Source organism: Levilactobacillus wangkuiensis (assembly GCF_016861605.1).
Classification (GTDB): Bacteria; Bacillota; Bacilli; order Lactobacillales; family Lactobacillaceae; genus Levilactobacillus; species Levilactobacillus wangkuiensis.
In genome coordinates, this window is record NZ_BOLM01000004.1 from 115,344 (window position 1) to 173,014 (window position 57,671).

55 protein-coding genes (2 of these 55 cut by a window edge) are annotated in these 57,671 nt (G+C 50.5%); 10 read left to right on the forward strand and 45 right to left on the reverse strand.

Annotation, left to right across the window (positions count from 1 at the left end; all coding sequences use genetic code 11):
* From JUF13_RS04045 to mutY, 3 genes are all read right to left on the reverse strand, one after another.
* Window positions 1-249 carry the start of an alpha/beta hydrolase gene (locus JUF13_RS04045; RefSeq protein WP_203637854.1) on the reverse strand. It extends 366 nt beyond the left edge of the window, so only the first 249 of its 615 coding nucleotides appear in the window; it begins with the start codon at window positions 247-249; the stop codon falls past the left edge of the window.
* A gap of 11 nt (window positions 250-260) precedes the next feature.
* Window positions 261-581, reverse strand: a complete 321-nt coding sequence (locus JUF13_RS04050; RefSeq protein WP_203637855.1) for a hypothetical protein — start codon at window positions 579-581, stop codon at window positions 261-263.
* Between the two features lie 88 nt (window positions 582-669).
* Entirely contained in the window at window positions 670-1,809 is a 1,140-nt protein-coding gene (mutY, locus tag JUF13_RS04055) for an A/G-specific adenine glycosylase (protein ID WP_203637856.1), read from the reverse strand.
* A 567-nt stretch (window positions 1,810-2,376) separates the two neighbouring features.
* On the opposite strand from mutY, the gene JUF13_RS04060 reads away from it, so the two are divergent.
* Entirely contained in the window at window positions 2,377-4,029 is a 1,653-nt protein-coding gene (locus JUF13_RS04060) for a peptide ABC transporter substrate-binding protein (RefSeq protein WP_236002665.1), read from the forward strand.
* A 106-nt stretch (window positions 4,030-4,135) separates the two neighbouring features.
* Here JUF13_RS04060 and JUF13_RS04065 read toward each other — a convergent pair whose 3' ends face one another.
* From JUF13_RS04065 to JUF13_RS04075, 3 genes are all read right to left on the reverse strand, one after another.
* On the reverse strand, window positions 4,136-4,978 hold the full coding sequence (locus tag JUF13_RS04065; RefSeq protein ID WP_203637857.1) for a Fic family protein: 843 nt from the start codon (window positions 4,976-4,978) through the stop codon (window positions 4,136-4,138).
* Between the two features lie 162 nt (window positions 4,979-5,140).
* Window positions 5,141-5,455 carry a DUF7671 family protein gene (locus JUF13_RS04070; RefSeq protein ID WP_203637858.1) on the reverse strand — a complete coding sequence of 105 codons (315 nt, stop codon included), beginning with the start codon at window positions 5,453-5,455 and terminating at the stop codon, window positions 5,141-5,143.
* On the reverse strand, window positions 5,452-6,492 hold the full coding sequence (locus tag JUF13_RS04075) for a lipoate--protein ligase family protein (protein ID WP_203637859.1): 1,041 nt from the start codon (window positions 6,490-6,492) through the stop codon (window positions 5,452-5,454). The genes JUF13_RS04070 and JUF13_RS04075 overlap by 4 nt, the downstream gene beginning before the upstream one ends.
* Window positions 6,493-7,351: 859 nt before the next feature.
* On the opposite strand from JUF13_RS04075, the gene JUF13_RS04080 reads away from it, so the two are divergent.
* The gene (locus JUF13_RS04080) at window positions 7,352-7,735 is read left to right on the forward strand and encodes a glycine cleavage system H family protein (protein WP_125763477.1); all 384 of its coding nucleotides are present in this window, start codon (window positions 7,352-7,354) and stop codon (window positions 7,733-7,735) included.
* Window positions 7,736-7,779: 44 nt separating this feature from the next.
* On the opposite strand, the gene JUF13_RS04085 is transcribed toward JUF13_RS04080, so the two are convergent.
* Window positions 7,780-8,763 (reverse strand): aldo/keto reductase, encoded by a 984-nt coding sequence (locus JUF13_RS04085; protein WP_203638038.1) that lies wholly within the window; start codon window positions 8,761-8,763, stop codon window positions 7,780-7,782.
* Window positions 8,764-8,970: 207 nt separating this feature from the next.
* On the opposite strand from JUF13_RS04085, the gene JUF13_RS04090 reads away from it, so the two are divergent.
* Window positions 8,971-9,186: a P8 family protein gene (locus JUF13_RS04090; RefSeq protein ID WP_125763483.1), complete on the forward strand. Its 216-nt coding sequence runs from the start codon at window positions 8,971-8,973 to the stop codon at window positions 9,184-9,186.
* 136 nt (window positions 9,187-9,322) lie between these two features.
* On the opposite strand, the gene JUF13_RS04095 is transcribed toward JUF13_RS04090, so the two are convergent.
* From JUF13_RS04095 to JUF13_RS04125, 7 genes are all read right to left on the reverse strand, one after another.
* Entirely contained in the window at window positions 9,323-9,946 is a 624-nt protein-coding gene (locus tag JUF13_RS04095) for a histidine phosphatase family protein (protein ID WP_203637861.1), read from the reverse strand.
* Between the two features lie 11 nt (window positions 9,947-9,957).
* Window positions 9,958-10,869, reverse strand: coding sequence for a DMT family transporter (locus JUF13_RS04100; protein ID WP_125763868.1), 912 nt, complete (start codon window positions 10,867-10,869; stop codon window positions 9,958-9,960).
* A gap of 1,053 nt (window positions 10,870-11,922) precedes the next feature.
* Window positions 11,923-12,606 carry a methionine ABC transporter permease gene (locus tag JUF13_RS04105; protein ID WP_125763487.1) on the reverse strand — a complete coding sequence of 228 codons (684 nt, stop codon included), beginning with the start codon at window positions 12,604-12,606 and terminating at the stop codon, window positions 11,923-11,925.
* Window positions 12,607-13,671 carry a methionine ABC transporter ATP-binding protein gene (locus tag JUF13_RS04110; RefSeq protein ID WP_125763489.1) on the reverse strand — a complete coding sequence of 355 codons (1,065 nt, stop codon included), beginning with the start codon at window positions 13,669-13,671 and terminating at the stop codon, window positions 12,607-12,609.
* 421 nt (window positions 13,672-14,092) lie between these two features.
* Complete coding sequence (locus tag JUF13_RS04115; RefSeq protein ID WP_203637862.1) at window positions 14,093-14,902, reverse strand: MetQ/NlpA family ABC transporter substrate-binding protein; 810 nt, start codon at window positions 14,900-14,902, stop codon at window positions 14,093-14,095.
* A 519-nt stretch (window positions 14,903-15,421) separates the two neighbouring features.
* Window positions 15,422-15,970: a DNA-3-methyladenine glycosylase I gene (locus JUF13_RS04120; RefSeq protein WP_203637863.1), complete on the reverse strand. Its 549-nt coding sequence runs from the start codon at window positions 15,968-15,970 to the stop codon at window positions 15,422-15,424.
* A 707-nt stretch (window positions 15,971-16,677) separates the two neighbouring features.
* Window positions 16,678-18,318 carry a peptide ABC transporter substrate-binding protein gene (locus JUF13_RS04125; RefSeq protein ID WP_203637864.1) on the reverse strand — a complete coding sequence of 547 codons (1,641 nt, stop codon included), beginning with the start codon at window positions 18,316-18,318 and terminating at the stop codon, window positions 16,678-16,680.
* Between the two features lie 444 nt (window positions 18,319-18,762).
* On the opposite strand from JUF13_RS04125, the gene JUF13_RS04130 reads away from it, so the two are divergent.
* Window positions 18,763-21,012, forward strand: coding sequence for a glycoside hydrolase family 3 C-terminal domain-containing protein (locus JUF13_RS04130; protein ID WP_203637865.1), 2,250 nt, complete (start codon window positions 18,763-18,765; stop codon window positions 21,010-21,012).
* A gap of 69 nt (window positions 21,013-21,081) precedes the next feature.
* Here the strand turns inward: JUF13_RS04130 and JUF13_RS04135 are convergent, their stop codons facing one another.
* From JUF13_RS04135 to JUF13_RS04155, 5 genes are all read right to left on the reverse strand, one after another.
* On the reverse strand, window positions 21,082-21,528 hold the full coding sequence (locus tag JUF13_RS04135; protein WP_203637866.1) for a GNAT family N-acetyltransferase: 447 nt from the start codon (window positions 21,526-21,528) through the stop codon (window positions 21,082-21,084).
* Window positions 21,529-21,540: 12 nt separating this feature from the next.
* Complete coding sequence (locus JUF13_RS04140) at window positions 21,541-22,524, reverse strand: choloylglycine hydrolase family protein (RefSeq protein WP_203637867.1); 984 nt, start codon at window positions 22,522-22,524, stop codon at window positions 21,541-21,543.
* A gap of 502 nt (window positions 22,525-23,026) precedes the next feature.
* Window positions 23,027-26,176, reverse strand: a complete 3,150-nt coding sequence (locus JUF13_RS04145; protein ID WP_203637868.1) for an AAA family ATPase — start codon at window positions 26,174-26,176, stop codon at window positions 23,027-23,029.
* A complete protein-coding gene (locus JUF13_RS04150; protein WP_203637869.1) occupies window positions 26,173-27,306 on the reverse strand; it encodes an exonuclease SbcCD subunit D in 1,134 nt (377 codons plus the stop codon). Before JUF13_RS04150 ends, JUF13_RS04145 begins: the two co-directional genes overlap by 4 nt.
* Before the next feature lie 15 nt (window positions 27,307-27,321).
* Complete coding sequence (locus JUF13_RS04155; RefSeq protein ID WP_203637870.1) at window positions 27,322-27,882, reverse strand: DNA-3-methyladenine glycosylase I; 561 nt, start codon at window positions 27,880-27,882, stop codon at window positions 27,322-27,324.
* Window positions 27,883-28,105: 223 nt separating this feature from the next.
* Here JUF13_RS04155 and JUF13_RS04160 point away from each other — a divergent pair, with 223 nt between their 5' ends.
* From JUF13_RS04160 to JUF13_RS04170, 3 genes are all read left to right on the forward strand, one after another.
* Window positions 28,106-29,035, forward strand: coding sequence for a matrixin family metalloprotease (locus tag JUF13_RS04160; protein ID WP_203637871.1), 930 nt, complete (start codon window positions 28,106-28,108; stop codon window positions 29,033-29,035).
* A 134-nt stretch (window positions 29,036-29,169) separates the two neighbouring features.
* On the forward strand, window positions 29,170-30,717 hold the full coding sequence (locus tag JUF13_RS04165) for an MFS transporter (RefSeq protein WP_203637873.1): 1,548 nt from the start codon (window positions 29,170-29,172) through the stop codon (window positions 30,715-30,717).
* A gap of 272 nt (window positions 30,718-30,989) precedes the next feature.
* Window positions 30,990-31,934 (forward strand): GH25 family lysozyme, encoded by a 945-nt coding sequence (locus JUF13_RS04170; RefSeq protein WP_203637875.1) that lies wholly within the window; start codon window positions 30,990-30,992, stop codon window positions 31,932-31,934.
* 132 nt (window positions 31,935-32,066) lie between these two features.
* Here the strand turns inward: JUF13_RS04170 and JUF13_RS04175 are convergent, their stop codons facing one another.
* The 5 genes from JUF13_RS04175 to JUF13_RS04195 form a co-directional block, all read right to left on the reverse strand.
* A complete protein-coding gene (locus tag JUF13_RS04175; protein WP_203637877.1) occupies window positions 32,067-33,197 on the reverse strand; it encodes a glycosyl hydrolase family 8 in 1,131 nt (376 codons plus the stop codon).
* 404 nt (window positions 33,198-33,601) lie between these two features.
* Window positions 33,602-33,922 (reverse strand): carboxymuconolactone decarboxylase family protein, encoded by a 321-nt coding sequence (locus tag JUF13_RS04180; RefSeq protein ID WP_203637879.1) that lies wholly within the window; start codon window positions 33,920-33,922, stop codon window positions 33,602-33,604.
* 12 nt (window positions 33,923-33,934) lie between these two features.
* On the reverse strand, window positions 33,935-34,345 hold the full coding sequence (locus JUF13_RS04185) for a cupin domain-containing protein (RefSeq protein ID WP_203637880.1): 411 nt from the start codon (window positions 34,343-34,345) through the stop codon (window positions 33,935-33,937).
* Window positions 34,346-34,360: 15 nt separating this feature from the next.
* Window positions 34,361-34,780 carry a MerR family transcriptional regulator gene (locus JUF13_RS04190; protein WP_203637882.1) on the reverse strand — a complete coding sequence of 140 codons (420 nt, stop codon included), beginning with the start codon at window positions 34,778-34,780 and terminating at the stop codon, window positions 34,361-34,363.
* Between the two features lie 162 nt (window positions 34,781-34,942).
* Window positions 34,943-35,512: a TetR/AcrR family transcriptional regulator gene (locus JUF13_RS04195; RefSeq protein WP_203637884.1), complete on the reverse strand. Its 570-nt coding sequence runs from the start codon at window positions 35,510-35,512 to the stop codon at window positions 34,943-34,945.
* 270 nt (window positions 35,513-35,782) lie between these two features.
* On the opposite strand from JUF13_RS04195, the gene JUF13_RS04200 reads away from it, so the two are divergent.
* Both JUF13_RS04200 and JUF13_RS04205 read left to right on the forward strand, forming a co-directional pair.
* Complete coding sequence (locus tag JUF13_RS04200; protein ID WP_203637886.1) at window positions 35,783-37,237, forward strand: MDR family MFS transporter; 1,455 nt, start codon at window positions 35,783-35,785, stop codon at window positions 37,235-37,237.
* The gene (locus JUF13_RS04205; RefSeq protein WP_203637888.1) at window positions 37,234-37,983 is read left to right on the forward strand and encodes a DUF4811 domain-containing protein; all 750 of its coding nucleotides are present in this window, start codon (window positions 37,234-37,236) and stop codon (window positions 37,981-37,983) included. Before JUF13_RS04200 ends, JUF13_RS04205 begins: the two co-directional genes overlap by 4 nt.
* Before the next feature lie 569 nt (window positions 37,984-38,552).
* Here JUF13_RS04205 and JUF13_RS14490 read toward each other — a convergent pair.
* The 5 genes from JUF13_RS14490 to JUF13_RS04230 all read right to left on the reverse strand — a co-directional run bounded on the left by JUF13_RS14490 (window position 38,553) and on the right by JUF13_RS04230 (window position 44,933).
* Window positions 38,553-40,388: an LPXTG cell wall anchor domain-containing protein gene (locus tag JUF13_RS14490; protein ID WP_203637889.1), complete on the reverse strand. Its 1,836-nt coding sequence runs from the start codon at window positions 40,386-40,388 to the stop codon at window positions 38,553-38,555.
* Between the two features lie 289 nt (window positions 40,389-40,677).
* Window positions 40,678-41,871, reverse strand: a complete 1,194-nt coding sequence (locus JUF13_RS04215; protein ID WP_203637890.1) for an MFS transporter — start codon at window positions 41,869-41,871, stop codon at window positions 40,678-40,680.
* Between the two features lie 390 nt (window positions 41,872-42,261).
* Window positions 42,262-43,452, reverse strand: a complete 1,191-nt coding sequence (locus JUF13_RS04220; RefSeq protein WP_203637891.1) for an MFS transporter — start codon at window positions 43,450-43,452, stop codon at window positions 42,262-42,264.
* A gap of 117 nt (window positions 43,453-43,569) precedes the next feature.
* Window positions 43,570-44,637, reverse strand: coding sequence for an oxidoreductase (locus JUF13_RS04225; protein ID WP_203637892.1), 1,068 nt, complete (start codon window positions 44,635-44,637; stop codon window positions 43,570-43,572).
* Window positions 44,638-44,663: 26 nt separating this feature from the next.
* Window positions 44,664-44,933, reverse strand: coding sequence for a EutN/CcmL family microcompartment protein (locus JUF13_RS04230; protein WP_203637893.1), 270 nt, complete (start codon window positions 44,931-44,933; stop codon window positions 44,664-44,666).
* Between the two features lie 277 nt (window positions 44,934-45,210).
* Between JUF13_RS04230 and JUF13_RS04235 the strand changes: the two genes are divergently transcribed.
* Window positions 45,211-46,302 carry a helix-turn-helix domain-containing protein gene (locus JUF13_RS04235; protein WP_203637894.1) on the forward strand — a complete coding sequence of 364 codons (1,092 nt, stop codon included), beginning with the start codon at window positions 45,211-45,213 and terminating at the stop codon, window positions 46,300-46,302.
* Between the two features lie 68 nt (window positions 46,303-46,370).
* Here the strand turns inward: JUF13_RS04235 and JUF13_RS04240 are convergent, their stop codons facing one another.
* The 16 genes from JUF13_RS04240 to JUF13_RS04315 form a co-directional block, all read right to left on the reverse strand.
* Window positions 46,371-47,159, reverse strand: coding sequence for a tyrosine-protein phosphatase (locus JUF13_RS04240; RefSeq protein ID WP_203637896.1), 789 nt, complete (start codon window positions 47,157-47,159; stop codon window positions 46,371-46,373).
* 37 nt (window positions 47,160-47,196) lie between these two features.
* The gene (locus JUF13_RS04245; protein ID WP_203637897.1) at window positions 47,197-47,643 is read right to left on the reverse strand and encodes a EutP/PduV family microcompartment system protein; all 447 of its coding nucleotides are present in this window, start codon (window positions 47,641-47,643) and stop codon (window positions 47,197-47,199) included.
* Window positions 47,644-47,670: 27 nt separating this feature from the next.
* Complete coding sequence (eutJ, locus tag JUF13_RS04250; RefSeq protein WP_203637898.1) at window positions 47,671-48,525, reverse strand: ethanolamine utilization protein EutJ; 855 nt, start codon at window positions 48,523-48,525, stop codon at window positions 47,671-47,673.
* 224 nt (window positions 48,526-48,749) lie between these two features.
* Window positions 48,750-49,073, reverse strand: a complete 324-nt coding sequence (locus tag JUF13_RS04255) for a BMC domain-containing protein (protein WP_203638040.1) — start codon at window positions 49,071-49,073, stop codon at window positions 48,750-48,752.
* A gap of 76 nt (window positions 49,074-49,149) precedes the next feature.
* Window positions 49,150-49,593: a EutQ-related cupin domain-containing protein gene (locus JUF13_RS04260; protein ID WP_203637900.1), complete on the reverse strand. Its 444-nt coding sequence runs from the start codon at window positions 49,591-49,593 to the stop codon at window positions 49,150-49,152.
* Window positions 49,583-50,716, reverse strand: coding sequence for an ethanolamine utilization protein EutH (gene eutH / locus JUF13_RS04265; protein WP_203637902.1), 1,134 nt, complete (start codon window positions 50,714-50,716; stop codon window positions 49,583-49,585). The genes JUF13_RS04260 and eutH overlap by 11 nt, the downstream gene beginning before the upstream one ends.
* Before the next feature lie 32 nt (window positions 50,717-50,748).
* Complete coding sequence (locus tag JUF13_RS04270) at window positions 50,749-51,027, reverse strand: EutN/CcmL family microcompartment protein (protein WP_203637904.1); 279 nt, start codon at window positions 51,025-51,027, stop codon at window positions 50,749-50,751.
* 29 nt (window positions 51,028-51,056) lie between these two features.
* Complete coding sequence (locus JUF13_RS04275) at window positions 51,057-51,668, reverse strand: hypothetical protein (protein ID WP_203637906.1); 612 nt, start codon at window positions 51,666-51,668, stop codon at window positions 51,057-51,059.
* 9 nt (window positions 51,669-51,677) lie between these two features.
* Window positions 51,678-52,310 carry a phosphate propanoyltransferase gene (gene pduL, locus JUF13_RS04280; protein ID WP_203637908.1) on the reverse strand — a complete coding sequence of 211 codons (633 nt, stop codon included), beginning with the start codon at window positions 52,308-52,310 and terminating at the stop codon, window positions 51,678-51,680.
* Window positions 52,310-52,969: a hypothetical protein gene (locus tag JUF13_RS04285; protein WP_203637910.1), complete on the reverse strand. Its 660-nt coding sequence runs from the start codon at window positions 52,967-52,969 to the stop codon at window positions 52,310-52,312. The genes pduL and JUF13_RS04285 overlap by 1 nt, the downstream gene beginning before the upstream one ends.
* A gap of 38 nt (window positions 52,970-53,007) precedes the next feature.
* Entirely contained in the window at window positions 53,008-53,316 is a 309-nt protein-coding gene (locus tag JUF13_RS04290; RefSeq protein ID WP_203637912.1) for a BMC domain-containing protein, read from the reverse strand.
* 29 nt (window positions 53,317-53,345) lie between these two features.
* The gene (locus JUF13_RS04295) at window positions 53,346-54,821 is read right to left on the reverse strand and encodes an acetaldehyde dehydrogenase (acetylating) (RefSeq protein WP_203637914.1); all 1,476 of its coding nucleotides are present in this window, start codon (window positions 54,819-54,821) and stop codon (window positions 53,346-53,348) included.
* The gene (locus tag JUF13_RS04300) at window positions 54,818-55,423 is read right to left on the reverse strand and encodes a BMC domain-containing protein (RefSeq protein ID WP_203637916.1); all 606 of its coding nucleotides are present in this window, start codon (window positions 55,421-55,423) and stop codon (window positions 54,818-54,820) included. The genes JUF13_RS04295 and JUF13_RS04300 overlap by 4 nt, the downstream gene beginning before the upstream one ends.
* A 14-nt stretch (window positions 55,424-55,437) precedes the next feature.
* A complete protein-coding gene (gene eutL / locus JUF13_RS04305; RefSeq protein WP_203637918.1) occupies window positions 55,438-56,091 on the reverse strand; it encodes an ethanolamine utilization microcompartment protein EutL in 654 nt (217 codons plus the stop codon).
* 36 nt (window positions 56,092-56,127) lie between these two features.
* The gene (gene eutC / locus JUF13_RS04310; RefSeq protein ID WP_203637919.1) at window positions 56,128-57,051 is read right to left on the reverse strand and encodes an ethanolamine ammonia-lyase subunit EutC; all 924 of its coding nucleotides are present in this window, start codon (window positions 57,049-57,051) and stop codon (window positions 56,128-56,130) included.
* Window positions 57,052-57,067: 16 nt separating this feature from the next.
* A protein-coding gene (locus JUF13_RS04315) for an ethanolamine ammonia-lyase subunit EutB (protein WP_203637921.1) crosses the window boundary here: on the reverse strand, window positions 57,068-57,671 show its end. Its footprint extends 761 nt past the window's final position; only the last 604 of its 1,365 coding nucleotides appear in the window; the start codon falls outside the window, past its right edge; its stop codon occupies window positions 57,068-57,070.

A 57,671-nucleotide genomic window follows, 5' to 3' on the forward strand; every position in this document is an offset into this window, starting at 1 on the left:
CTCGCCCAACCAGTTGGCCTCTTCAGCGATTTGCGCCGGGTTCACGGGTCCCGCCGCCGTTTGCGAATAATATTGCCGTTGCGCGCCAACACCCTGCCGGCCCGCAATCGTGATCAATGGACTCTGCGGGGCCAAACGCCGACCAAACGTCAACATTTCCTGATTCGTCCCGCCAGTTCCCTGCAAGAGCAGGAGTGGGGCTGCCGTATTGGCGCCGGGCATCGTTTCAATTAAATCCGTTTCCGTCATCGGTCAGCCTCCTAACGTTGGACGATGATTTCAATCTGGCCCTTCTGGGGCGCAAAATTCAAGCCTTCACACGTTTCCGTTAAGATTTTGCCGTATTCGCTCAGCACGTCCACGGGTAACGGCGTGTGCGTTCGTAAGTGTTCAATTAACTCATCGGCTGATTCTAAATCTGCCAGCGTGACAAACAGTAAGGCGTTATTGATCAAGTCATGCAACAAATCGGTTAATAAGCCATTTGGCTTGCCAACTTTATCGGTGATGACGACCTGGTTGCTTTCTACTTCCTGGTGATTTACCGAAATATGCTTCAATACATCAAAAATCGTTTGCATGCCCAGTCACTCCTTCGTAGGTTATTCCCCAAAACGACAGTCTTTTTCTAATTAACTCGATGATACTGCAATTTCGCCCGCACGGAAACTAATTCTTGGGAAATGCCTGTGGATGGCCCTGATTTTGGTAGCGCGTCATGATTTTTTCCTGCACCTTGGGCAGTGGTAAGGCCCGAATCTCGGCTGCCGGCACCCATTTACCAGGGTAAAAAGTCAGTGATGGCGTCGTCGCTAGTTCCGCGACCAGTAGCTTCACCTGCCAGCGTTGGTGGGTGTAGGTGTGACTGACGGGCTGCCCGCTGACTGCCGTGAGGCCGATGGGGAGCTGATAGTCCGTTGAAAATTGTTGCTCCAATGCCGCAATGTCCGTCTCTAACGTGGGCACATCCACCGGCACGGCCTCGCGGAGCTCTGCCTGAATCACCAACGGAAACGTCCAGTAGCCCGTCAACATTTGGTTAGCATCCCGCTGAACCATCAGGTACCCCGCGGGCGAATGGACAATCAGACCATAATACGGCATCAATTTTGGCCGCGGCGCCTTGGTCTTCACTGGAAATTCGTCCACCCGGTCTTCCTGGTAAGCGGCGTCAAACTCACGGACCGGCGAATGGGCCGGATCAGAATTTTTCGCCGTCATATAGCTGGAGCCTAGGTCCATGATGGCTTGGTTAAAAGCGCCCGGCCGCTTCGGATCAACGATGGGCTGAATCACCTGTTCAAAAATTTTCCGTGTCTGCGGCTTGGCGATATCATCGTCAATCAGTAACAGCCGTGAAAAAACGCGAAAGGCATTGCCATCGACCGCCGGAACCACTTCACCAAACGCAATACTGGCGATGGCGCCGGCCGTGTAGGGGCCGATGCCGACTAAATCAGCCAGACCAGCCGCGGTCCGGGGCCACTCCCCGTGATAGTCGTTGACCAACTGCTGTGCCGCGCGTTGTAGATTCCGCGCCCGCGAATAGTACCCAAGTCCCTGCCAGGCCTTCAAGAGGTCCGCTTGTTCGGCATTGGCCAACGCCGTGACCGTGGGAAAGGTCGCCATAAAATTCTCGTAATACGGAATCACCGTATTGACCTGCGTCTGTTGCAACATGATCTCACTGACCCAAACGTGATAGGGCTCGTGGTCCCGCCGCCACGGCAGATCCCGCCCCTCTTGATCATACCAAGCCAACAACGTCCGGCGAAAATCCCGGATGGTGGCTGCCGACCATTTTTCCATCAGCTGACCCCTTCTTTCGTTCTAATTTACGAAACCTTTTTCCTATTCTAGCGAATTCGCCCACCCGGAACAAGTAAAGCTTGACGTCCCCCCACGACTCCCCTATCATCAGTGAGGAATGACAACATAGGTAGAAACACCGACAAGGTTGACTGCCTAGTGGAGCAATGATTGTTGATTATTAGTCAGTTGTTGGGTAAGGCTTGATTGCCAAGTTAAATCACAACTCAGAACAATTAATTGATCTATCAATTCAACTGACTACACCTAACTCAATTAAACAAGTTTTAGACATTAGGATAACAAACACACAAAACTGAACGGGTTAAACCCGTGTCAGCCGCAGGGCTGGTGAAAATGGGCTCAGCCGTGGGAGTTGCCTTAGCGGGTCCCCCGCTTAGGCAACTGCTATCTTTGAGACGTGAACTTCGGCTCAAAGTAAGTCTGGAGACCGCCCTTCGGCTCCAGACGTGCGCCCACAGCCCCACGGCCCATTTTCACCAGCCCGGAGGCGCATGACAAAGACCGGTTTAACCCAAGAGACTATGACATAACGGAGTGGTAAACGTGAAACGTTGGCGATTCTTTCTAATATTAATCCTATGTACCAGCTTAGCCGGCTGCCAGATGGCCAAGGAAACGCATACGACCAGTGACAGCAAGGGCGTCATGACCCGCAAACAGGTCGTCACCCTGGCCACCTCACGGCCCCTGACGACGCTGGATACCGACAAGCTTACCCAATTTGGGCGGCTGAACAACACCATTGAAGGCCTCTATTCAACGACTGGCGAGGGCCAAGCTGAACTGGCACTGGCTAAAAAGGTCAAGGTGACCAATCATAAGAAGACCTACACCTTTACCCTCTGGCGCGATTCCCACTGGAGCAACGGTGACCTTATCACGGCCCACGACTTCGTTTATTCCTGGCAACGGGCCCTGTCCCCCACGACCAAGGCGCCGAACGCCGACCTCTTTGTCGGGATGCAAAACGCGCGCCAAATTCTCGATGGCAAGTTGCCCGCGACTAAACTGGGCGTGAGCGCACCGAGTCGTTTCACATTAGTCGTCCATCTGGATCACCCCATGGCGGAGCTGCCACAACGACTGACGTTCCCCCTGTTTGGCCCGCAAAATGAGCGTACCGCCATTAAGTATGGCAACAAGTACGCGACTAAGCCACAGTACCAAGTCTACGCCGGTCCGTTCATGGTCGCCAGCAAGGGCAACACCGCCCAGCACTGGCACATGATTCCCAACCCGCATTACTGGGACCGCGAGCACGTCTACCTCCAGCGCATCAACGTGGATGTTTACCATAGCAACGCCAAGATGTGGACGGATTACCGCAAGGGCACGCTCGATGAGGTCCGCTTGCTGGGCAAGGCCAACATTAAATCGTTTGAAAAACAGGCCGCCTACACCGCGCGACCGTACTCGAAAATGGTGCTGTTAAACTATCGTCAGGCCGGACCGAAATCGACGGTCAATCAATTACTCCGCCAACGAATCGCCCGGTTAGCTATTTCTCACGCCATCGATCGACAGAAACTGGGCACCGCCTCTTATGGCAGCACCTCGCTTCCCGCCCAGGGTATCGTCCCCGCCGGTCTGAGTCGCGGCCAACGAGGCACGTCAGATTTCGCGGCCACCCAACCGCAACAGCAAACACTGAAATTGAATTTACCATTGGCTAAAAAGCTCTGGCAGACGGCCAAGAAACGGGCTGGTGTCAAACACCTCACGCTGACCCTGAGCTACCTGGACGCCACCTACAGCTACAAGATTGCCCACACGTTGCAGCAACAGCTGACCGCAGCCTTGCCGGGCCTGACGATTCGGTTGGTGCCCCGTGAATGGTCCGTCGACGAACTCCCGGAACCGACCAGCACTGATTTAACGTTGACGACCCAGCACGCGCAGTACGCCGACCCGCTGTCGATGTTGGCGCTCTTTACCAGCACCAGCATGGCCAACACGGGGAAATGGTCGAACACCACGTACGACCAGCTGATTGCCCAGGCCAGCACGGCGCCCGCCTTTAACAGTACGCGCTGGAAAACCCTGCTCAAGGCAGACGGTGTGTTGATGAAGTCCCAAGGCGTCACGCCCCTCTTTCAACCAGCCAGCACCTACCTCGTCAACCCCAAGCTCAACGGGGTGCAGTACAATACGGTTGGCACGCAATCCAACTTTAAGGGTGCTTACTTCGTGAAGTAATTGACTCAATACTAGTTGTCAAAAAAAGATATGATACACCTGAGGCTTGCGTTATGCTCCCAGGTGCATCATATCTTTTTTGCCGCTAATATTGGCCTGTCGTCCGTTAGTCATTATCTTTATCCTGCAAAAATTTCTCGAACCGCGGATCAACGTCATTCTTAGCGTCTTCCTGATTTTTTTCATTGAGTTCAAGAATACTGATTCGCTGCGCCAACGTTTTGCGTACGTAATCACTGATTAAGATTTCAAATGGTTGTAGATTGCCACTTTCACGAGAAGCGGCCAAATCTTCCATGTAGATGGTCCGTGCTTCTTTATCCGGTTGAACATTGATGACCGGGTAACCGGCTTGAGTCAACGCCATATTCATCAACAAACGTGCCGTTCGCCCGTTACCATCAGCAAAGGGATGAATTGAAACGAACCTTTGATGCAAATCAGCAGCGAACTGAACCGGATGTAGGGTCTTCTGCTCCGTGTGCGCCCAGTCAATCAACTGGTCCATTTGCGGGGCAATATCAAATGGCGCGACATAGGGCTTGTCTTCGCTGCCAAACGGCCATGCCGCTAAAATTCGGTAGACTCCCGCGTTTGCCTTGTCATTAGTCGTTTGCAGGGTCACGATGCGATTTAGTGTGCGAATCAAGGTGGAGCTTAACGGCGTCTGTTGACTAGCTAGTTCCATCATGTATTCGTAAGCTTCATTCAGATCTAACGTTTCGAGGACATCTTTAACGGGAACGCCATGGATGGTCATGCCTGTATTCAGAATTGAGGCAGTTTCATAGCGAGTTAATGTGTTTCCTTCAATGGCATTAGATGACCAGACATGTTCGATACGGACACGCTGATCCAATTCTTTAACTTGCTCAACTGATAAGGGCCGAAAAGTATCCATTTTTGCTTTAAGTTCGCTAATTTCTGCAAGTTTTTCTTCGATTGGCATTAGAATTTCAACTCCTTTTGGCAAATTATATTGCCACTATTATAGCAAATAAGACGACCGAAACGTTATCGGTCGTCTTAAAGTCTAGTCAAATTATCGGAACAAACGACTTAGTAAACGGGCAGGTAAGCTGCGAGTTGTCACCAACTTAATTCGCTACGATTAACTCGGCAGTTTAGCCATGGCAACTTGTACCAGATCTTCACTGACAAATTCACTAGTCAGCCGCTGCATTGGCGTGTAGTCGTGCCGCTCCTTGTAGGCGACCGGATAGGCAGCGACCACCGCCACCTTCAAGTGATTTTCGGTCAGAAAAATTTGACCGGTCCCCTTGTACTTGCCCTTGCTGTGGCGGCCGGTGCGCCAGGAATGGAGCTTGAAATCGCCATCCGGTTCACGTTTGATTTCGTACTCGCCGGAGGCATTGGCCTGCACGGGCACTCCGACGTACTGGTTCACGTCGTACTTGGCCTTCATCGCGCCGCCTCCTCAGTGAATACCTGAACAAGTGGCGCAATGGCATCCGCGCCCAACACGGCCGCCACATCTGGCTGCGTCAATACGGCTTCGACTGCGGCTGGTGTGGCGTCGATACCGGTCAGCTGTTCCGAAATGGCGTGTAGTTGTGCAGGCGTACCGATTGCGCCAAATAACATAGCCGTCCGCAATTTGCCAGCATGGCGGGTGAAGTTGACGTGCAACTCACCGTTGACGACCGTCAGCTTATGATATTCCCGGAAACCAGGATTGGCGCCGTAGTTCCAGGCATCCGTATCATACTTTTCGGTCAGCCGTTGATCGATCACGGCCCAGTCCTTGTCGCTCAAGTGATACGTTTCGATTTGATCTAAGCTATCGACTTCAAAAATGTGGCAGAGTAAGGCTTCCTTGAACGCTTGAATATCCAAGTCCCGGTATTCTGGGGCCAGGTACTGCCGCAGGTTGGTAATCGCCACCCGGTTGGAATCGACGCCGCGGTGAGGCCGATCGCTGGCTGGCAAAAGGGAGGCGTGGGCCGCATCCACGTTCAGGTCGTACATAATGGTCCCGCCGGCCGCGTAGCCTTCCCCATTTTTAAACATGGTCATGCCAGAAAATTTCTTACCGTCGACCGTCAAGGCACTCTTGTTGCTGATGCCCAGGTCGGCCACACCCATCGCCTTGAGCGCCCGCAAAACGGGTTCGGCAAAGACCGTGTAGTCCCCAAATTTCGACCCATCTTGCGGATCACCATTAATGATGTGCTCGAAAATCAGGTTGCGTTCATCATGGTAAACGGCCCCACCACCAGACGTTCGCCGCACCAGTTGCACGTGGTTCTGTTCTAAATAGTGGAAATCAACCTCGGCCCCCACCGTTTGGTTAATGCCAACGATGACGGCCGGTTGGTTGACGTACATCATCAGGCCGTGGCCGGGTAATTTTAAATCGTTGACTAAGTAGTTGTCGATGGATTGATTGACGATGGCATCGGTCACGACTTGGCCGTTGCGATTGGTATCGATTAAAAACATTTCAGGTAACGCTCCCTTCAGGTAAGTGTTGTGCAAGTTGGTGTCTGCGGCTGACAGGATTCCGCCTTGGGTTTCTGATTCCGCCTGCGGTCGTTAGGTATCTTCACCCTATGGGACCCGTCTGAAGCCTAAGAACCGGTCTTCAGACTCGGTTGGGGGCCTTGCAAAATCACAAGTCCCCCAACACGGTCCGTGCTGTAAGGCTGGGAAAAAACGCCCAGTCTAACATCACTATCACAGGGTTCGACACCTAACGACCTCCGGCTCCACCAGAAATCCAAGTCTCCGTCGGCCTAAACACCAACGGCAACAACACACCGTTCTGTTCATCTTATTATTTTTGTTTACAATTTCTAGCGGTCTTAATTGTTACCGAGACACGTCAATTCACTAAACAACGCCTCACTAACAATTATTCAATCAGTCGCTCGTGTCCGGGCTAAACCAGTGCTAGCCGCAGGGCTGGTGAAAATGGACCCACGTGGTCAGTGTCAGTGACCAGAGGCGGGCCAAAGTGACCAGCTGTGTCGATGGCCTTAGTAGCGCGGCTTTCGCTACTTAGCCCATGGGACAACCTTTGAGACCGATCTTTGGCTCAAAGTTGAGGTGAAAGCCCGCCTTTTGGCTGGAACCGGCCCCACAGCAGGGCACTTTGAGACCGCCGCCGGGAACGACCAGTACCGCGTCACGGCCCATTTTTCACCAGCCCAGAGGCGCGGTTCACAGCGTTCAGCCAAGCGAGCACTGATTGAAATTATTTTTAGTGTAGCATGCACCCTCAGCGTGAGCAAGTTATTGTCAGCGGTTACAAGCAAAGGGTATACTAGAAATTAACAACGACATTAGGGAGGAATTTACGATGACTGAACACCCACAATCTTTTTGGCAACGACTAATGAACTGGTTCCGCGGAAATAAAACCCCTGCCGCACCAGAAATTACCGTCAAGGATGGCGTTTGGCTGGAACAACGTGACCAAGGTCACTACCGGATGGGACTTTCCAGTGACGCCCTCGAACAAATCGGTGACATTAGTTTCGCCGACCTACCCATTCTGGCCGATGACGTGTTGGCCGCTGGCGATGATATTTTGGAAGTTGAAAGCGACAAGGCCGTCGAAAACTTCAAGACGCCATTCGCCGGGACGGTCGTTAAGGTCAATGAAGACTTAGTTGGCGACCCTGCCACTATGAATAAGAACAAGCAAGCCGACAACTGGGTATTGGATTTACAGGTTGCCTAAGCGATATTAAAAAATGGAAGCCCACACTGGACTTCCATTTTTGTTTACCACTTGTATTGAACCGGGTTCTTAATATATTTGTTGTAAACGTCACGCACAATGGCCATTTGGTCAGCGGTAAAGGCTGGCAAATCAGCGGCGGCAACGTTGCGGGTGATTTGTTCTGGCTTGGAAGCACCCGGAATCACCGTGCTAACGGCATCGGCCATCAAAATGTAACGTAAGGCTAATGGTGCCAACGCCTGGTCTAACCCTAACCGTTCGTGCAATTCGTTGGCGGCCTTGACCCCCGTGGCGTAGTCCACTCCGGAGAAGGTCTCGCCTTGGTCGAAGGCTTCACCGTGCCGGTTAAAGTTCCGGTGGTCCGCCTTGCCAAAGGTCGTGTCCAGCGTGTATTTCCCGCTCAACAGGCCACTAGCCAACGGCACCCGGGCGATGATGCCGACGTTCTTGGCCTGGGCCATCTTGAAGAAATTATCGGCTGGCCGTAAGCGGAACATGTTGTAGATGATTTCCACGGCAGAGATGTCGTAGTCCAAGGCCTTCATGGCTTCTTCGACCCGCTCGACGGAAACCCCATAGTTCTTGATTTTACCGGCCTTTTTCAGTTGGTCGAGTGTGAAGAAGACTTCGGGTTCGTAGTAGACGGGTGTTGGTGGGCAGTGCAACAGCACGTTGTCCAGCGCATCGACGTCTAAATTAGTCAGGCTCTCTTCCACAAATTTAGTAATATTGGCTGCGGTGTACCCACTAGCCACGTGTGGATCAAGCTTCCGGCCGACCTTGGTCGAAACGAACACCTTGTCCTGCTTACCCTTGATAAACTTGGCGAGCGCGCGTTCACTCTGGCCATCCTGATAAATATCAGCGGTGTCAAAGAAGTTCACCCCCGCATCATAGGCCGCGGCCAACGTATTTTGCGCATCTGCCTCATCGAAGGGGTCGCCCCACTTTGACCCCAATTGCCAAGTCCCCAAGGAAACTTCGCTAACGTTAAAGTTAGTTTTACCAAATTGACGATACTTCACCGTAATCCCTGCTTTCTGCGCCAGTCTTGCCGGCGCCATCCCCTTTATTTTGCCGTTTTGTTTGGGGAGCGTCAATAACTAACTCCTACCAGATGAACAAAATATTTACCATTTCCAATAAAAAGGACTACCATGAAAATTGAAGCCGGTGGTACCCATGCCAGTAACAGATCCGCTGACCCCAAATTTTTTTTGGAGGTAATGGTTATGGCTGTTGTAGAAAAGACTGCATTATTGGATAAAGAAATGAGTGAAGTATTCGACTGGTCCGACAAGAAGTTACCTGTTCGTGACGCTCTCTGGGATCACTTCATGGAATCCAATGGTCACAACACCGATGAAACTGAAGCTTCGATGAAGGAAATCGACGCTAAGTCCGACGATGAAGTTCGTTCTTACGTGGAAGATAACCTTAAGAAGTAACCGGCTGTCTCAACCTAAAAATAACCTCGCCCTTGTGGTGGGGTTATTTTTCTTTGGCTAAAATTAATCTGCCCGAATGCAAAAAGGCCCCTCAGATACATAACGTATCTAAGGAGCCCTTGTTTGGATTTTAAAGTTAGTTAAACTGCGCCGTTACCCCATAAGTCCGGAGATAACGCCGACCCGTCGCCGGATCAATTTCCATTCGGGTCACACTGGTGTTGGCCGGTTCTGGCAACGCCGTCGTTGCGGGTGCGTTCAGCATCAACAGCGCCGTTGCCTTGATAGTTAGCCCGTGGCTCACCACCAGAATGTGGTCATCCGGATGGTCAACCACTTCTTCGGCCAACCACTGACCCACGCGACGTTGAATGTCGCGGTAGGTCTCCCCACCGGCTGCGACCAGCACATCCGGCAAGGCTTCACCCGTCAGTGGGTCGAAGTCGGCGGGTTGCCGTTCCTGTAAGACCCGGAAGTTTTCCCCCGTCCACCGGCCGTAATCGGCCTCCATCAGCCGATCATCGAACTGCGGTAAGACGTCTAGCTTCGCCGTTAAGGCCGCTGTCGTTTGCCGGGTCCGATGTAAGGGACTGCTGACTAACTGGTCGTAGTGACTCCCCTGAAGCCACTGAGCGAGGCGCTCGGCCTGCTGTAAACCATTCACGGTTAAATGCGTGACCGCCGTATCCAATTGTCCTTGCATGATCTGGTCAACGTTGGCTTGCGTTTGACCATGACGCACCCAATCAAAGGTCGTCATTTTCTCACTTCCTAATTTTCTCTCTCAAATTGCGTCTCAATCTTTCGTCGGCCCTGTTGCAGCAGGTAAATCGCCACAATCACTAGGACGGAACCAATGACTTCCGCAATCGTAATTTTTAAACTCAGGAAAATAATCGATAAAATAAACGTCACCACTGGTTGCGTCGCGTCAACGATACTAATCACATCGGACGGCGCAAAGTGAGTACTATACAGAATTAATGAGAATGGCAAAATCGTTCCCACAATAATCACCGTAGCCATTGACCCAATTAGCGTGCCGGTGATTGGTGGCATGTTCAGAAATACCGGATGGTACAGATTGAAGAAAATTCCGGCAATAAACGTTCCCCAGCCTAACACAGTAATCGGTGCATGACCATAGTCGCGTACCAATGGCCGCGGTAAAACCACGTAACAAGCCGCCGTGATCCCGGAACCAATCCCCCATAACAGGGAGTTAACGGGAATAGCCAATTGCGTGATGTCCCCTCGGGTAATCGCCAGGAAAACCCCGACTAATGCGACTGCAAAGGCAATCAGGTCACTGCGCAGTGGTCGTTCGTGCTTGAACAACAGGCTCCCCAACACAATAAATAAGGGACTCAGGTACTGCAAGATTGTGGCCGCGGCCGCATTCCCCGACTGCACGGCAATATAAAAGGTCAGGAGGTTGGCGCCTAACCCAATCAAGGCGTAGGCCAAAAGCCAGGACACTTCGCGCCAGCTCTTAAAAATCGTAAATGTTTCTTTGCCATATAAAACTAAACTGATCAGTAACAAAATAACGCCGGCGCCCATCGTCCGGGCGGACAGGAACCAACTGGTCGGAATCGATTGGCCTTGTGAAATAAACTGAAGGACCGTTCCGGAAACCCCGAACATGGCCGAAGCCACCGTGGCCCAGAAAATCCCCTTCATAACGTTTTCCGTTGGCGTACCTACATTCTTCAAAACACGATAAATCCTTTCTCTCTCATACCTCAAGTATGCATCATCATTTCGTTACTGGGATGGTAAAAATAGTACCTGTCTTTCGTTCCCGACGGTGGGTTCAAGGTGTCCTGCTGTGGGGAACGGTTCCAGCCTGAGGAACGGGCTTCCACCTCGCCTCGAAGCCTGGAAAGTCACCAGTCTCCAAGGTCGTCCCGTGCTCTAAACTGAGAAAATCGCTCAGTTAAGACCACCGACACAGCTGGTCACCTTGCCCCACCTCTGGTCACTGACACAGTTCAACTATTTTCACCATGCCTACACTATCAATACCGAGCTTACTGTCACACAGCCATTTAGCTGGTTACATACTGACCCACTAGTTCTCCCAGTCACTTATCTTTTTCAATTAGTTTTTAACCGACACGATTAATACGAGTCGTGACATAATTTTTACATTTTACCGGAAAACCATTAGAATTTGGCGGCAAAAATAGGCAAATATCACCGTCTTCAAAAATTTATTTTGTTATATGACGAAGCAGGTCAACCGCCCGCATACCAGTCAACCAGCCCAACTTCCTGGTTGCCCAATCGTTCGCTGTTCGTGCAAGTGTCTCCCGACATCCCCATGAACAGCAAACGAACTAAATTAGCTTACCACTTCCAACTCAATTGGTCACTAACCAGGTCTGACCAATTGCATGAGGCACCCAAAATTCCAGCAAAAAAGGCAAAATCACCGCGCCCAAACTGACGAAGCAATTTTGCCTTTCAATTTAAAATTTAACAACTAGTTATAACCCAATACCTGCCAGTAAAGTTGACCACGCAGCTAACAACCAGTATCAGCCGTGAGGTCGGCGAAAATTGGCTCAGCCGTGGGATTCTGCGAGGACTTTTCTCGTAGAATGGCGACTTTGAAACTCGTTCTTTGAGGTTCAAAGCGAGCTCGAAGACCGCTTCTCAGGCTTCGGGCGTCCTCCCCACCGCGTTCCGGCCAATTTTCGCCGACCGGTAAGGCGCGGTTATCCACCATTTCTAAGCGGTGTGGTCGACTTTACGGGCCCAGAGGTCGCCGAGAAGCTGGATAGCAAACACAATCACCAGAATGATCAACATTGCCAGAATCGTGACGTCACTTTCAAAACGGCTGTACCCGACATTGATGGCTAAATTCCCTAAGCCCCCACCACCGATGGCACCGGCCATGGCAGTCAGGTCAATCAGACTGATCAACGTAAGAACGGACGAGCGGATGATATCCGGCAACCCTTCTCTGAGGTAGACGCGGAAAATAATGGCGATAGGACCGGAACCAACTGATTCAGCGGCCTCAATCACCCCACGGTCAACTTCGGACAGGGCGTTTTGAATCTGCCGCGCGTAGAATGGCGCAGACCCAATCACCAGTGGCACGATGGCGGCGGTGGTCCCGATAGCGGTTCCCACAATCAACCGGGTCAGTGGTGCAATGACGGCCAGTAAGATTACGAACGGAATTGACCGGCACAGGTTAACGATCTTATCGAGAATGTTATAAACAATCCGATTTTCCAGGATACCGCCGGGTTGGGTCACAATCAAGCCAACCCCAATGGCCATCCCTAAAATCCCCGCCACAATGGCGGTGAAGAACGTCATGTACAGTGTTTCACCGGTGGCCTGAAGAAAATCACTCTTCATGGTCACAGCATTCGGAAAATATTTTGCAAACCAAGTCATTTAGGCCACCTCCGGATCTGTTGGTTTTAAGTGTGTAATGGTGATGCCGGCGTCCTGACAGTACTGCCAAGCGGCCTGCAGCTTGTCGGGATCCCCGGTCATGACAACAATCAGGTTCCCCAGCGGCGTGTCTTGGAGAATTTCCACGTTCCCGTAAAGGATATTGGAAACCACCCCGTACCGCTTGTACAGGTCGGTAATCAGTGGTGCATCGGTGCTGGCACCTACGTATTGGAGTTGAACCAACTGTTGATGGTCGTCCAGGCCCAGGGTCCGCGCCTGTTTGTAAATTTTTTCAAGGGCTTGATTGATCTGCGTAGCGGTATTAATGAAGTCCTGCGTCAATGGCTTTTCGGGACGGCTAAAGATGCTGACCAGGTCACCGCGTTCAATGATTTCACCATCATCCATGACGGCCACCTTGTTACAGATTTCCTTCACGGCTTCCATTTCGTGGGTGATGAGGACCACAGTCAGGCCTAATTGCCGGTTCAACCGCTTCAACAATTCCAAAATGGATGAAGTGGTCTTGGGGTCCAAGGCACTCGTCGCTTCGTCACTGATCAGGATTTCGGGGTCGTTGGCCAGGGCCCGCGCAATGGCGACCCGCTGCTTTTGCCCACCGGATAGTTGCGCTGGGTAATCCTCAGCCTTTTCCGTCAAGCCAACTAGGTCCAAAAGATGGGCCACTTTTTGTTGGCGTTCCTCATGGGACAACTCGCCACCCTTTAAGGGGTAGCCCACGTTGTCGGCAATCGTCCGGGATGCCATCAAATTAAAGTGTTGAAAAATCATCCCAATTTTCGTCCGGGCAACCCGGAGTTCCTTGGGCTTGAGTGCCAAAATGTCTTGACCATTAACCTCGACAGAACCGGCTGTTGGCCGTTGAAGGCGGTTAATGACCCGCACCAACGTGCTCTTCCCGGCGCCGGAATACCCGACGACCCCATAGATGTCCCCGCGGTTGACCGTCAATGAAACATTTTTGACGGCGGTCACGGTTTGACCCTTATTATGGAAGGTCACGTCGATATCTTTTAACTGAATAATCGCTTCGTTAGTCACAGACTTCATTCTCCTTACTCGCCAATGCCGGCAGTTTCTTCATTAATATGTTTAAACGAATATTTGTTTCGCCTTCCAGACAGTTTAAAATGGTGGCTGACTTGCCGTTCCCGGCGGCGGGCTCAAGGTGCCCTGCTGTGGGGAACGGTGCCAGCCTGAGAACCGGTCTGCCACCTCGCCTGAAAGCCTGGAAAAATCCCAGTCTCCCAGGTCGTCCCGTGCTCTAAACTGAGAAAATCACTCAGTTAAGACCACCGACACAGCTGGTCACTCACATTGACCACCATTTTAAACTGTCTTCCAGGATGATAGTCAGTTAACCAATTAGTAACTTCGGTGTCCTCACCATCACTATATCCTTTCAATAACTTAACCGCCGCCTCCCAATAAACGTGAGCCGGCGGTATAAGTTAATCCAATATTACCAAGCTGGGATAGTCAGGCCGTGGTAATACTTCTTCAACAACTTCTTCGTTGCTTCGGTCTGGTAAGCCTTCACAATCTTCTTGTAGGTCTTGTTGTTCTTGTCAGACTTGTTGGTGGCGATGATGTTGATGTAAGGAATGGAAGCCTTGTTGATCTTTTCCTTGAAGATGGTTTCGTTGTTTGGCAGCTTAGCTTCGGCAGCGAATTCGTTGTTGATAACGGCACCAGTGGCGTCGGTCAATGACCGTGGCGTTTGGGCAGCATCAACGGCAGTAATCTTCAAGTTCAACTTGTTTTGGGTGATGTTCTTAGGTGTTGGTAATTTAACCTTGGAATCCACCTTGATCAAGCCAGCGGATTGCAGTAGATGTAAGGCCCGGCCTTCGTTAGTGGAGTCATTAGGAATGGTGATTTGGTCACCCTTCTTGATGGCTGAAACGCTCTTGACCTTCTTGGAGTACAACCGTAGTGGTGCGCGGACGGTCTTACCGATAGAAACGATGTCCGTCTTGTGCGCCTTGTTCCATTGATCCATGAAGAACGTGTGTTGGAACGAGTTCAAATCAATTTCGTGGTTCGTCAACGCAGCGTTGGGCTGGTTGTAATCGGTGAAGGTGACCAACTTGATGTTGATGCCGTCCTTCTTTAACTTCGTTTGGATAGGTTTCCAAATTTTTTCATCGGAACCCATGATTCCAACCTTGACCGTCTTGTTGCTGCTGCTAGACTTGCCACAGCCGGAAACAATTAAAAGTGGAATCAACAATAATAAGAGCCAACTAAAATGCTTAAATGATTTCTTCATACTCAGTAATCCCCTTTGTTTTTTAAACTATTATCCTCATAAGATAAACGCCACGATTGAAAATGCGACCAAAAGAAAAAGTCCGCTCCTAAATTAATAGAAACGAACTTTGTCGTGGTACCATTCTAATTCAAGTCAGGTTAAAGACACCCGGCTCCTCATTAACACTCGCCAGCTTACGCCTTGAAGTGCGTGCACGATAATGAGTGCCGGACATTACCACCTCATCGCAAGGACTCAGTGATACCAATTCATTTCAGGCCATCTTCACCCCGCCGTGGGTTACCCGCTTTCAGCAAATCGCGAGCTCTCTTGAAACCATTAACGGTGGTTACTCTCCTGATCACATTGTTTTTTCAATCGCTTAATTTATCTGTAAGTCTAATGCAACTTTAATTGGGTGTCAAGATAAAGTTGATATAAATTTATTCATAACGAACCGCATGGTACCGGGATTCCCTAATCGGTGTCTGGTAGAAACCGGTTGCGGACTAAATAAATTTCTCACCTAAATTTCACTTAACCGTCAATAATTTGCTCACGCAAGAGGCCCGCAGCTAGCAAAAACATGTGCGTCACGACCGGACCGACAAAGCTAAATCCGCGGCGTTTTAAATCCTTAGCGACTGCGCTGCCGATACCCGATTGATTGGTCAATAAATCCCGAGTCACCGCTGGCAATAACAATGGCGTACCGTTCACAAACTCCCAGAGGTAGGCACTGAAACTGCCAAACTCCCGTTGCACTTGTATGATGGCCCGCGCATTGTGAATGGTCGCCCGAATTTTTCGACCGTTGCTGATCATTGCCGAGTCATTGGCAATCCGTTCGCCGTCGAGTTCATCCTCAAAGCCGGCCACTCGCTGTGGGTCCATCCCCGCAAACAGCCGCCGATAAACGGGCAACTTGCTGGCGGCCGCCTGCCAACTCAGGCCAACCTGAAAGACGCCAACCGTCAGGAGCTCATACAACACGTGGTCATCATGGGTAGGCGTGCCAAAATACGCTTGATACTCCTGGGTCCCGTCGCTATCCCAAACGTGTCCATCATCCGGTCCAATCGCCATGTCGCCATCCCCTTTTAACTTCTATGATACCATGCAAAAAACACAAAAAAGCTCCCGGATTTTACAATCCGAGAGCCATTACCCAACAACGCGAATTGCCAGGATTTTCGAAAGTACCCGACCATGGGTACATGTCTACGAGAATCATCATACCATGAACCGGCATAATTTGAAAGCTAATCATTGTCATTGGCCCACTCAGGTCACAAAAAATCCGGTTCCGCTAGCGTTTGGTCTAGCAAAACCGGATTTATTGAAAGCTGCTGTAACCAGTTCACTGTCCCCACTCACTGACATTAGCCCACCTAAGTCAGTCTCGAGAAGGATCAGCGGCTTGGTTCTTTCCAGATGATTGGAAAATAGCAGTTGTATCCAAAATTTGATTACGCAATATCTGACGTCAATAGTATCCACTGACTCTTGACTATGAAATATTTGACACTATCCATACTGAATAGATACAAGCAATGTCATAGAAGAAGCCATCAACTAACGATTTGAACCAATCTCAGCCGTGAGGTCAGTCAAAATAGGCTCAGCCAGGGGATTTTCTAAGGGTTCTTCTTAGAAAATGGTGACTTTGAGACTCGTTCCTTAGAGGCTCAAAGCAAGTCCCGAGACCGCTCTTTGGCTCGGGGCGTCCTCCCCCTAGCGTTCCAGCCTATTTTGACTGACCGGTAAGGCGACCCAAAGATCAGTCAAAACCGTTATTTGATATAAGCGTATTTGTAGCTCCACTGGGTGCCCGCCGTATTGTGAATAATCCCCTTAACATCGGACCGTGTCAGATAAGCGTAGTTCGCCTGGTACAAAGGCGTGAAGCTCTGCGTCTTGTTCACCAGCTTGGCTGCCTGAACCATGTCTTGCCAACGTGCCTCATCGTTACCGGCATCTTGGTTCTGGGCCTTGTCGATCAGTGCATCGTATTGTTTGTTGGACCACTTGCCGTAGTTCAGTGAGTTCGAGCTGACCGGAATCTGCAGGAAGGAAATCGGATCGTTGAAGTCGGCCCCCCAGTGCGACAGGTAGAGGTCAAAATCGCCATTGGTCGAACGAGATTGCGCCACGGAAGCCGGCACGTTTTGAATTTTCAGGTCAAAGCCCTTCAGATTCTTTTCCAGCGCACCCTTTAAGTATTGGGTCACGGTGCTGGCCGCCACGTCATCGTTACCGGCCATGATACTCAGGTTAACTTTCTTGATGCCAAGTTGTTTCAGTCCAGCCGCCCACTTCTTCTTGGCCAAAGTTGGGTTGTACGTCGTCGTGTTCTTGACCTTCTGCTGGCTGGCAAAGTCCTTGCCGCTCTTAGGATCACGCGCTAAGCCACTGGCAACAAAGCCGGTTGGCGTCACGGAACCATCCCCCAGCACCTTCTTGGTCAGCTGACTGCGGTTGATAGATAAAGCAATGGCCTGACGAATATTTTGATTGCTCATAATCCGCCGCTTAGCCTTGTCAGCATCTTGGAAGTTGTATTTCAAATGAATCACGATGGAATAAGGATATTGCTGGAATTCTTTGTCATTCTTGTAGTTCTTAACTTGCTCATTGGATAACTGTGCGAAATCGAGTTTCTTGTTCTGGTACAAACTCAGACCCGTTTGGGGATTCGTCACAACTTGATAATTAATCTTTTGGAGCTTAACGACCTTTTTATCCCAGTACTGATTATTCTTCACAAAGGACCAGGTGTTGCCCGTCCCGTTCCAGCCCTGAATCTTGAAGGGGCCGCTGTAGACCATGTACTCGGACTTGGTGGCATACTTCTTGCCGTATTTGTCGATAACCTTTTTATTTTGTGGGGCGAATAACGGGTAAGCCATTAAAATTTTAAAGTAAGCAATAGGCTTATCCAGCTTGATGACCACCGTCTGTTGGTTCTTGGCGTGAATCCCGATGGTGCTGGGCTTAGCCTTACCGGCGATAATCTTGTCCCCATTTTTGATTCCAGAAAACATCGTCATGTACGAAGACTTGGTGGATGGCGTTAACGTCCGCCGCCAAGAATAAACGAAGTCTTGGGCCGTAATCTTGTCGCCGTTGCTCCACTTTGCGTTGTCGCGAATGTGGAACGTCCACGTTTTCTTATCCTTTGACATTTTTGCTGAATCTGCCAACCCTGGTGCAACCTGACCGTCTTTGCCTAACCGATAAAAACTTTCAAAAACGTTCCCCGTCTGGCCATAACCGGTGGCCTTGGCGAGGTCGATGGTGTCGAGCGCGGCCGTCGCTGGTAACCGCAAAACTTGTTGTGGCTTGGACGTTGCCGCAGTTTGGCCACAGGCAGCTAACCCCATACCAATTGCCAATACTGCTGCGACTAACCCAATCCCAGTCCATTTTTTCATAAGAAGTTTGCTCCCTTTTCCTCAAATTTTTGTGGTGTACAATCCGCAAAATTATGATTTGAAAACAGAAAAAACGGGCTACCGCCTTCACTTAACTCGTGAAAGCGGTAACCCGTTCGACACTGCCAACCTAGGTCGGCGCTATGTACTACTACGGTTTAGCCGGAAAATCACGAATTGAGGTAGCGCAAAAAGACACGTTACATTCGCAACATGCGGCAAGCAGTGATTTAACTTGAGCGGCGTTCTTCAACATCGTGATTTTCCTCCTTAACTTATTTTTTGTAATTAATTGGATTGTACAAGACCTAAGATACCCTCTTCCTCAGCGTTTGTCAAAGGTTAAAATCGTCGGCCAACAGATTTCAAATACGGCGGGTAACATTCCGTGGTGGAAAAAGGTATACTTAAAATAAGTTTGACTAGTAGAAAGGATTTGAACGTATGGACATCGAACGTATGCTTGCTGAACTAACGTTACCGGAGAAGGCCGCTCTGGTTTCAGGAAAAAATAGTTGGTACACGGCCGCTATTGACCGGCTGGGCATCCCCGCCCTCATGATGACGGACGGCCCTTCCGGCTTACGGAAACAGACCGCCGATTCGGGTAACACGAACATTAACGACTCGGTTCAAGCCATTACTTATCCGGCTGCCGCGCTGAGTGCGAGCTCCTGGAATCGTGATCTGATGCACCAACTGGGTGAACACCTGGGTGACGAGGCCCGCGCGGAACAAGTCAGTCTGTTGCTGGGACCCGGCGTCAACTTGAAGCGTTCTCCCTTGGGTGGGCGTAACTTCGAATACCTTTCAGAAGACCCTTTGGTGGCCGGCGAACTAGGCAGCGCCTACGTTCAAGGGGTGCAATCCAAACACGTTGGTGTGGCCGTTAAACATTTTGCCGCCAACAACCGCGAAAATCAACGGTTCACGGCCTCCAGCGACATGGACCAACGGACGCTGCGCGAACTTTATTTACGCACGTTTGAAATCATCGTCAAGGCCGCTTACCCAGCCACGATGATGACCTCTTATAACAAAATTAATGGCACGTTGAATTCTCAAAACCGTCGCCTGCTCCGGAGCATCTTGCGCGACGAATGGGGCTTCCATGGCGCAGTCATGTCCGACTGGGGCGCCGTCGCTGATAACGTCCAGGCCTTACGCGCCGGGCTTGATTTGGAAATGCCAGGTCAGGGCCAAGCTTCCGTGAACAACATTATCCGGGCCGTCGAAACCGGCGAGCTGGACGAAGGGACGCTGAACAAGGCGGTCCGGCACCTGCTGCACATCATTGATAATTGGTTGCCTGCCGACCATGCCAGCACCTATGACCACGCGGCCCATCACCAATTTGCTCGCAAGTTGGCCGATGATGGCATCGTGCTCTTGAAGAACCGTCACGCTGAACTGCCACTTGATCCCAAAACCGCTGGCAAGGTAGTCGTCATTGGTGAACTGGCCGATCAACCACGCTACCAAGGTTCCGGCAGCTCCCACGTCAACCCGACGAAGTTGACCACGCCATTAGCTGCTCTGCAAGACAGCGACCTCGAGGCCAACTACTACCCCGGTTACCGGTTGGATCAGAGCGAAACGGACGACAGCTTGGTCGAAGCTGCCCTCACTGCCGCCAAGGACGCCGATCATGTCATCATTTTCGCCGGCTACCCTGAAAATACGGAATCGGAAGGCTTTGATAAGACCTCCCTGATGCTCCCCGAAAACCAAGGCGAACTGATTGGCCGCCTGTCGAAGATCAACGACCACGTCACGGTCGTGCTCCAAAATGGCTCCGCGGTCGAAATGCCTTGGATTCATGGCGTCGACGCCGTTGTTGAAACTTATTTGGCCGGTGAAGCGGTCGGTGAAGCCACCTGGGATATCATCACCGGTGCGGTCAACCCGTCCGGTCACTTGGCCGAGACCTTCCCCCAGCGTTTGACCGATACCCCAATGGCCCCAACGTTTGGGCAGGACCCGCATCACGAATATTACACGGAAGGCATGTTCATGGGCTACCGTTACTACGATACTCACGAAATGCACGTGCTCTTCCCATTCGGTCATGGTCTCAGCTACACAACCTTTGAATACACCAATCTGGCCGTCGACGAGAACGAACACGGCGCGACCATCACCTTTGACCTGACCAACACGGGCGACCGCGCCGGTCAGGCCGTGCCACAACTCTACGTGGCCAACCACGCCTCACACGTCCCAATGCCAACCAAGGAACTACGCGCCTTCACCAAGGTCGCCGTGGCCCCTGGCGAAACCAAGGCCGTGACCTTAAGGCTCAACCGGCGTGACTTTAGCTGGTGGTGCGAAGGCAAATCTCGCTGGCAAGCCGATTCCGGCGACTATGAGTTAATGGTCGGCGATTCCTCACGGGACATCCGGTTACAAACCAAGTTGACCATGGACTTCAAGAATTCTCCTGCCCCCGTGACAGCCGAAACTTACCTATCCACGATTGTCAGAGATCCGCGTCTGCAACAAATTTTCAAGGACACGGTCCTGGCACCAGAACACGCCAGCGCTAACAACTTCTTAGCGACGACCGACGAGCATGGCAACGTTGCCTTACTCCAAGATCAAATGTTCCTGAACATGCCACTGCGGGCGGTGATTGCGCTCGGCGGTCCGGCTGATTTGATTCACGATTTCATTAACGCCGCCAACAAACGGTAAGCATGACACAAAAATAGACGAGGTCCCAACGTTTTAAACAACGTTGGAACCTCGCCTTTTTCATTTCGCTTAACGATCCAGTGGCAAAACCATATCCAAGTGGGGAATTCCCGTTTCCAGGTAAACCTCGCTGGTTGGTGTAAACCCAAACGAGGCGTAAAACTTTTGCAAGTAGGCTTGAGCCTGAATCACGATCTGTTGGGCCTGCGGATAGGTCTCTTTAGCAGCAGCAATGGCGGCCGCCACCAATTCGCGACCGGCGCCATGCTTCCGTGCCGAAGCGGCAACGAGGACCCGGCCAATGCGGACCTGATTGGGTTCCGGAATTAACCGTGCGTAGGCTAACACCCGACCCGCATCGTCTGTCCGGAACAAGTGTTGTGCAATCAGATCATCATCGTCGACTTCCTGATAGACACAGTCTTGTTCCACCACAAAAACCGCCACCCGTAACTGGTAAATACGGAAGAGTTCCGTGGTCGTTAGTTCAGCAAAACTTTTTTGACTAAAACCCATTTAATTCAGCTCCTAGTTCAACGCACTAATGTGTGGTTGGTGGTCCAGTGGGTATTCCACGGGCGTATCCCAGTCGTTTAGCATTTCGTCAGTCATTTTAACGCCTTGCAATTCCAAGTTATCATAAGGTTCCATGAAGTAAGAACGCTCAGTTAGGTTGGCATAGGCCCGGTATTGCGTGTAGTCGCTGTTCCCGTCAGCCTTTAGCTTAACTCCCTTAGGAATCGTGACGCTGTCTAATAGGTGTTGTAAGAGGTTCAGCGTCGTCGGCGTATCGTCCGTCTTAACGCTGAAATGCTTGTTGTAAACCGTCCGGACAAAGCGGGATGGTGACGTGTAGTCGCCGGGAAGGCCCAATGCGCCAGTCCCAGGACCCTGGGTGGCCAACTCAAAGCCTTCATAATCATGCAAAGGCACATCGGCAGCTTGCAGCGTGCCGTAAGTGCTGAGGTTTTGTAAATGCCAGCTCAATTGTGGTGAGTTGGCCATGACCCCGACCGGATCATCAATCAAATGGATATCATGACTGGTGGCTTCGAGCACAGCGGTCGCCCCCGTTGGATCACTAAAAATAAAGTGCAACGGTGCCGTGATGCCAAGCAAAGCAACCGGGATGTCCAAGAGTTGAATGTGCTTAACCAATTCACGCAGGTCAGCCACACTCTTGGCATTGCCCAAAGCCCAGGCCGTCACGTCATGTGGCGCTAAGCCCAACTTGTCGGCTGGTGCACTTGCTTCGTACTTCGCGTATTGTGAAAAGTACAGCGCGGCTGCCCCAAGACCATATTCATTCACGCCATCAACAAAAATGTAGTGGCTCAGGTTCCGGCCGGCCCCGACGAAGCCATACTTCGTGGTGAAGGTCCCCGCATCCCCTTGAATCTGTTGGTTCCGCGGCATAAAGATAGGTTGGCCACCCAGTTCAAACGCAAAATCCATGGTCCGGGCTAAAAATTGGTCGCCCCGACTGTTCTCATAGGTCAAACTCGTACACATTAAAAATCATCCCGTTTCTAATATAGTTACCCATTATTCTAAACCATCAAAATCCGTATTGCACGGATAATCGTTAAAACTATAACCAATTATGCTAATTTGTTAAAAAACTTCATTTGGCGTTCATTAACCATTTACGCCACCAATTGTCTGGCTCACGGATGATTCACCCGCAAAGTTAGGGCAACTTAATAAGCTGAACGGCTTAACGTCCCTGTTTTTACCCGCCAACTAGCCATTAGCTTTCTATTGAATCCAGTTACTGTTAGGGTTGCCCCAGAGAATAGATTTGTCATGTAACCCAGCCTAGGGGAAATGCCATTCCAGTTTTCTGGGAACTCGTATTGAGTGTGTCGTTCTTGTAAGGTGCTGGCTAAGTTAAGCACGCTAGCAGCATCTCGGCGGCACGTTGCGTCACCTCTTCAACTATTCTCCTGTGACTCGGCAAAAAGGGGTCTTGGATAACAAGCAGTCCAAGACCCCTTTTGTCTGGAAAAAACTATTATTCCGCGGCGTGATACCGAATCGTACTCTCTCCGTTGCCGTTGGCAATCACTTGTAATTGGTTTTCAACTTGATCACGGAGTTCACTCACGTGGCTGATAATGCCAATCATGCGGTGCTTCCCCTCAATCGTTTCCAACGATTCCAGCGCCGTCATTAAAGCATCTTCATCCAATGACCCAAAGCCTTCATCAATGAACAGGGCATCGACGTCGACACTCCCCGTGGTCTGCTGGATAACTTCGCCCAGAGCCAGAGCCAATGCTAACGAGGCAATAAAGCTTTCACCACCCGAAAGTGTGTGCACGCTCCGTTGCTCACCCACGTGATCGTCATAGACGTTGATTTCTAGGCCGGACCGCTTCTTGGAGTTCGCCTGGGATTCATCGATCACGAATTGATACCGCCCGTTAGTTAATTGCTTTAAGCGATGATTACCGACTTGTAAGATTTGACGCAGATACGTTTGTAGGACGTATCGTTCCAGGCCTAGCTTACTGTTGGGACCATCCCCGTTGACCACGCCACTGAGCTCGGTCAACTCCTGCGTCGTTTGCATGGCCGCAGCCTGCTTATCCACCTGTGTCTGTAATTGTTGGGTATGCGTGGTGTTAAATTCAAAGAGATTTTGTAACTGTCGTTGCTGTTCCTGAAGGTCCGTCATCTGGGTCTTAGCCTGTGCCAACGCGGCCTGCGTCTTCTCCCGGTCTGGTGTTGGCTGGTCCTTCGTGCGGGCAACCAGGTCGGCAATGGTCGCGGCTAGGCTGTCCTGACGTTTGTCAAAATCGGCCAGTGTTTGCCGCTTAGTCGCTAACGACCCGACTTCCGCTAGGGCTGTCTGGACCTGTTCGACCACGGACTCATCAGTTGCGCCGAAATGTGCCGTCAAAAGCTTTGCTACGACTGTCTGAGCCTGGGTCAGTCTTTCTTGACTGGTCTGGACTTCCTCTTCAGCCTGCGTCATACGGGATTTGGCCACAGCCACTTGATTTTCTGCCTGTTGAACAGCCGTGTTCACCGTATCCAAGGTCTGCTGGTCGGCCTTCACTTGGGTCCGTAAATCAGTGAGCTGTTGCATAAATGTCGCCAGCGTTGGCGCCTGATCCGGTAACCGCTTCGTCTCTGTTGCCAGTTCAGCACTCAGCTTAGCCTGCTGCGTTTGTTGGTCATGCACAGCTTGCTCAGCCATCTGCACCTGCGTCTGCAAGGTGGTCGCCGCTGTGGTCAACGCCTTCATTTGTTGTTGAGCTCGATGTAAGTTTTGTCGCTCTTGTTCGTTCTTAGTCTTTGCCTGCTGATAGGCCTGTTGGGCTGAATGTTGTTGCTGGGTCAGTTCGGCTAGCGTGGTCATCGTTGGTTGTTCCAAGGCCGCTTGCAGCTCAGCCAATTGGATGGCCTGAGTTGCTGCTTGTTCCGTGACGCGCTGTTGCCAACTGGCTAGTTGAGCGGCGACCTCACTGGCCTGCTTTTCTAACCGGTCCGCTTGCGCTTGAATCTCCTTGACGGCATCTTCTGACACCGTGGTTGCCGTCGTGGTGGCAGCTGGGTGGGGATGATGTTCCGACCCACAGACCGGACAAGGTGACCCCTCAGTCAATTGTGCACTCAGCTCGGCAATTTGGCTCCGTAAGAAGGCTTGGTAGCTGGCATCAGCGGCCGTTCGCTTTTCCTTAGCAGCTGTCTGGGCCGACTGCGCCTGCGTCTTTAAACTAATCACCTTTTGCTGACTGGTTGTGAGTTGGTGGTCAGCCTGCTGCACGGTTGCCAATTGCTTTTCGCTCGCCTGCAACTGAGCGTCACGCTGTGTGAGCTGATTTTGCCGGTCGAAAATAGCCGGTTGTTGGTCCAACACCTGTTGCTGAGCCTGCTGAGCCGTTTTATTTTCAGCGACGGCGGTTCGGACTTCCTTGAGGCGCGCCTGTGTCTGGTCAACCTGCTCTGCTGCCAACTGCGCTTGTTGGGTCAATTCAGCCACGTGTTGGTAGACCGGAATAAGTTCCTGTTGTTGGGCCAACTGATCATTTTCTTGCTTGATTTTTTTAACCAGCGATTGCTGCTTTTGTTGTTCAGCGACGGCTACCTGGTGCTTTTGCTTAGCCGACTGTAAGGCCGCTGCCGCCTGCTCACTGGCGTGTCTCCGCTGTTGGAACGTTTGCTGGGCTTGCGTTTGGTCTTGCCACTGGGGCTGAATCTGCTGCGTCCAGTCCAGCTCAGCAATTCGCTGCTTCAGCGCCTGCATGGCCGGTTGTTGTTGGGTTAATTCTTGTTGTTCTTGCTGGCGGTCGGCGAGTCGCTTACGGTCGGCCAGTAAGACTGATTCTTGTTCATCCTGTCGGACCAATTGGCTGTGCAATTGGTCTGCTTGCTTGAGTTGGGTGGTAACTGCCGTTTGTTGGGTCTTAGTCGTGGCTTGTTGCTCGGCCATCAAAGTGAGTAGCTCGGTCGTTTGTTGATTGGCCAGCAAACTAGCAGCTTTCTCTTTATTTTCAGTTGTCCATTGCAGCTCACCCCGTAACCGGTCAAGAGTTGCCGCCGTTTCTTTATTCGCAGCCTCATTTTGCCGGAGCTGGCGTTTGAGGCGGTCCGTCCACCGCGCAAAGATTGTGGTATTAAAGAGTTGTTCCAAGACCACTGCCTTATCTTCACTGGGGGCAATCAGGAACCGGCGGAACTGGCCCTGCGGAAGTAAGACAATTTGGGCAAACTGCTTGCCATCCATCTGCAACAATTCCTGCAGGTAATCGCGAACCTGACCTTCTTTCGTCAACTGCGTGATTTCCGTATCGTTCTCAAAGACGGTCAACGTCACACTGGCCGCGGCCTCCGTCAATCCGGTTCCCCGCTTCTTAGCCAAGATCTGCGTGGGTTCGCGCACAATTTCATAGGACCGATTCCGGTGCGTAAAGGTGAACGTGACCCGCGTCTGGTCCGTGTGGGTCGCAAAGTCGGAACGCATGGATTTGGCTTCCCGGTCGACGCCAGAGGTCTGGTTGAACAGCGCATAGCACATGCCATCAAAAATGGTGGTCTTCCCGCTCCCAGTCTTCCCACTGATCAAGAACAACGGGGTGGCAGAAAATTTCGTGAAATCAACCGTTTCATCTCGGTAAGGACCAAAGTATTCTAAGTGTAAAGTGACGGGACTCATTCGTCTCCCTCCTTTTCTGCGGCCTGCAAGGATTGCCGGGCCCAAACCTGTTGCTGCTCCGTGAGCGGATGTTGGGTGACCTGTTCAAAGAAATCCCCCAATAAGGCTAGCGGATCTTGTTGAACTTGTTTCACGTCCAATTCATCTGGCGTCACGTCGAGCTGGTTCACGCGGTTGAGCTCGATTACCCGGGGGAACCGCGTCTTCAAGCGCTGCATGACGTTGGTAATCGGTGTGGTGTCCGTTAAATTAACCGCCACAAAATCTTCTGGCGTGACTGCATACGGGTGGTCGCGGTCCATCAGATTGGTAAAACTATCTTCCAAAACTACCAGGTCGTGCCACGGTTTCAGCGGCTCAAAGGTCACCGAGACCGGTGTCTGATCCGTATCAATGATCCAAACGCCCTTCGTGTCGGCCGCCTCACTAGTCGAAAATTTCAGGGGTGACCCACTGTATTTAACGGTCGGTTCATTCTGCAAGGCTTCCTTCCGGTGTAAATGTCCCAGCGCAACATAATCAAATGGCGCCAGCATGTCCACGGGCACAGCATTTAAGCCGCCGACCTGGACCAATGTCTCTGAATCCGAGTGATTGCTACCCGCCGCAAAGAAATGTGCAATCAGCACATGCTTCTTCGTCGTATCAAACTTTTCCTGCATGGCGGCAACTAGCCGTTCCATGGCCTGGTTAACCGTTCGAATCGATTCGTCGTCAAAAAATTGGCGCGCCTGAACGGGTTCAAAGTAGGGTAACAAGAAAAATTGGGTATCCTTTAGTGTTACCGGCTTCAGGGCGTCTGCCAACCGGGTCCGTAAGAAGAAGTCCGTGCTGGCAAACCACTCTTGGCCGTAGCCCAGCCGCACGCCAGAATCGTGATTACCGCTAATCGCTAACAACGGCAGTTTTTCATGGCGGTTCAGGTCAACCAACATGTTGGTCAACGCCGTGACGGCCGGCTCACTGGGGAGTGCCCGGTCGTATAAATCTCCCGCAATCACCACGGCATCCACCTTTTCTCGCTTGGCAATCGCCTTGATCTGTTGGTACGCGTCCTCCTGTTCGGGAATCAAATCATATCCGTGAAGCTTCTTACCAATGTGCCAATCTGCTGTATGTAAAAAACGCATGGTTCTGCCCTCTTTCTATTGGTTCTCTGGCGCCCAGTCACAGCTCAACAGGTGGTCGTTCACCAAGCCCGCTGCCTGTAAAAATGAATACGTCGTGGTCGGTCCCACAAACTTAAAGCCCCGTTTCTTCATCTCACGGGAAATGTGTTGTGCCAGGTCCGTGGTTGCCGGTAGCTGGGCATCACGCGCAATGGCATGCCGAATCGGTTTGCCATCGACAAAGGCCCACAACCACGCACTAAACGAACTTTCAGCCGGCCAATTTAAAATGACTTGCGCATTGTTCACGGTTGCCATTAATTTCTGACGATTCCGAATGATCCCGGCGTCTTGTAATAGCCGTTCGATATCAGCATCGGTCATGGCGGCGACCCGCTTTAGGTCATAATTATAGAAATCCCGCTGAAAAGCGGCACGCTTATTTAAGACCGTTTGCCAACTGAGACCCGCTTGATAGGTCTCCAAACAAAGCAGTTCAAAGAGCCGCTGCTCATCGTGTTCCGGCCGACACCACTCCTCGTCGTGATACCGTGCCATCTCGGGTGAAGACGTTGCCCAATCACATCGTTTAACCATTGCTTTCCCTCCAATTTTGCTTCTGAAACTACTATACCAGATTCCTGATTTAAGGCCAAACAAATGTTCTACTAGCCGTTTTTTGAAACCGGGTCCAACCCCGGTATTAATGAGTTCCACTATCAATATTTACTGAACCGTTAATTCTTGACCCCACGCGACGTTTGGCCTATGCTATTGTAAATACGAATTGTTTTGGGGATTTTTAAGGGAGGTTAACATCATGCGCAGATTTCACCACATTCGCGCGCGTTCACTGACAGTGGCTGTTGCGGCAGCCCTCATCGTGGCGCCCGCCATTACCACTAGTACCGTCACCGCTCAGGCCGCCAGCGTCAACCCATCGGCTGCCACGCTAAAGAAGTCCAAGAGCTATTACCAGAAACACGCCAAGGCCCTGGGAAAGCGATACAAGCTCGCCTACGACGCCCAAACGGCCCTCAAGAAAAATGGTAAAGCTGTGGTCTACGTAAATACCAAGGATAAAACCTTAAAGAAGAGTGTCACCATTGCCATGGCTTACTGGAACAACAAGTTAGGCAAGAAGGAATTCACGCAGGGTTCCAAGAAGAACCACACGCTGACCTTCTCCGTGTCGAAGTCCGCAGCCACCAAGAGCGATCAGAGTGATGCCTGGTGGACGCCAGCGAAGAAGCAACTACAGATTCGTTCGTCCTTCTACACGGCGGCCAAGCAAGACATTGGTACCGCGATGACCAACCAGTTGAACGACGCCTTCTACAACCAATATTCTAATACCGTTAAGAGCAAAGCTAAAGCGAATTTAGAGGCTGAGGGCATTGCCGCTACAGATGAAAATTACGACCAACTGTTTAACGAAGAGGCTGCCCGCGTGGAAGAGGCTCTGCCGTCCTACGCCGTCTTGAAAAAAGATGTGGCTCTGGTCCGTTCGACGTTAGCTAATGAAGGTCGGAAGTACCAGTACGCCAGCACGATTGCCCATGAATTGGGCCACGTGCTGGGCCTGAACCACTCACCGAAGAAAGCTGATCTGATGTACTTCGAGAGTGGCAGTTCCAACGTTTACAGCTACAAAAAGGTCAAGGCCGGCCTGTCCAAGTACAATCCAATTACCAAAACGGATAAGAACCGAGCCAAGTTAGCCATCAAGATTTACACGGCCGTACACTAATTAACTGCGTCAAAAGTTGCTGATTATTTTTTTAATCGGCAACTTTTTTTCCGAAAATTGTCTCGCCTAAAAATAAATAGCTCAGCAGTTGGCATATCCGACGTCGACTGACCTAAACGGAGGAACTTAGTAAATTGACTAAATCAACGCGTAGCTGGATTGGACTAACCGCCCTTTCCCTCGGGGTCTTCATGGCCCTGCTAGATGTCACCATCGTCAACGTGGCCTTACCCACCATGGTTCGGGATTTCAATGAATCCTTTAACAACGTGCAATGGGTCCTAAACGCCTACTCCCTGGTTCTGGGGGTCACCCTCCTGATTGTTTCTAAGATTGGGGACATGTACGGGCTGAAACGCATCTTTGTCATTTCCCTGGCCATCTTTGTCCTGGCCTCCGCCGTTAACGGCATGGCGCCTAACCTGCTGGTCTTAGACATCGGGCGTGGCGTTCAGGCCCTCGGTGGCGCCGGGATGAACGCCCTCGCCATGGCCCTGGTCGCCGTCAGCTTCAAGGGAAGCAAACGAGGCGTGGCGCTCGGTATCTTGGGTTCCATCATCGGCTTATCTTCGGCGTCCGGTCCCCTAGTCGGCGGTTACCTGGTCGCCCAGTTCGGGTGGCGCTCAATCTTCTACGTGAACATCCCCATTGGAATTATTGCCATTATTTTAACCTTGATTTACGTGGATGAGGTCCCTGACTTGAGCCAAAATCATCAGATTGATTTTGCCGGCATGGCCTTATCCGCCGCGAGTTTATTCGCTTTAATTTACGGCTTGATTCTAAAAGAAAACCATCAAGACTGGCACTGGACGAGTCCCCAAATGTTGGGCTGGTTTGGCGCGGCCATTCTGTTCTTTGTCGTCTTCATCCTGGTTGAGGCTCGGTTGAAACAGCCGATGGTCAACCTGGCCATGTTCAAGAACCCCCATTTTGTGGGAACGGTCATGGTTGCCTTGGCACTGGGCGTCGGAATCTACTCCTACAACACCTACCTGACCGCCCTGATGCAAAACTACATGGGCTACTCGGCGTTACAAGCCGGGGTTCGACAATTAACGATTAGCATCTGGTCCCTGATTCTCGGGCCACTGACCGGGTACCTGGGTAACCGCTACTCCAAGAAATGGATGATCAGTGGCAGCCTCTTCCTGGGTGGCATCGGCTTCCTAATGCTAGCCAACGCCATGACCATTCACGTCTCCTTCGCCGAGTTATGGCCGGGTATGGTCCTCATGGGAATCACCAACGGGATGGTCAACCCCCTCCTGAATAGCACGGGGATGGAAGGCGTCCCCGTTCGGGAAATGGGGATGGCCTCCGGTTTGATCAATGTGTTCCGTCAAATTGGGGTGACCTTAGGAATCGTCAGCCTCGGGCTCGTTCAAAATAACGTTTACCAAACTTATTTGACCGCCCACTTCGGCCAGATCAACATGCCCCACAAGGCCGCCACTGCAATTCACCAGGCCTTGGTCAGCGCCGGGCCCTTCTCTGGTCACGGCATTGCCTTCAGCGCCCGTTTAGCAAAAATGCCGTTCGCCCATGCGATTCAACAGACCGTGTGGCAAGCCTACGCTAACGGCACGCGCGCGGTCACATTGACTTCGGCCGGCATTGCCATCGTCGGCGCGCTCTGTGCCGCAATCTTGATGCGCAACCGCCAAACGAATCACGATTAAACAAGAAGCCTGGGGGCCATCCCAGTTTTTTTTCATTTGCCATTTACAGAGTCGAAACGTGCGACCAAAGGCACCCGGTTCCGCTTAAAAGGGCTAACCAAACAATCCAAGACCAGGATTATTCGGTTAGCAGCCTTAATGCTCGCCGGCTAACCGCCTTTGGTCCCACTCTCGATTTGCAACGGAACTGTAATCAAATGTAAATTGCGCGTAACCTCCGGGCAACCCATACCGTGTACAATGAACCCAAAGACTTGAGGAGGACATCATTCATGAAGATCACGTTACATAAATTTGCCGCTGGGGTTGCTGCTTTTGCCGCCGTCTTGGCTGTGGGTGTTAGTTTGAACACCACGACTGCCAACGCAGCCGGCAATAAAGTTGCCGATGTTTCGCAATACCAAGGGAACATCAACTGGACGAAGGCGTCAAAGGACTTAAAGTACGCCATCATTCGGGTGCAACATGGTAGCAAGGGCGACGCTGGCTACATGGTAGATAGCAAGCGCAACGTCAACGCTAACGGTGCTTACAAGGCTGGTGTGCCATTCGGTCAATACATGTTTGCCGAATTTACCAGCGTTAAGGACGCCCAACAGGAAGCCAAGGACTTCTACAAGCGTAGCAATGCCCACACGAAGTTCTTTGTCCTGGACGAAGAAAAGCGGATGCCATCTGCTAAGAGTTCCGAACAAACCTACGTGAACGCTTGGTTGAAGACGATGCGGAGCTTGACCGACAAGCCCCTGATCATGTACGCCGGTGAATACTACGCCAACTCCCACAACCTGAACTTCTCCAAGTTCGATGGGTCTTGGATCGCCAAGTACAGCTCCACTAAGCCTAAGGTTTCTGGCACGTCCATCGACCTCTGGCAATACACCAGTTCTGGTCGCGTTTCCGGTATCAGCGGCAACGTTGACTTGAACAAGATTCAAAACAGTTCCGTCGTCAAGAGCTGGTTTGCCGACACCTCTTCCCATTCAACCGCTAGCTACTACAGCAGCATCAGCGGTGTGAAGGGTATCAAGATCAAGAAGGCCGTTTACGAATACAACAACATTCTCTTTACCAACGGCCAACGGAGCACCAAGTTAGCTGCTGGCAAGACGTTAGCTGTTAAGGGCATCACCAAGAACAGCAAGGACGCTTACCGGTTCCAATTAACCAACGGCAAGTACGTCACGGCCAACAAGGCTTACGTTTCAACCTACTAAACTGATTTTTCTAAAAGCGGGTCCTGCGGGATGCGCTTTTTTTGCGGCCAAAATTCACTTGCGCTACAATCACAAAAGGTGTGTCGACGACAAGTTGATTTGCCGCTGACACACCTTTTTTCACTTATCCGTTTAGCTTAAGGCAATGACGACCTGCAACGTGGCGGAGAAGTAATTCTTCTTTTCAATCGACTTGGGTAATTGCTTGGCCGACTTGTTCTTCAAGCTGGTCTTCTTCATGACCTTGGCGCCAAAATTAACGGGTGCCGTGAAGGCCGTGTTGGCGTAATTGTTGACCGCCTTGCCGCCCAGCGTGTAGCCCGCTAAGATTTTCTTTTTCTGGTTATAGAATTTGAGTTGCTTGTTCAGGGCTTTCTTGGTGATGCTATCTTTCTTCAGTTTGTAAGTTTGGGCTAACCGCCAAGGCACCCGGCAAGCGTTGTAACCAACTTGGTTGTCGGTTCCCGACTCAATCGTGTATGGCTTCACGGCCTTTAGCTTAATGCTCTTCCCGGTCGCAAAGATAAAGTCGGGGAACAGCCCGGTCTTGTGCCGCGCACTTAACTTCTTAACGGCCGTTTGACTGCGAGTCGCTACCTTGGTCCAGGTGCTATCCTTGGTGTACTTGGCAAACGTCTTGAAGTACCCGGTCATCAGATCGGCCGTCCGCAGCTTGCTGACGTCGTAGGAATTAGTCGCCCAGTTCCCCATCTTGGGCAGGTAGGTCGTCTGGTTGATTTCCTTTTGCTTGATGGCTTTAATCAGCTTCTTGGCAGCGGCCTTGTAGTTGACCTTCTTGCTGCCCCACTTCTTATCAGCCAAAATCAACGCGTAGGCGATGTCCAAATCCCCGTCGGTCGCGGAATTCTTCTGTTGCCCCACACTGGTCATCTTGCCGTTACGCTTGGTTTGCTGCCATTGCATCAACGGCACCTTGCTGGAGACCCGGTGAGCCCGGTAATACTTGTACATCTGATTAAACGTAGTCCGGGTATTGACCCCCTTCTTAGCGGCCAAAACTGCGGCCAGCATCCCGTAACCTTGTCCTTCAGACAACGCGGTCGTGGTCCCAGAACCACTGTTGGTCTTCACGTACTTCTGCGTCTTGCCACCCACGTAAACCTTTTGCCACTGCTTATACAACGTCGTGGCCGAAGCTGCATGAGCCGTGGTGGTTGGCGTCGCGATCGTGGTCGCGGTCAAGGCCAACCCACTGACGGCGACGATTCCCGCCAGGCTGGCCCATAATTTATGTAATTTCATGTGTGCGAAACCCCTTTCAAAATTGCTTACCTCCATTATAAGCTAAATTCAAAAAGCCACCGGACCCAAAATGGATTCGATGGCTAAAGTTTTTGACTTGTGTTTAATTCTGGCGCCTCCGGGATGGTGAAAACTGAGCTGGAACGCGGTGGGCGCCGGCTGGAGCCAAAGAACGGTCTCCAGCCTTACTTTGAGCCGCTAAGAAACGCGTCTCAAAGATAGCAGTTGTCTAAGCGGTAAACCGCTAAGGCAACTCCCACGGCTGAGCTCATTTTCACCATCCCTGCGGCTGACATTCGTTCAACCCATAGATCAAATACTGACACCGTCAATCCATATTCGTCCATCACTTTTTCGGTCAGCAATGTTTCACTATAGATTGTTAGTCCGTCTAAAAATAGTTTTTAATCCTTGAAAATTTCCTTAGCAATATTGAAGGCAGACCAGGCTTTTGGCCAGCCAACATAGAACGACAGGTGCGTAATGACTTCTGCGATTTCGTCCTTGGTGATGCCGTTGCCCTTCCCAATTTTCAGGTGAGCGGGTAATTGTTCAAAGTTCCCGGCAGAAATCAGGGCGGAAATCGTGATCAGACTGCGTTGGTGAGCGGATAATTTATCCTCACGTGACCAGACTTGTCCAAATAAAACGTCATCATTCAGTTCGGCAAACTTGGGCGCAAATTCACCTAAGTTATCCCGACCAGCTGTTTGTTTCTTTGCCATTATTCTGACCTCCTAGTCCAATGCATCGTAATGCGCGTCATCAACGGGTTCCAACCATTCTGGGGTGCCCGCAGTAATGGCCACGTGGCTGAACCAACTGTCCTTGGTTGCGCCGTGCCAGTGCTTGACGCCATCCTTGGTCACGACCACGTCGCCCGCGTGTAACCGCCGAGCCGGCTTACCCGCTTCTTGGTACCAGCCTTCGCCACCGGTTACCAACAGAATTTGGAAGCCATCATGGTGAATGTGCCAGTTGTTCCGGCAGCCGGGTTCAAAGGTGACATTGCCCACGCCTACACTGACGTCGGGATCACTGACTAATCCTTGTAAGTAACTTTGACCGGTGAAAAATTGTTGGTACGCCTCGTTCTTGTCGCCGACTGGAAAAATAACCCCGTTTTTTACATCTTCGTTTTTTGCCATTATTGCTTACTCCTTTTATTTATTAAATTTTTGTAGATAATCGTGAAAGCTTTCGGTGTCCGGAATGGTGTGATTGGTCTTGCCGTCATACCAGTCAATCTTGCGACCCAAAACTTTCAAATGCATTTGAAGTTCAGCGATATCCGCTTCGGCATCGTCCTTGACCTTCTGCAGCATCGCCCGGCGTTCAGCAATTGTGTCGTCACCCTGAGCGCGAAGCTGGACGTAACGTTTCAGCTCGTTCAGCCGCATGCCTGTTCCCTTGAGATGCAGAATGAACCCAATCCAACGAATGTCTTCCGCCGTATAGTACCGAACGCCATTCTCATCTCGCTGGGACAAAATCAGGCCCTGGTCCTCGTAATACCGCAACGTGTAGGCCGACAGCCCCACGAGCTTAGAAAATTCGCCAATCCGATACTGCTTTTCGCCCAACAGCTAACGCCTCCCTCTCTTGCTTACAGACCCTAGTAAACACCTTTGAGTGCACTCGAAGGCAAGAGGTATTTGAAAAAAATTTAAAATAAAAGCGCCATCCCCGCCGAAACAGCGTGATGGCGTCTTAGCGTCAAAATTATGGGCGACCGTTCACATCCCCTACTGAATCGTTGTGAACTGGTCAATGGCGAGTTGCATGGTTTGGTCAAACCGGTCGTCAACCTTGCGCGCCGGCAACCGCAAGAAGCCGCCAATCTCCTGCAAAATAAAGCCAAATAAGGCGGACCGGTACAGCGTGGATTCGACCAACGCCGTGTTGTCGACCTCATCTAAATGTAGGCTAGCAAACATTTGCTTGTACAGGTCGACCAAGGCTTGATGGGTCGCCGTCAAATGTTGCAGGTCGTTGGGATTTAACAGGATGGGCGCTAAATGCCGCTGTTGTAAGCAACCTGCCCGAAATTCCTGGGCGAAGACCCACAAGGCCTCCTTGCCCGCTACCCCAACCAGGCGCCGCATCAAGCGATCCGCAATCTCCTGCACAAAGGCGACCCCCACTTGATCCAACAGGTCGTTCAAACTATCAACATAATTATAAATGGATTGTGGCCGTACCTCTAATCGGCTGGCCAACTCCCGAATCGTTAAATGGTCTAACCCATCCACGGCAATGATGTCGCTGGCCTGGTCTAAGACCTTTTCCCTGGTTAATGTCCGTTTTTTTACCATATTGTTACCCCTCTTCTCCTGTCTGTTCCTCAAGCCAACTATGATTGCGTGTTGAAAATCCAGCGCTTGATTTACAAACGAATTCGTTTTTATTGGTTTTGTTGTTTAGCTAAAGGCTCTTTGGCGCCCATGGCACCACGTACTCCTATTATACCTTGAAAAGAATTTTTAATAAACTGTTCTAAGTAGTTTATTATTTTCTCGTAACAGGTTATAATGGTTTTAAAATTTACGGGAACCGGATGATTCCCACCAAAAGAGGCTTTTATCATGACAGATACCAATGGCAAACCTTTTAGCCGCGTGTGGCTAATGGTGACGCTAATGTTCGGGACATTTTGTACGGCCCTGACCACCAACATGCTGGTCACCGCGTATCCCACCTTAATGACCCGCTTCGATATTTCTAGTGCGACCGTTCAATGGCTGACGACCGGTTTCTTGCTGGTCATGGGGATCATGATTCCCATCAGCGCCTGGCTGATCAACAACTTTAGTTTACGCATCATTTACCTGACCGCCCTGAGCTTTTTCCTAGTTGGGTTGGTCATCAGCTATACCGCTAACAGCTTTAACCTAATTTTCCTGGGGCGGCTGATTCAAGCTATCGGCGTGGGGATTACCTTCCCGACCATTCAAACCGTTCTGCTCGTCACCTTTCCCGCCGATAAACGGGGAACGATGATGGGCCTGGGCGGTGTCGTGATTGGTCTCGCACCAGCCTTAGGGCCGACCGTCTCCGGCTGGATTCTCGACAATGCCAGTTGGCGCGACCTATTCGGCGTCATGATTCCACCGGTCATCCTGGTCTTGATTCTGTCGTTGATCTTCGTGCGCCCCGTCATCCCCGTGAAGAAATCACCCATCGACCTGCTGGCCATTTTATTGTCAACGGTCGGCTTTGGGAGCCTGCTCTACGGCTTTTCCGAAGTGGGTGAAAATGGCTGGGGCTCGACCAGCGTGATTGCTGGCATCCTGATTGGCCTCTTCTTCATCGGGCTCTTCGCCCGTCACGAGTGGCCGCAAGCCCACCCCTTTCTCAATGTCCGCCTGCTAAAGATTCCGTCGTTTACTGTTGCTTCCTTCATCACCGCGCTTTCCAACACCGCCATGATTGGGATTCAAGTGGTCTTACCCATGTACCTGCAACAGGTGCGCGGTCTGACGCCCTTCCATTCCGGGCTAATGATTCTGCCCGGTGCCTTGGTCTATGGCCTAGTCAGCCTGTTAAGCGGTCACCTTTACGACCAAATGGGTGGCCGGCGACTGGCCTTGGTCGGGACCTTCCTGTTAACGCTGGGAACCCTGCCCTTCGCCTTTCTCACCCGTTCGACACCGTACAGCTACATCATCTGTGAATACACGATTCTGATGATTGGGGTCGCGATTGTCACGATGCCCCTGACCGCTGCCAGTTCGATTGACTTGCGCGGCCTGCAACTGAGCCATGGGACCGCCGTCAACAGTACCATGCGGCAGGTCATGACCTCGATGGGAACCGCCATTCTCGGCAGCGTTCTCACCAATGTCACGACCCAACACACGCCGGCCCACGCCTTACTGACCAGTGCGCCGCTCGCCTACCAGAACCAGGCCTACAACGCGGCCATGACCGGTTTCCACGCCGCCTTCCTGGTGGCCACGGCCTTTGGCATCATCGATTTCATCTTTGCCTGCTTCGTTAAACGGCAGGTCCAGGATCAAGAACAGGAGGTCGCCGCATGATTTTAATTTTACTTTTACTCGGGATCCTGCTGTTCATCGGGGGGTTCCTGCTGCTACCCACGAAACGCCAACGGTTCGTTGGTGGTGGCCTGGGGTTCATCGTGCTGGTTGGCGCTGCGACCTTAATGATTGGCAACGACAACTGGCACTGGGGGATGCACCAAGAAACCACGACGCGAACAGCCAACATTGCGTCCATTTCACCCTCTAAGCAGGTTAACCTCTTAATTTATCAGCCAATACGACAGGCTAAAAAGGAGCGGGTCTACGTTTACCGGCTGTCGAATCAACAAAAACGGCGGCACACCACGGCCAACGTGAAGACGCATAATCAAATTCATTATCGCGACGTGTCTCAGGCCACGTTGCAGACCAAGACCACGCGCTGGCACTACAACAACACGTTATGGCGCTGGTTGTTCTCCTGGACCGGCCAACATCAAACGCTGGTCAAGCGCCAGAACACCTTCATTCTGCCACATAGCTGGACGACGCTCAGTGTGCGGCAAGCCAAATGGCTGTCACAAACGGTTGCCGAGCAGGAAGCAACGGTCAAGGCTAAGACTACTAAGACCGTCACTGCCGCTGTGACCGCGGCCAAAGAGGCCCAACCTAACTTGACGCAACAACAGCTCAAACAGATTCAACAGAAAGCCACGCGCACTGCCCAACAACAGGCGACGCAACAAGCTGCCAACGGCTTATCCCGCCTGTTAAAACAAGCCCAGCAACAACCAGCAAAATAGAAGAGATTCACCATCTGCTCCCGGCGGCGGGTTCAAGACGCCCTGCTGTGGGGCCCGGCTCCAGCCTGAGAAACGGTCTTCCGCCTCGCCTTGAAGCCTGGAAAATCACCAGTCTCCAAGGTCGGCCCGTGCTCTAGGCTGAGTAACCCACTCAACCAAGACCACCGACACAGCTGGTCATCTTGACCCGCCTCTGGTCGCGCACACGGATCGTTGCCATTTAACTGACAGTATCACCTACTAGTTATAGCCAAGTCACTCTACCTGAGGCTGGGTAACTACGCTGTTGCCCAGAACCTCGGGTCTAAACCAATTTTAGCCGCAGGGACGGTGAAAATGAGTTCAGCCGTGGGAGTTGTCTTAGCGGGTTTCCCGCTTAGACAACTGCTATCTTTGAGACTCGTTCCTCTGAGGCTCAAAGTAAGCTCGGAGACCGCCTTTTGGCTCCGAGTGCGCGCCCACCGCGTCCCGGCCCATTTTCACTGTCCCGGAGGCGAAAACAAAGACATAACAAAACGACCAGGACAATGGCGTCCTGGTCGTTTTGTGCTACAGTCACTTGTCACTAATTAATGCCGCCGCTGCCGATCATAGAATCCTAGCAACGTAACAACCAATAAAGCAATACCTGCTAAGGTCAAAGCCTGATTGATCGGCCGTTCACCAGTCTGTGGTAACGTGTGGCCAGCATACTGCGGTGTGCTGCCAGCGTGGTGCAAACTAGTCGCGCTACCTGTTACTGACGCAGAGCCAGTTCCGGTCGTGGTTCCGGCTGGTGACGTCGTCGTTCCCGTTGTTGTGCCAGTGGCATTTGCCCCACTACCACCAGTTACAGGATGCTGCGTTGTCGCTGAAGTTCCCGGCTTGTGTGTGCTGCTTCCCGGTTTCTGTGGCTTTTGTGGTTTTTGTGGACTGGTTGGTTTCTGAGGCTTCTGCGGTTTCTGTGGCTTCTGTGGATTAGTTGGTTTCTCAGGTTTCTGCGGTTCCGTTGGCTTTGGTGGCACAATCACATTACCGCTGCCACCAGTTCCAGGCTTCCCTGGTGTTGTCGTACCAGGACCTGGGTTAGGGCTTTCTGTTCCTGGATTTTCAGGCCCTGTCGTACTGCCACCTCCGCCACCTGGTTCTCCCGGCGTAGGCTCCTCTGGATTTTCTGGTTCCCCAGGATGTTCTGGTGTTCCTGGATTATCAGGCCCTTCAGGATTCTCTGGTTCGCCACCACTGTCTTCCCGTTCATCGACTGCGAAAACCTCAACTGGCGTCGTTTGCCCCGCCACAATAGTAAATGGGATGGGTGTTGGATCTAACGCAAATCCAGCTGGTGGTGTGATTTCAACGAATTCGTAATTGCCAGCAGGCAAGTCTGGGTACGCAATTTGGCCTTGCGCATCGGTAGCTAAATGATCCGCAATGACCGTGCCATCAGCCTTTTGTAACCGGTAAATAGCTCCGGGCAATTCCTCTCTGGTTTTATTATCCCGTTTCGTCAGGACAACTTCACCCGTGGCGTTCTGCCCATTACCACTACCGTTGCCGCCCCAAGCAATCTGTGACCCAACGGTTTTACCGTCCCAAGTGGCCTGGTTGAACCAGCTCCCACCGGTATTTAAGATGGGCTTGGTCTGGTAGGTCATGTTCACAGCAGAGGTCACGTTATCAAATTTAAACGTCATCTCTCTGTCGTTATTCGTGACTTCAGGGGTAATCGTCCCGGTCGACGTAAAGCTCCCATCGGCGCTATAGTTCCCGGTTTCGGCGTGGACTGACCCCGGGATATAATCCTGGTCGCCCCCCAAGGTGTCGGTCACCACGGTTGTACCCACGTTTTGACCACCAGGGTTAAACGCGATGTTCCAGGTCAATTTAGTAGGTACCCCGTTCTCGTCCTTCTCGGCGACCCAACCAATTTTGTTGATGCCCCAATCAAGGCCAGAGCCATTATTATTCGTGGTCCCCTTCACAAAGAATTGAAGTTTGCCACCTCGGTTGGTCCCAACGCCAGCCAGGGCATCATTAAACGTGATGGTCCCGCTGGTCTCGCCAGCCTTAATGACAAATGTCCCCACTTTATAACCCGCTGAGTCTAACAGTGGAATCGTGGTATCGTGTTCGGCAACGGACCCGGCTGGCAATTCAACAATCGCGGTATCGCCCGCGGCAATCGGTGCGCCATCCTTGATGCCCCACTCGTACTCGACGGAATAAGTTGTCCATTTGTCCAGGGTACTCCCATTTTGAATAGGGTTTCCGTGAACATCGGTAATCGTGGCGTCACTCCCATTTAACCCGCCCGTGGCGACGGGCATGCCATGGGCGACAACGCTATTAAAGACTGCTCCCCCGCCAAGGAAGACGGCCAGAGCTATAACGAAGCCCAGCACGACCTGATAGATCTTCCTGCGCATTGCAATCCTCCTCCAATCTAACACATGCTTTCCTAACTTCTTCCTGACTATCCGCAACCTTGCCCTCACTATAGGCCCTCCACCGACTTAGGGGTTAAGTCCTAAATTTAAAAACGGAAGTTAAAAAATCACCGGCCGCCAACCCGCAGTTTAAAACGCCTTCCCATTGACGCTACCACCGATTCACCATCCACTCTTACTGGCGGCACGCTTTTTGCCCAACAAAAAACGCACAACCACAATGATTGTGCGTCCATTTATTTATAGGGTTAAGACAGTTCTCGATTAACTAATCAGCCTGTCGGTCTAATTCGGCCTGCCGGTGCTGTTTGATCACGTGGTTTAGTGTTACCGCCAGGATCAAAGAGATGGCGGCATACCCGGCCGCGCCCCAGCTGATACGGTTCAGCCCAACGACGCCCAGCATGCCGGAAGCCGTGGCCGACCCCAGTGAAATGCCAAAGTTAAAGAAGATGGAATTCAACGAAGACGCCAATACCGCCGATTGGGGGTAGTCCTGCTCGGCAATATTTAAGAAGTGAATCTGAATTGGCGAATTCAAAATCGTGACGATTAGACTCATCACTAACAGGATGGCCAGGCCGACAAACTTGTTGCCCAAGCCAAATGGCAGAAGGGCTAACAGAATCACGTCCGCCACGTAGAAGCGTGGCATGATGCGCAAGCCATTCCGTTCCGCCAGCATCCCCGAGAACCGGTTGCTGAGAATGCTCATAATCCCAATCAGGAACAGGAGCCAATTTAAACTGGTCGTGCTAAAGCCCAGCGCGGTCGTCAGCAGTGGCCGAATGTAAGTGTAGTACGCGTACATCGTGGCCGCTGTGAACAGCACGAGCGCGATACCCACGTAGATGCGGCGGTCCTTCAGTAAGACTAATTGGTTCTTCACGCTGCCTTGCACCTGCTCGACCTCGCGTGGCAACAGCCAGCCCAACAGAACACAGGTGATGGCGCTGATGACGGAGATCAGGTAAAAGGCGTCGTGCCAGCTATAACTGGTACTGATGGCTGTCCCGATTGGCACCCCAAAAACGGAGGCAATACTGAAGCCAGCAAAGATCCAGGAGACCAGGCTCGCCCGCTTTTCTCGCGGCGCAATCGCACTGGCAAACGTCATGATGAGGGAAATAATCGCCCCCGCGACCACGGCCGTTAGAACTCGTGATAACAGTAGGACCGGATAATTCATCGCAAACCCGCTCAACGTATTCCCGATTAAAAAGATCACCATCAGGGTCATCAACGTTTTGTAGCGACTAAACCGGTTGGTTAAAATCGTGATGAACGGCGTGCTAACGGCATACACCGTCGCAAAGATGGTCACCAAATACCCTACGGTGGCAACGGGAATCTGGTATTCTTTAGCGATGTCGGACAGAACCCCGACCACGATAAATTCGTTGCACCCCAACATGAAGGCAACTAGGACAAACACGATGGCTTGCCAACGATACTTGTTCATTTTCAATTCCTCTGATTTCTTAAAACTTGCGAATGGCTCAAAACCGATGTCTGCGCTTGTGATGGTGAAAATGAGCCGATGCACCTGCCACTGTTTCCGTTCCCGGCGGCGGGCTCAAGGCGCCCTGCTGTGGGGCACGGCTCTAGTCACTCACATCAGCTAAGTTGGGCTCATTTTCATCATCCTTCCGGCTAGCATCAGTTTCGTCCGTTCGCACGCGAATGATTTTCTACTGTTCATCCCTACTTCTCAATTTTTTAGAAATAACAGTAACTTTACCTTTAAGATTACACTATCTCGCCCCAAAATATTAGGGGGACGACTCAGGTAATCCCTTTCATTTGCAAATTATTTTTTGAGCATTCGCTAGGCGCTCTAAAACCCGATTGATTAGTCTTCCTTAACCGTGACCCGCTGCTGATGAGCCGCGTTGGCCCGATTTAAAATGATGGCGACAATCAATGATAGAATGGCAAACGCCGTGGCACCGTAACCTAGGCTCAGGAGTCCACCGTGAACCAGGACGACCGAGGCCGTGGCCGATCCCAGCGAAATCCCAATATTAAAGAAGATGGCGTTGAGGGAGGACGCCAGGAGAGTTGCTTGCGGGTAATCCGCCTCCGCCACGTCCAGGAAGTGAATCTGAATCGGTGAATTCACCACGGAAATGATGAGGGTCAACACTAAAAATAGGCCAAAGCCCGTCACCCGATTACCCATCGCAACGGGCAATAATAATAGCAAGATAATGTCCACCACATAGAATCGCGGCATGGTGGTCAACCCATCCCGTTCGGCCACGGTTCCGGACAGCCGGTTACCCAGGATGCTCATGAGGCCTAGCGCAAACAGCAACCAATTTAGCGCCGTGGTGCCGAAGCCCAGCCCGGTCGTGAGTAGCGGTCGAATGTAGGTGTAATACGCGTACAGGGCCGCGGCAGAGAAGAGAATCAGAATGGCACCCAGGTAAATGCGCTTGTCTGTCAGTAAGACTAACTGGTCCTTGATGCCACCCGCAGCTTGTGGCAGGTTGCGGGGCAAAATAACCGCCATGACCACGCACGTCAGCAGGCTCAAAACCGAAATTAAATGAAAGGCCACGTGCCAGCTGGTGGCGGTACTGATAGCCGTTCCAATTGGTACCCCCACGACGGAGGCAATGCTGAAACCGGCCGCTAGCCAGGAAATCAGCATCGCCCGCTTGTTCCGGGGCGCAATATCGTTGGCAAAGAGAATGATCAACGACTCAATTGCCCCCGCAACCGCCGCCGTTAGCATGCGGGACACCAGAAACCACCCGTAACTGGTCGCAAAGCCACTCCAAGTGTTGCCCACCAAAAAGATGAGCAGCAACACCATCAGCGTTTTGTACCGGTTAAAGCGGTTGGCAAAAATCGTGATCAACGGCGTGCTGACCGCATAGACAATGGCAAAGATGGTCACCAGGTAGCCGGCCGTCGCCACGGTCACGCGCAATGAACGGGCGATGTCCGAGATGACCCCGACCACCATAAATTCGTTACAGCCCAGCATGAATGCCACGAGCACTAAGGCACTGGCCTGCCAGCGATACTTGTTCATCTTCATTCCTCCAATCAGAAAAAATTGCTTTCTTTTAGGGTACACTATTTTGCTCGCGGTCGTCAGGGAAATTAAAAGAGCTTCCGCCAAAAGATTTGTCGAAAACTCTGCCTGCTACTATAAGAATCGATAGATACTCTGAGGAATCCCCAATGAGGTTGCCGTCCAGTCTGTTCGCTGTTTTAGCGTGTCTGGGTGACGAAACTTCTTCGGCCAATCTGGATCAACAATCATCTGTTGACCAACAGCAGCCAGGTCTATCCCGGTCCGACTGATAGACTGCAAATCCGCAGCCGTTCGAATATGTCCAGCCACCATTAACGGTAGCTTAGGCACGAACTGTCGCACAATTTGGGCCACCGTGGCAGGAGCAGTTAAGGTCACAGCCGGCTGATCATAATGGCGTAAAGACAGACTTAAGTAGTCCAATGGCAAATGAGATAACGCCCGCATCAAAACCAGGTTATCTGCCAGGCTCAAGCCACCAGGCTCAATCTCTTCAGGAGAAATCCGATAACCGACAGCAAACGGTCTGTCTGCTTCTACTGCGACTTTTAATACACGTTGCGCTACTCGCATCGGGAAGAACATTCGGTTAACTAGACTCCCACCATACGCATCCATTCGCTGATTAGAAAGCGGCGACATGAATTGCTGAAGCAAAAAGCTATTCGCCCCATGAATTTCAACGCCATCAAACCCAGCCACGATGGCACGCCGCGTAGCTGTTCCAAAGTCATCGATAATGGTTTCAATTTCGTCATTAGTCAAGGCGACTGGCATGTCGACCATCCCGTGCTCGCCTTTGACTGCACTGGGACCAACAACCTTTTTACCATTAGTCGCGTAGTGATTGGTCATCCGTCCCGCATGAACTAACTGTAACATCACTTTAGCTCCCTGCTGATGGACGGCAGTTGCCAAATTAGCCAGTCCAGGGACCATTTGATCATTGGCAATACTCATCGAACCAGTAACCGTGCAGCCGGCAAGGTCAACGTATACCGAGCCCACAACTGCCAACCCCACGTTTTTCGTATGCTCCTGGTAAAAACGGCAGTCATTTTGACTGACTTCCCCATCAAACAGCGAGGTCCGCGTATCTAATGGCGCTAAACAAAAACCATTACGAAGTTTTAAACCGCTGGTAAAAGCATAAGATTTTTCATATTGCAAGTCACTCATTACCCAACCAACTTTCCTTTTAAAGATTAACTGTCAAAGCGGTCAATAATCCCAACAATCGCGCAATCATTCACGTCACGGACACCTTCTGCTTGGTGAACCTGCCGTGCACCAGCCCCACGGACTAGCAGAACAAATTCGCCAACCCCAGCACCAATCGCATCGGCAGCCACTTCTTCGTGCCGCACTGCCTGTCCGTTGGAATCCACTGGTTGTACGATCATTAATTTGCGGCCAATCAGCGACGGATCCTTTACCGTTGAAACCACACTTCCCACTACTTTTGCCATGTACATAATTTATCAATCCTCACTTATGGTTTACCGATTAGAATCTCAGTTAGGCCAATTATACCGCATATTAAATCGCTTTCATTACATTCTGACTAATCTGGAAGCTTGCCATCATGAATCTATTTCAAGTGCAAAATAAGACTGTTTTACAAAATTTGACCAGTATTATTTTGTCCCAGGGTTGAAATAACACTACTTATCCGTTACAATTCGGTTAGATGTTAACGGATACATCGCTGAGTCAACGGGGACTCTACCAGCTTTACCTAGGAGGGTCTATATGTCTAATACTTCACCTACACAAGAAAACTACAGCAATCTCGCGCATGCTTTAGCAAAATTCACCAGTCTCACCCAAATTAAAGCCCTGTGCTATAGCTTTAACGGTATTTTACTTAAAGACGATGCCGTTTTCCTCAACAATTCTGCAATCAAACGAAACCTAGCCGGTGAGGCGCTGGAACACTTCGCCATTTTTCCCGTCACACTGGGCACCCAGCTTTGGGGCACTATCATGTGTGATGCCAAAAACGTGTCCAAAAAGCGCTTGACGCTGGCACAGGGCTACCTCACGGATACGCTTCGTGAATCCTTTACTGGTACAACCGATTCGCTCACCGTTTGGGACGCGTTAACCGCTGATCAGGTTAAACAAATCAATTACTTTCATAATTTCTTCCCTCTGACCGAACAACACGATCCGTTGTCACCAACTTCAGTGTCCCCCGCATTGGCGACAATTAATGGTCAGACCATCAGTAACAGTGATGCCTACCACAGTATCAAACTAGCCGTGGCTTACATTCACAAGCATATCCAACAATCACTCTCATTAAATGATGTCGCCGAAGCGGCCTATCTTTCTCCGTCGTACCTAAGTAGACTCTTTAAAAAATACTTACACGTTAATTTTGTCGAATACGTCAACAATCAAAAGATTGCCTTGGCTCAGGAAAAGTTGGCATTAACTCTCATCCCTATTAATCAAATTTCCGCACAACTTGGCTTTGCTCAAACTAGCTATTTCACGAAGATTTTCAAACGCAAAACGCACATGACACCCTCTGAATTCCGCCAGCACAATCACGCGATTCAGAAGGTCTACACCATTCCACGTGATTTGGATTGGGATGACGCAACGTCCATCTATGACGTGACCAAGAACTATTTTCAACATCACGACATCAACTATCAGACGGATTCAGATGATGGTGACACCTACCTAACACGGATTGGTGACTTAGCCGATACTGAGGGCTCACGTGGCTGGGTCTACACCGTCGACGGCCAGCAACCGCTGCAGTCCGCTAATGAGGTCAACGCTAAAAATAAATCAGTCATTCAATGGGTTTACATGAACTATGCCAACTAACTAACTATGCCAACTAACTAAATGAAGCGAAAAGTCCCAGCCAACTTGAACAGCGGCTGGGGCTTTATTTAGGTCAGGTAAATTTCTCTTAGCCGCGATACATCCGCCGAACTCAAGTCCAATACTCGATGCAAGTATGGCTGTAGGCCACCGTACTCGGTCGCGATTTGAGCCAACGCTTGATACAAGTATGCTTCCGTCACGATGGATAAATCATGGATGGACTGAATAAAATTCTCGTTCATCTCTGCCGCTTGTGCTTCCTGAACCCGCGCCACAACCCGGGGCTTTGATAAGGTATTTGTCAGCAAATAATCTGCTAATATCTGATCCGGTCGAACCCCCAGAATCGCTAACAGTAAGACTGCCGCCATTCCTGTTCGATCTTTTCCAGCAGAACAATGAAATAAGATTCCTTCACTATCACCATAAGCCAATAAGTAGTGAAAAAACTCACGGTAAGCCTGTTGTGGCTGCTGTTGACTAGCCAACCGACGATAGACATTCAGCATTTGTTGATGGCCGCTCTGAGCATCGCTAGCGTACTGCCGCTGTAACTCAGCTGCCGTACCAGTGCTCTCCGTTTCATCGTCATCAAACACTGGTAAATGCTTGAACCAAATGCCGTTAGGAAGACGGTACGGAAACTGCGCTAATTCAGCCGTAGACCGCAGATCAATATCAACCGTAACCCCGCGATCCAGCAATAACTGCTGATCCGCCGACGTTAACGCTGACAAATGACCAGCCCGGAAAAGCTTCTGCCATTTGACAGTCCGGCCATCCGTGGTCTGGTAACCACCGAGGTCCCGGAAGTTAAGCCCCTTCGCCACTGGAATTACCCGTTCCTGAATCATCTCCCCACCTCCTTTAACCTCAGATAGTTGTCGCTAGCTATTCTCCGGTGATTTCCAAGAAGTCAGCAATCGCCTTCACACCCGTATTGTCCTTAGCTGACAAACAGAAAACCTGACTAGCCCCGGCAGCTTTCAGCTGATCCACGGCCCAATCAATGTCATCCTGACTCTTAGCTAAATCAATTTTGGTGACGATACCAATCTTATCCTTGGGGAACATACTCCCAAATGCGGGGGAAAAGGTTTGGCGGTGATCAGAAACACTTTGCACCAGCACAATCACGTCGGCATCAACTGCCGTCACCGTTAGTGCACTGTAGTACTCACGGTGTTCCATGAATTCACCCGGCGTATCGATCATCCGATTGTGCTTATAGAATTCAACAACTTGAGTCTTCTTGTAAGCAATTGCTTGCCCCAACAACCGTTGGCAAAGGGTCGTCTTCCCACAGGCGACGGCACCAATAAAAATCGGTTTCTTCATCTCGGTTCAACTCCCTTCACAACGTTTTTAATCATGATCATACATCGCAATGCCCAGAGGCGTCACAAATTGTGGATGCTCTGGCTTGTAAGCCGGTAACTTCAAAGTCTTACTGAAAGCTTTCACGAAGTCTTTGAAGTTAATCGCTCCACCCACAACAATGACGGGTTCTTTAACCGGCGTCTTCCCTGTATCACGAGCAATCGTGGCCATTTTATCCACTACCGGCCGGATGATTGAAAAGACTTCGGCTTCGCGTTTCGGATCGCGTTTAATCAACTCAGCCTCATCTGCTGGGATATGATGATAGCCTGCTAAGACTAAGGTCATATGGAACCCACCAGTCGCTTCGTCCAAGACCTCAACGAGCTTGCCCCGATTGAAGATACTAATCCCGGTGGTTCCCCCACCAATATCTACGACCGTTCCCGTCTTCATCCGAAGAAATTCAGCCGCTGCGGTCGGTTCGTCAACCACGTTCCGGCACTCTAGTTCTGCGGATTCAATGACGTTACTGACAATCTTAGCAGCACTATCCCCCGTTCCCGGTGGAATTGCCCCGCAAGCGGTGGTCAGTTCAACCCCTAAAACGTCTTCGGCTTTAGCCTTTAAGCGCTTTAAAATTTGTACAGATTCCATGAAGTTCACTACGATGCCGTCTCGAACCGCATTGTCATACTCAAACGCACCGTATAACGGCTGATTATCTTCGTCTAACACGGTCAGGACGATCGATGAGGTTCCTAGATCGACACCAACTCGTAGGTGCTCCTGCGGCTCTACCTGACGAATTGGGCGGTCAGTATTAACGACCTCAGCAAACTGATGTAACTGTTGATTAACGGCGGTTAAATCTAATGTTTGTTTTGCACCCATATTCATTCCTCGACTTTATCGTAAATTTCTATCAACTTCTGGTTTAGCCTCGCCATTCGCCACAACCATGATGCCCGACCAAACAGGGCAAATCCGTTTAAGCCGCGAAGGCGGCGAAAGTGAGCTCAGCCGGGCGCAAGGACCGCTCCTTGGTTCTGGGCGTCCTGCCCTCAGCGTTCCAGCTCATTTTCGCCGCCCGGTAAGGCGCCAACAACGATTTGTTTAACCCGTTATGTCCGGGTAATCTTGCAAACGGTGAAGTCTAAGATATCGTGCAACTGCTTAACGACTTGTTCCAAGGAAGCTTCAACCTCTGACACTTCCCCACACAAAACAACTGAACCACTGAACCGATCGATGAAACCCAGATCAACACTCCCGGACTTCGTGGCAATATCACTAGCGATGATTGACGCTTCACTAGGGGTAATCGTCAAGATACCCAACGCGGTGTTATTATCATCCAATCCTAACTTTTTGAAGACATCCTTGTCGGGATTAGCAATAACGTGCGCCAGCGTAATCTGTTTCCCAGGAACATATTCTTGAATCATCCGTTCCGGTTCCGTTCGGTGTTCGCTTGAGTTAGTTAAACTCATGGATTTAGCCTCCTTTCTTCAAGTCTAACGACTAAGCTTGGTTAGCCCAGTCAGCAGGATAAGTAATGTAAATGAAGCGGGCCTTGTCTTCGACAGAGAACTTAATCTTACTGCCTTTAGGAATCAAAATGATTTGGCCTGCATTAGCAGTGGCGGTGCCATTTTTACCAATGACTTTTAACGTGCCATCGATAACGTAGTCGACTTCGTCATAGTTCAATGTCCAGTCAAAGGTACTGTGATCCATGACCATTAAGCCTGCGCCTAAACGTGGGCTTTCCTTCAAGTCAAAGAAGTCCTTGGTGTAGACTTGATCAGTTGGATTACCTGTATCCATCCGGTCATCCTCAGAAACATCCCAAGCAGGCAAATCAATCGAAACTAACCCGTCTGGTGTAATACTCTTCTTCACACTCAACTTTTCAGTCACAATTTTACGAACAATTTCTTCGATTTGTGCGCGATCAATGTTCATCTACTGCCACTTTCCCTTCATCTGTCTTGTCTTTTTTAGGTTGCTTGCCCAATACTCGGTTAGCCATGAACATCGCAACAAAGATAGCGGTAATCCCGGCAACCAGCTTGCTGACAATCATTGGGAAAATCATTTCCTTAGCAACTCCGGCAACGAAACCTAAGTGATCCCCGAAAACAAAGGCTGCGGATACAGCAAAGGCAACGTTGATGATTTTACCCCGGTCATCCATATCCTTCATCATTTCAAACATTGGAATGTTGTTAGCCAAGGTGGCAACTAATCCGGCAGCGGCCGTTTCGTTCATCCCCATCGCTTGACCTAACTTCATCAATGGCTTACGGAAGACTTTCGTGATCACGTAAACTAACGTGAAGGCTCCGGCCAGTGTCATGGCAATGCTCCCAACAACTTGAATACCGCCACGAACGTTGGCGATACCAGGAATCAAGGTAACGCCGACCATGGACTGTACGGCCCCTAGGGCTAGTCCCAAGGTCCCAATCACAATAATAGCTTGACCAAAAATCGCGAAGCCTTTAATCATGCCTTCTGGTTTAAACCACAGTCCCAGTGCAATCAAGACAGCGAACAGAATAATTGGCACAATGTTCTTCAAGACGGAAATGATTGGCATCCCCATCATCAGTCCACCGACAAAACACCCGATAGGAATCGTGACCATCCCGGAAAGAACCCCGGTAGCTAAGAAACGGTGATCCTTCTTGTCAATGATTCCCAAGGCAACAGGAATAGAGAACACAATAGTCGGGCCCATCATAGAACCAAGAATAACCCCGGCGAATAACCCAGCTTGTGGATCCAATGCCATTTGCTTAGCTAGTTGAAATCCACCCATATCAATCGCAATTAAACTCGTTGCGAACATTGAAGGATCGGCACCTAATGCCCGATATAATGGCACAATCACTGGTGATAAAATCTTGGCCAAGATAGGAGCCAGGATGATAATCCCGACCATGGACATGGCTAAGGACCCCATGGCCATGATCCCTTCTTCAAATTTGGCACCTAAACCAAATTTGTTCCCAATCATTTTATCAAGTGCCCCTAAAGCCATGAAGAACACCATAATATACATAATAATTTCATTAATTCCCATAACTGAACTGCCTCCCTTCTAATTGAAAAACGTTACTGTTCATCGATTGAATCAATAATTCCGACAATTGTGGCGTCAATTGGGACATGTTCACCCTGGTCCACGACCCGGGCCCCCGATCCCTCAACAACTAAGACTTGTTCACCGAAACCGGCACCAACCATATCACAGGCCACGATTTGTCGCGTCTGCCAGGTTTTAGCGGTCCCAGGCTTCTTATCGGCCACATTCACCAACAGAAACCGAGCTCCTGAAAGGGCATCGACTTTTTTCGTTGACCATAAATTACCAACAACTTCTCCAACTACCATTTTGCCAACCACCTTTCAGGATTACCGATTTATTTATGTTGGTGCTTACCAGCCCATTCGGCGGCTTCATCCGTCAATACTTCATTGGCTGCGAGGTCATACTGCCCCGCTTGCCACCGATGCTCCAACGCTAAGCGGCTCACATAGTGCCGCTTAACGGCTGGGGCCGGTTGCTGACGCTGAAGCGCTTGCAACTGACTGTTAAAGTGTTGGTCGTCATTAATGAAGTGAATATCCATCGACTCTAATTGCTGCAAAGCCGCTTGAAGTTGCCGCCAAACACCATACCGCGTTTGTTGCCGATAGGTGGCCAGCCGAGGCGCTGTCCCAAAGATCCAGACGGGTTTCCCTGCCAGCAAGAAGGCCACCACTTGGGTCGTCTCCTCATCGATTGGGGTCAGCTTTACGACCGCTAACAACTGCGGTAAAGTCATCTGACTAAGACAAAGCAGGATAGCATCGCTATCCTGCTTTGTCCCAAACATGAAATGATAGTCAGCTGAAAGCCTTTGCACATAAGCCGCAGGATACGCTTCAATTTTCCCCTGAAAGAGAATTTCACTTTTCGTTGCTGCTCCAAGCTGTGCGACGACCCGGTTAGTAATTGCTTGAATCAGCTTTTCTAAATCAGCAGACTGCATTTTAAAAACCTACTTTTTATAGATTGTTCCCCGCATGCCCTTCTTGAGTCCACAAGCATTTGCTTCGTCAAAATCAACATGCATTCGGGTAGCAAACCGATCACTGACACGAATAACCACATTTCCAAAAATCAAGCCACGGTCACCCGTTGTCTTAACATCAACGACATCACCATTCTTGACACCGTAGAGCTTGGCATCGCTTGGCGTCATATGAACGTGACGCTGCGCAACAATCACGCCGGACTCAATGCCGACTGATTTGCCTTGATCACTCACCAAGGTTATCCCTGGTGTTTGATCCAAGTGACCACTCTCCCGTAACGGTGGTGTGACACCTAAGGTTCTGGCATCCGTCATTGACAGTTCGACCTGTGATTGCTTCCGGGCGGGTCCTAAGACGGCAACATTAGCAATCTTGCCGTTAGGTCCAACCAACGTTAAACGTTCTTCGGAAACGAACTGACCGGGTTGTGACAGTGGCCGCTTGGCGGTCAACTGATGCCCGGTGCCGAATAAGGCATCAATAGTGGGCTGATCAAGATGGATGTGGCGGGCAGAGGCTTCAATTTCAAATGAAGTCTTTTCCCTTAACTCGGCGACGATTGCTTCAACGATATCGTTTAAGTTATCCGTCGTCATCACCTACTCTCCAAAATTGTTTGTGTCCAGGTTTGAATCATCATTTGCCACTGAACAATGGCTTTGTAGTAAGCTGACTGCTGCAGCTCTGGCTGTACCCGAACGTAATCGCCCAGGACGGCTGCAACGTCACCAACACTACTTTGTAATTGTTGAACCACCAGCATTTTCGGCTGAACTAATTTCATAGAAGTCAGTTTCAACTGATCCGTTGCGCAGTCCTCATTGGTCAAAATCTGATCAAACGTCTTCGTAAGCAAGGAGTTGACGAACTCGACTAACTCGGTGACAACTGACTGGTCAATCTCCTCTGACTGTTCACTCAGCAACGTTAGTAACAACAAGACTTGCTGTCGCAACGTGGATTGTAAGCGAATGAGCGGTGTGCCCAATCGGGAAAGCTGATTAAAGTCAACCGGTGGAATCACAACATTTGCGGACTCGAGCCAACGATTGGGCTTAGCAGCCTCTTTCGCCTGAACCTTCATCTGAGCAGAGGTCGCATTCGTTTGTTTGATCTTAATCTGATGCTCGCCCAAAAAGCTCCGAGCAGCTGGGGTCAAAATAGTACCTCTTGGTAACGTTAATTGATCCTGGTTAGCTAACTTATTTTGACGCATCAGTTGTCGTACAGAATCTTCAGTTAATAATTTGTCCAAGAGGCACCTCCTTTCACGAGTCTAGCAAAGACCATTCATTAGTCTTCGTCGAGGTCAGCGTTGTCTCCTACCATGTGAGGCAAGATAGCATCAACTTCGTTGTGTGGACGAGGGATAACGTGAACGGAAATTAATTCCCCAACTTTTTCACAAGCAGCAGCACCAGCATCGGTAGCAGCCTTAACGGCACCAACGTCACCACGAACCATAACAGTAACTAACCCGGCACCAACTTGTTCCTTACCAATTAAGGTAACGTTAGCAGCCTTAACCATAGCATCGGCAGCTTCAATAGAACCAACTAAACCTTTTGTTTCGATCATACCTAGAGCATTAGTGTTTGACATAAGAATTTCCTCCTAAAATTTAAATGACTTTATTGGATTTTTGCTAAAACTTGACGAACTAATTCTTCAACCAATTGTTCTTGGTTGCCAGTTGAACTTGGCGTGCTTTGCGTAACAGCGGTTGCAGCGCCCCGAATATCTTCGAGTTCGCGAACCCCAATAGCAACACGTTTCAGGTTCAATAGGTTCAGTGGGCTGATGTTATCGGAACTAGCACTCCCACCGATAGCCCCACAGCCTAAGGTCAAGGCTGGGTTCAGGCCGGTCGTGGCACCGATACCACCTAAGGCACCTGGCGTGTTAACCAAAACCCGAGAAGCTGGAACCATCGCTGCGTAATCGCAGATCAACTTGTGATTTTCAGAATGGACGATGGCCGTGTGACCTGCCCCTTCATTCATCAACAATTTGTTCGTTAAGTCAGCAGCTGCCTGCATATCCTTAACTTCGAAGTAAGCCATGATTGGGGTGAGCTTTTCCCGTGAGAATGGATCGCCCTTACCCACATTTTCTGCGGAATCCCGGGCAATTAAGACTCGAGCGCTATTTGGCACTTCAATCTTGGCCAAGTCAGCAATCACTTGAACTGACTTACCAACAATCTGTGGGTTCATCGTGCCGTCAGCCCGTAAGATGAAGTGGGAAACACGTTCCTTTTCTTCATCCGTTAAGAAGTAACCGCCTTGCTTTTCCAGTTCACGGTGAACTTCATCCTTGTTGGCATCTTCAACGATGACGGATTGTTCAGACGCACAGATGGTCCCGTTATCAAACGTTTCGGAATCCATGATCCGCTTAACAGCTAAGGAAGCGTCCGCACTCTTTTCAATGTAAGCTGACCCGTTACCAGGACCAACCCCTAAGGCTGGTGTCCCTGAAGAGTAAGCCGCGTGAACCATTGCAGTCCCACCAGTTGCCAAGATTAACTTGGTCTCGTCGTTGTGCATCAGTTCATCCGTACCTTCAAGCGTTGGGGCAGTCATCCCGGAAATCAAACCGGCTGGCGCACCTGCTTGGTAAGCAGCCTCGCTGGTCACTCTGATAGCTTCCAGAATACATTTCTTAGCATTAGGATGTGGGGAGAAGACAATCGCATTCCCCGCCTTAACAGCAATCAAAGCCTTGTAGAACACTGAGGAAGTTGGGTTGGTTGATGGAATTAATCCAGCAATGACACCAACTGGTACAGCCATATCAATGGTCTTGTGTTCTGAATCTTCACCCAAGATACCAATGGTCTTCAAATCGCGATAACGATCGTTAACCGTCTTGGAAGCAAATTCATTTTTGATAGCCTTATCTTGCCAAATTCCAAAGCCGGTTTCTTCTTGCGCCATTTTACCTAAGCGTTCCGCGTTAGCAACACCCGCATCTGCAATGGCTTGGCAAATTTCGTTAACCTTTTCTTGGGAGAATTGGCTAAAAATCTTTTGGGCCTTAGTCGCTTGATGAAGCAACGTCCGAACCTCTTGAATTGATAGTAAATCAGCATCTGTTAGACTCAAGAATTATTCCTCCTTTGCAAATCATCAAGAATAGCCTGAACTAATGTCCGCTTGTTCCCCATCTTAATTTGCTTCTTCGTCAGAGTTTGGATATTCATGTGGTAGGCTTGCTTCCGCAGGTCCACAACACGCATCTTCTCTAACGCTTGTCTGTCGGTCGCCCAGTCGCTCTGATCAGTCGTAGCCTGGTCTTCGTCAACTGGTTTGTCTTCAACCTTTGCAGGTTGAGCGACTGGCAGCGTTGGTGTTGTCGCGTCATCAACCGCGGCGTCACCGTTACTTTCAGGTGCTTCTGGTTTTTCTGATTTCTCCGGTGTTGGATCAGGAGTTGGTCGTTGAACCATCAAATCAGTTTGACCATCCATGCGCGCAATCACGTGCTCAGAAATGAGGCAATCAAACTGTTCGATGCTAGCAACCCCGGCATCAATACCGGCATTGACCGCAGCAACATCTCCCGTAACCAGAACGGTTACCAGGCCCCCACGTGTGACCCGAAAGTCACGCATGTCAACTTCAGCGGCCTTTAAGGCTGCATCCGCTGCAACGACAGCACCCAGAAAGCCTTTAACTTCAATCATTCCTAGACTTTCACCTGTCATTTTAGTTCACGTCCTTAGTCAACCATCGGATTATTGGCAATTTCCTTCACTGCCGTGGCAAAAGCGTCACAAGCAGCTTTGCAGGCAGATTGGCTACCTGTCAACAGAGCACCACCAAAGTTGGTTTCCGAAGGCGGGCCATAGAGCACACCCATTTGGACGTCGGCTGCTTTCATTGCAGCATCGACGGCGTAAATGGATTCCAGTGGCGGCGCGATCAAGTAAGCAATGGCACCACCTTCAGGGGCATTGGCTACCTTAGACAAGTAGCTCCCCGTCCGTGAAATCGTGTGTGCAAAGTAGACAATACTGTCATCTTCGTTAGCACTCACGAAGTGGGCTTCTTCTTCAATCACCCGAATGCAGGCATCTAGGCCACTACGAACCTCAGCAGGACTTGGCCCACCGAGAATTCCAATAACTTCACCCGCTAATTTCGTTGAGGCGTTGCCGGCCCCAGCATACATACTCTTCCCATAAACAACTTCAACGTCAGCTGTCTTGGTTGCCTCGTCCAATGCAACGTAAGTTACATCATCACAATCAGAAGTAATCAAACCGAGACTTTTGATGTCACTTGGCAAGTCCAAAGATTTCGCTAACTCACTGTCCACATTAGGAATCAATCTTGTACTGAGGACATTGGCTTTAATCGCACTATCTTTCACTGTGTAATTCCTCCTTTCGGATATGTCGCATTAACTTTAGGCACCGGCGTTTTCAGCAGCCTTTAAGTCAATCCCAGACTTCTTCAAACGAACCATCTTGTCTAGCAATTCAGCGATGTAGGCACCGGCTTCAACGGCTGGCATCCCACCATCATGAATGTTGGAAACAACGGTCCGGTTAGCTTCTGGCATCCCAACGGTTGGCTTGTAAGCAATGTAAGCACTCATGGATTTAGCGGTAACCAATCCAGGACGTTCACCAACTAACATGCAGACAACATCTGCGCCAGTCACTTCACCGATTTGGTCTTCAGCACCGACCCGAGCGTACTTCACGAAGATGACGTCCTTGGTATCAAAGCTCAAGCCATAAACCTTCAAGCCTTGTTGAATGGCTGGAATGATTTCCTTAACGTTGGCTTCAATAGCAGCTGAACTCAAGCCATCACCGACAACCATTTGAATCTTGGCGTTTGGCGTGATGTTCTTCTTGATAGCGGCAACGGTTTCATCTGAGAACTTCCGACCATAGTCTGGACGGGTTAAGAATTCATCCTTAGAGGAACAAGTCGTTTGGGTTTCAAAGAATCCCATGTCTTTTGGCAATTGTGGATCAACGTCACTGAACACGGCATCTTGTGCAGCCGCGTGATCAGCACGGAAGCGGAGAACTGAAGCGGTCTTGTAACGGGTACCAACACGGCCCATTCCCAAACGAGCTGGTGTGAAGGACTTGATTTTCAGGTAACCTTCGCGATCATGTGGATTGTCTTGTAAGAATTGCTTCTTCAAATCAATCTTTGTGATGTCGTCTAACACGTCATCGCTAACAGTTGAATCGTTGCTAGCAGGTGTTGCTGTTGACGTTGAACTTGTCGTCTTTGCAGCGGCTGGTTTCTTGTCTTCAGTCATATCTGCTAAAATATTTTCGATCATTGACTTTAAGTCTTTTTCATCCATGTCGTATCACTTCCTTTTAGTTTAAGAAAATCGATGCATCACCGGCGCGGGCAGTTAACTGACCATTTTCAGTAATGCCCATCTTTTCCATCCAGTCGCCAAATTCTTTAATTGGGTGGTAACCGAAGATATCACGAATCGTGGCAGTTTCTTGGAACCCAGTTGATTGATAGTTCAACATAACGTCATCGGCATGTGGCACACCCATAATGTAGTTGCACCCAGCAGCACCTAAGAGCACGGCTAAGTTTTCACCATCGTTTTGGTCAGCCTTCATATGGTTGGTGTAGCAAACGTCACAACCCATTGAGATTCCTTGCAGCTTACCCATGAAGTGATCTTCAAGACCGGCACGGATAACTTGCTTGGAGTTGTATAAGTATTCTGGTCCAATGAACCCAACCACCGTGTTGACGATGTATGGATCATATTTCTTGGCAAAGCCGTAGCAACGTGATTCCATCGTTAATTCATCAGCACCGAAGTTAGCGTCGGCAGATAATTCTGAACCTTCACCAGTTTCAAAGTACATCACGTTAGGACCAGCAGCTTGACCTTGGTGCAAGCCTAAGTCATAAGCTTCGCTCAGCATGTCAGCGTTAATCCCAAAGGCCGTGTTC

What these genes read in the sequence shown, in the direction of transcription:
- JUF13_RS04120 (WP_203637863.1), bottom strand. Translation starts at nt 15,970, where the DNA reads ATGGCGATTGGACCGGATGATGGACACGTTTGGGATAGCGACGGGACC.
- eutH (WP_203637902.1), bottom strand. Translation starts at nt 50,716, where the DNA reads ATGGGAATTAATGAAATTATTATGTATATTATGGTGTTCTTCATGGCT.
- JUF13_RS04125 (WP_203637864.1), bottom strand. Translation starts at nt 18,318, where the DNA reads ATGAAAAAATGGACTGGGATTGGGTTAGTCGCAGCAGTATTGGCAATT.
- JUF13_RS04065 (WP_203637857.1), bottom strand. Translation starts at nt 4,978, where the DNA reads ATGCCAATCGAAGAAAAACTTGCAGAAATTAGCGAACTTAAAGCAAAA.
- JUF13_RS04100 (WP_125763868.1), bottom strand. Translation starts at nt 10,869, where the DNA reads ATGAAGGGGATTTTCTGGGCCACGGTGGCTTCGGCCATGTTCGGGGTT.
- JUF13_RS04225 (WP_203637892.1), bottom strand. Translation starts at nt 44,637, where the DNA reads ATGAGTGACTTGCAATATGAAAAATCTTATGCTTTTACCAGCGGTTTA.
- JUF13_RS04230 (WP_203637893.1), bottom strand. Translation starts at nt 44,933, where the DNA reads ATGTACATGGCAAAAGTAGTGGGAAGTGTGGTTTCAACGGTAAAGGAT.
- JUF13_RS04170 (WP_203637875.1), top strand. Translation starts at nt 30,990, where the DNA reads ATGAAGATCACGTTACATAAATTTGCCGCTGGGGTTGCTGCTTTTGCC.
- JUF13_RS04150 (WP_203637869.1), bottom strand. Translation starts at nt 27,306, where the DNA reads ATGCGTTTTTTACATACAGCAGATTGGCACATTGGTAAGAAGCTTCAC.
- JUF13_RS04195 (WP_203637884.1), bottom strand. Translation starts at nt 35,512, where the DNA reads ATGGTAAAAAAACGGACATTAACCAGGGAAAAGGTCTTAGACCAGGCC.
- JUF13_RS04135 (WP_203637866.1), bottom strand. Translation starts at nt 21,528, where the DNA reads ATGGGTTTTAGTCAAAAAAGTTTTGCTGAACTAACGACCACGGAACTC.
- JUF13_RS04220 (WP_203637891.1), bottom strand. Translation starts at nt 43,452, where the DNA reads ATGAACAAGTATCGCTGGCAGGCCAGTGCCTTAGTGCTCGTGGCATTC.
- JUF13_RS04275 (WP_203637906.1), bottom strand. Translation starts at nt 51,668, where the DNA reads ATGCAGTCTGCTGATTTAGAAAAGCTGATTCAAGCAATTACTAACCGG.
- JUF13_RS04070 (WP_203637858.1), bottom strand. Translation starts at nt 5,455, where the DNA reads ATGAAGGCCAAGTACGACGTGAACCAGTACGTCGGAGTGCCCGTGCAG.
- JUF13_RS04255 (WP_203638040.1), bottom strand. Translation starts at nt 49,073, where the DNA reads ATGATTCAAGAATATGTTCCTGGGAAACAGATTACGCTGGCGCACGTT.
- JUF13_RS04115 (WP_203637862.1), bottom strand. Translation starts at nt 14,902, where the DNA reads ATGAAGAAATCATTTAAGCATTTTAGTTGGCTCTTATTATTGTTGATT.
- JUF13_RS04075 (WP_203637859.1), bottom strand. Translation starts at nt 6,492, where the DNA reads ATGTTTTTAATCGATACCAATCGCAACGGCCAAGTCGTGACCGATGCC.
- JUF13_RS04245 (WP_203637897.1), bottom strand. Translation starts at nt 47,643, where the DNA reads ATGAAGAAACCGATTTTTATTGGTGCCGTCGCCTGTGGGAAGACGACC.
- JUF13_RS04080 (WP_125763477.1), top strand. Translation starts at nt 7,352, where the DNA reads ATGACTGAACACCCACAATCTTTTTGGCAACGACTAATGAACTGGTTC.
- JUF13_RS04200 (WP_203637886.1), top strand. Translation starts at nt 35,783, where the DNA reads ATGACAGATACCAATGGCAAACCTTTTAGCCGCGTGTGGCTAATGGTG.
- JUF13_RS04240 (WP_203637896.1), bottom strand. Translation starts at nt 47,159, where the DNA reads ATGATTCAGGAACGGGTAATTCCAGTGGCGAAGGGGCTTAACTTCCGG.
- JUF13_RS04180 (WP_203637879.1), bottom strand. Translation starts at nt 33,922, where the DNA reads ATGGCAAAGAAACAAACAGCTGGTCGGGATAACTTAGGTGAATTTGCG.
- JUF13_RS04270 (WP_203637904.1), bottom strand. Translation starts at nt 51,027, where the DNA reads ATGGTAGTTGGAGAAGTTGTTGGTAATTTATGGTCAACGAAAAAAGTC.
- JUF13_RS04155 (WP_203637870.1), bottom strand. Translation starts at nt 27,882, where the DNA reads ATGGTTAAACGATGTGATTGGGCAACGTCTTCACCCGAGATGGCACGG.
- JUF13_RS04260 (WP_203637900.1), bottom strand. Translation starts at nt 49,593, where the DNA reads ATGAACATTGATCGCGCACAAATCGAAGAAATTGTTCGTAAAATTGTG.
- pduL (WP_203637908.1), bottom strand. Translation starts at nt 52,310, where the DNA reads ATGACGACGGATAACTTAAACGATATCGTTGAAGCAATCGTCGCCGAG.
- JUF13_RS04300 (WP_203637916.1), bottom strand. Translation starts at nt 55,423, where the DNA reads ATGACAGGTGAAAGTCTAGGAATGATTGAAGTTAAAGGCTTTCTGGGT.
- JUF13_RS04105 (WP_125763487.1), bottom strand. Translation starts at nt 12,606, where the DNA reads ATGACTTGGTTTGCAAAATATTTTCCGAATGCTGTGACCATGAAGAGT.
- JUF13_RS04050 (WP_203637855.1), bottom strand. Translation starts at nt 581, where the DNA reads ATGCAAACGATTTTTGATGTATTGAAGCATATTTCGGTAAATCACCAG.
- JUF13_RS04145 (WP_203637868.1), bottom strand. Translation starts at nt 26,176, where the DNA reads ATGAGTCCCGTCACTTTACACTTAGAATACTTTGGTCCTTACCGAGAT.
- JUF13_RS04235 (WP_203637894.1), top strand. Translation starts at nt 45,211, where the DNA reads ATGTCTAATACTTCACCTACACAAGAAAACTACAGCAATCTCGCGCAT.
- JUF13_RS04095 (WP_203637861.1), bottom strand. Translation starts at nt 9,946, where the DNA reads ATGACGACCTTTGATTGGGTGCGTCATGGTCAAACGCAAGCCAACGTT.
- JUF13_RS04140 (WP_203637867.1), bottom strand. Translation starts at nt 22,524, where the DNA reads ATGTGTACGAGTTTGACCTATGAGAACAGTCGGGGCGACCAATTTTTA.
- JUF13_RS04130 (WP_203637865.1), top strand. Translation starts at nt 18,763, where the DNA reads ATGGACATCGAACGTATGCTTGCTGAACTAACGTTACCGGAGAAGGCC.
- JUF13_RS04215 (WP_203637890.1), bottom strand. Translation starts at nt 41,871, where the DNA reads ATGAACAAGTATCGTTGGCAAGCCATCGTGTTTGTCCTAGTTGCCTTC.
- JUF13_RS04175 (WP_203637877.1), bottom strand. Translation starts at nt 33,197, where the DNA reads ATGAAATTACATAAATTATGGGCCAGCCTGGCGGGAATCGTCGCCGTC.
- eutC (WP_203637919.1), bottom strand. Translation starts at nt 57,051, where the DNA reads ATGGATGAAAAAGACTTAAAGTCAATGATCGAAAATATTTTAGCAGAT.
- JUF13_RS14490 (WP_203637889.1), bottom strand. Translation starts at nt 40,388, where the DNA reads ATGCGCAGGAAGATCTATCAGGTCGTGCTGGGCTTCGTTATAGCTCTG.
- JUF13_RS04205 (WP_203637888.1), top strand. Translation starts at nt 37,234, where the DNA reads ATGATTTTAATTTTACTTTTACTCGGGATCCTGCTGTTCATCGGGGGG.
- JUF13_RS04160 (WP_203637871.1), top strand. Translation starts at nt 28,106, where the DNA reads ATGCGCAGATTTCACCACATTCGCGCGCGTTCACTGACAGTGGCTGTT.
- JUF13_RS04185 (WP_203637880.1), bottom strand. Translation starts at nt 34,345, where the DNA reads ATGGCAAAAAACGAAGATGTAAAAAACGGGGTTATTTTTCCAGTCGGC.
- JUF13_RS04090 (WP_125763483.1), top strand. Translation starts at nt 8,971, where the DNA reads ATGGCTGTTGTAGAAAAGACTGCATTATTGGATAAAGAAATGAGTGAA.
- JUF13_RS04290 (WP_203637912.1), bottom strand. Translation starts at nt 53,316, where the DNA reads ATGTCAAACACTAATGCTCTAGGTATGATCGAAACAAAAGGTTTAGTT.
- eutJ (WP_203637898.1), bottom strand. Translation starts at nt 48,525, where the DNA reads ATGAATATGGGTGCAAAACAAACATTAGATTTAACCGCCGTTAATCAA.
- mutY (WP_203637856.1), bottom strand. Translation starts at nt 1,809, where the DNA reads ATGGAAAAATGGTCGGCAGCCACCATCCGGGATTTTCGCCGGACGTTG.